We start from the raw sequence: 44395 nt of genomic DNA on the forward strand, positions 1-44395 counted from the left end.
ATTACTTGATTGATTAATGTGTAACTAGAATCTCTCACTGGCTGAAGTTCTTCTATTAGCTTAATCAGGGGCATTTCTTGATGAGCGTAAACACCCAAGGCTACCTCACGCACTCGACCAAGTAGTTCCCGAAAGCTGGGGTTTCCTCCTAAGTTGGTACAAAATGGCAGTAAATTGACAAAGAAACCAATCAGTCCCTCAGTTTCTACTCTGGTGCGATTGGCAAGGGCGCTGCTGACAATGATCTCTTCCTGTCTTGTATAAGAGAAGAGTAATGTCTGGAATGCTGCCAACAATGTCATAAATAGGGTTACGCCTTCCTGTTGACTCAGTAACTTGAGCGCATCGGTTAATTTCTGGGAGAGAATTACCGATTGGCCTACACTTTTAAAGGTTCGCGCTGGTGGACGTGGGCGATCGCATGGTAGCTTCAATATAGGCGGATTAGTGCCTAAATGCTTTTTCCAAAACTGAAGCTGAGACTCTAAGACTTGTCCTTGTAACCACTGCCTCTGCCATTGAGCAAAGTCGGTATATTTGATCGGTAACTCAGTTAACGGCGACGGCTTACCCTCACAGAAGGCTTCGTAAACTTTTGCCAGTTCTTGGGTTAGGACACTAAAAGACCAACCGTCAGCAACAATATGGTGGGTAACGGCAACGAATAGATACTCTTGTTCATCCAAACGCCAAAGCTTGCTGCGTAATAAAGGGCCTCGTGCCAAATCGAAAGGATGCTTAATTTCCTGTTCAGCCTGTTGTGTGGCTTGAGCTTCGCGCTCAGTTTCGGGGAGGTGCTGGAGATCAATTACTGAAAAATCAAAGACAGGATCGTTAACAACAGCATAAACGACTTGTCCATTTTTAACCTGAAAAGTCGATCGCAATGTCTCGTGTCGCCGGACAATTTCTCTTAAACTCTCTGATAATGCTTTCTCGTTAAGCGCACCTGTGATGCGATAGACCAAAGGCAGGTTATAGATGGAATTGCCTGGATAGAATTGGTCAAAAAACCACAACTCTAGCTGGGTTAAAGAAATTGGTATTGATTCGTTTTGGGAGGGAAACCTTTTTAAAGATAACTCTTGTCGATCTGGCGCTTTAGTTGTGGCGATTTTTTGGGCTAAAGGTGCGATCGCTGGAGACTCAAATAAACTCAATATTGGTAATTCTATCCCAAATGCTTTGCGCGTTAAAGCAATAACCTGAGTTGCTAGTAAAGAATGTCCCCCCAAATCAAAGAAGTTATCATAAATGCCAACTTGTTCTAACCCTAAAACATCTCTCCAAATACCAGCCAAGATTTCTTCGGTGGGAGTACGCGGCTCAACAAAAGTTTGACCTAATTCCGGTCGGCTGGTTGTCGGTTCTGGTAGAGTGCGACGGTTTACTTTCCCGTTGGGTGTGAGTGGGAAAGATTCCATTTCTATAAAAGCCGATGGAATCATATAGTCTGGTAACTGATCGGTAAGGAAAGTCCGCAGTTGTTCGACTTTTACTGTCTCTCCCGGACTTGGGACAAAGTAAGCAACTAAATATTTTTCCCTGGCACTTTCTCCAAACACTTTAGCTACTGCTTGGTTAATTTGAGGATGTTTGCTCAGAACGGCTTCAACTTCTCCAAGTTCAACGCGAAAGCCCCGGATTTTTACCAAATCATCTATCCGTCCCAAAAACTCGATATTCCCATCTGGTAAATATTGAGCTAAGTCCCCCGTTTTATAGAGGCGCGAGTTGGAATCGTTACTAAAAGGATTTGGGATAAATTTTTGGTCTGTCAAATCTGCACGGTTGAGGTAGCCACGAGCCAAACCAGCACCGCTTACGTAAAGTTCTCCAGGAATGCCAATCGGCACGGGTTGAAGGTTGCTGTCTAACAGATAAACTTGCACATTGACGGCAGCTTTACCAATCGGTGGATAAATCGGCCATTCATCTGGCTTTTGGCTAAAAGTATAAGCTGTAACTAAGTCTGCTTCTGTGGGGCCATAGAAATTGTAGAGTGTACAATTTTCCAGACGCTTAAACAGCTTAATCATCGGCTGAGTAATTTGGAGTTGTTCGCCACAAGCGATCGCTTCCCGAATATTCTGAAATAAATGTTCTTGTTCTCCATATATTTCTGCTAATTGCTGCCAAAGGCTAACTGGCAGAAAAACTTTGCCAATTGGGTTGTTGCCAAGTAAGTGGATTAATTGATCTAAATCTTTGCGATCGCATTCAGAAATTATATACAGCGTACCTCCGAAGCCCCACGCCACGGATATTTCGTGATAGCTGACATCAAAACTGAGGGAAGCAAACTGAAGCACACCAACACCTGTGGCCATTTTTGCCTGATGGTGTTCTATTAAATTGGTAAGCGATCGCTGGGGAACAAGAGTACCTTTAGGAGTTCCGGTAGAGCCAGAAGTATATATGATGTAGGCTAAATTATCAGCTGCTATTTCAACTTGCAGATTGCTCTCAGATTCTTTAGCAATTTCGTCCCCATCTTCATCTAACACAATCAGACAATGAGCAAAGTTGCCCTCAAGTAATGACTTCCAACGTGTTTGAGTTAAAACGACTGGTGCTTGAGAATCGTTGAGCATGAAGGCTAAACGCTCTGGCGGATAGGTAGGATCGAGGGGAACGCAAACTCCCCCAGCCTTGAGAGTTCCTAAGATAGCGATCGCAGCTGCTAGCGATCGCTCCACACAAATACCCACCGGCACATCTGGTTTCACACCGAAGCGTTGCAAGTAGTGGGCGATTTGATTAGCTTGCTGGTTTAACTCCTCATAAGTCAATGTTTGATTTTCATATACCACCGCTAAGGCTTGGGGTGTTTTTTCAACTTGCTCCTCAAATAATTGATGGATGCAACGATTGATGGGATGCGCTGGTGAGGTTGCATTCCACTCGACTAAAAGTAAATCTTGCTCTACTGGAGTTAGTAGCGGTAACTCGCCTGCGGTGCGATGAGGATTGGCGGTAATTCCTTCCAACAGAGTGAGGAAATGACCAGCCATGCGATCAATAATGTCTGCATCAAAGCGATCGCGATCGTAGCAAATTTTCACAGTCATTTCCTCGCCAGGAATTGCCACCACTGTCAAGGGATAATTGGTTTGCCCCCTGTCTTGCAGTTCCCCTATTTTCAAGTTTCCAGGAAGTTGCTGCAACGTTACATTTACAGGATAATTTTCAAATACAACGAGGCTTTCAAACAAAAGTTGAGTGCGAGGAACTTCACTCACGGCTTGAATATCCACCAGTGGAGTGTATGAATACTGCTCACGCTCTATGTACTTTTGTTGCAACAACCCCAGCCAGGTTAACAAATCGGTTTTCTCAGGGATTTTCACCCGTGCAGGTAAAGTATTAATAAACAACCCCACCATTGATTCCACACCAGATAAACTAGCAGGACGACCAGATACAGTAGTGCCAAAAACCACGTCAGACTCACCACTGTAGCGACTTAGCAAAAGCCCCCAAGCTGCTTGTACTAAGGTGGCAAGGGTCAGATGATGTTGTTGGGCAAAAGATTTTAAGGTAGTTGTCGTCTCGGCTGATAGATGCTGCGATCGCACGTCAATATCTTGTTGTTGGTGAGAACTCTGTCCTAGCGATCGCTCAACTATCAAAGGGGTAGGTGCAGTAAAATCCTCAAGATTTTGCTGCCAGAACACCTTCGCCCCAGCCAAATCTTGCTGTTGTAACCAATTAATATAATCCCGATAAGGGCGACTTGGAGCTAAATATAACTGTTGTTCATTCTGAATCGACTCATATAAAGCAAACAATTCTTTGAAGATAATCGGCCAACTCCAGCCATCAATTAGCAAGTGATGAAAGCTCCAGACAAACTCATAAGTTTCATCGGCTACTCGAATTAAAACAAAGCGCATTAGTGGAGCTTTGTCAAGTTCAAAACCTTGTTTTCTATCTGAATCTAAAAAAGAATTGAGACGTATTTCTTGCTCCTGCTGAGGAAACATCCGCCAGTCTAAATTAGACCAAGGCAAATTCACTTGTTTACGCACCACCTGAACTGATTGTTTGCGATTCTTCCAAACAAAAAGAGTCCGCAAAGCCGAATATCGTTCTACCAAAAGTTGCCAAGCCCGCTCAAATATACCTGGATCTAAATTGCCATGAATGGTTAATTGAAACTGCTCAAAATAGATTGTCGATTCCGACTCATAGAGAGTATGAAACAGTATCCCCTCCTGCGTAGGTGAAAGGGGATAGATAGATTCAATATCTTTACTTTTACTTGGGTTTTGTGCAACTACCATTGTTTTTTTAATATGATATTAATTATGTGATTTATCTCTCTTCTTCTCTTATCTCTGTTTTCTCTGCGCCTCTGCGGTTCGTTTAAAAAAAGTAATTTTCATCACTCAAGTAGAAGTTATATAAATTGAAAACTTCCCAAATACTTTATTACCAAGTACCTTAAAAAGCAGAAGTTGACAATCCGCCATCTACGGGAATAGTAACACCTGTAATATAGCTAGCACATTCTGACGCTAAAAAAGCAACCAAATTAGCAACCTCACTAGAAACACCGCGACGACCAAGAGGAATCATTTTATTCGTTCCTTCAATGATTGAATCAACAGTCCGACCCTCCTCTTGGGCGAATACTTCTAAATATTCTCTATGCCTTGGAGTATCAATCAGACCAGGATTGACACAGGTAACTAAAACATTCCACTTAGCAACTTGCGTGGCAACAGTTTTAGTAAAATTGATTAATGCAGCATTCCCCACTCCCGATTTTACAAGACGACTAGAAGGTTCTTTTCCTGATGTCCCAACAATATTGATAATCCGCCCCCATTGCTGATTTTTCATCGTCGGCAGCACCAAATTCGTCATGCGAATATAGCCCATTAACTTGCCTTGAAAGACAGTTGACCAATCTTCATCAGATAGATTTTCTACTGCTTCATTAGAAAAATTAGCCCCCTGTGAATTATTTACCAATATATCAATTTTCCCAAATTGTGTGAGAGCTTCTTGGACTAATTTTTGAGAATCACTTGTATTTTGCACATCAGCACAAATCGGGATAACTTTTGCTTGGGAACCAACCAAATCTTGATAAGCTTGTTCTAATCGCTCAGAATTTCTACCACAAATTATTAACTGACAACCTTCTGCTGCCAGCTTTTGAGCAACGGTATAACCGATACCAGCACTTGATCCTGTCACTAAAGCTACTTTCTGTGTTAATCCTAAATCCATGATAAATATCCTTTATGAAGTAGTTAGCGAGCGCACTACATCTGTCTTTAAAAAAGCATCTTTCACGGCAAAATGAGAGCTAGGTTTAATCAAAATTTCAATCAAAGATACTGTTTTATCAGAAGAATTATATCCTCCATAAAGAACATTAGCAGGAGCATAATAAACACTACCATATTCTAACTGCTGCTGTTGTTCTTCCACTGCGATCGTCAATTGATCATTAAGGATTATTCCCATTGTTTCACTAGCAGATTGGCGAATTGGTATTATTCCTTTTGGAGGAATTTGGGTGATATTAATCTCAAACCAAGAACCAACAACAGAATGACAATCGAAATCTGTAACTTCATCTTCAGTTGGTGAAACTTTCAGAATAGCCTCCTCAGATTTCTCAGAATTTGTGATACGTTTCACATCAAACGCTAATGCTGTTTCTGAGAAAGGGTTTATAGAACCATGAAGAACATTGGAACCAGCCACATAAACTTGCTGAAGGGGTTCAAGAATTTCTTTAGTCCCGTTGATGTTAATTTCCAAACGTCCCGCAATTTGCATTCCAATTTGACTTTCGGGATGTCGATGTAATTCAAAAGTAGCCCCTGGTGGAATAGAAGCTAATTGCACAACTGTGTCTTGACATTGAAATGCGATTAACTCTACATCAGAATTAATTTTTATGGTTTTTGGCTGGGGAAAATATTTAGACATAACTTTCTGTTAATTTAATTTTTTCTGAAAAATCGACCAACTCATACGGATTTTTCCATAAATTGAAATAAATTCTAAATCGTAGGCTTGCACAGCATTCTCATTAGTAATAGCAAAATCGGCTAAACCCTGCATTACCTGAATTGCTGAATCGCTGGTAGAAGGAGACAAATCCACTTGTATTTGTGTTTGATCTTGAGAATCTGGCAAGAGTTTCGTTAATAGAGGTAGAGGAGCCGGATGGGTAACAATTCTAGAACCGTTGAAAACTGCCTCTTTATTTTTTTTCTTAGCCAATCCATAAACTGGAGTAGGAAATATAAAAATGAAGCCTAGATCAAAACTTGGCTCCATATAAAACTCATTAATTCGGTCGTAAGCATGAGGTACTAAAGCGATATCTACTTTGTCTTGTAGTAAAGCTTCTTTGACATCTGTAAAAGTATCAAACAACTGAGTTGATGCGGTAAATTGCTCTGAAAGCAGTTGGTTAGCTATGTACTGGGAAGCATAGTCACTACTAGTAGCAGTAGGCCCCAAAGTACCTATGACTAAATTTTTGGAAGTAGGGATACGAGGTTGAAATTCAATCTGAAATTCCAGCATAGTTTTTCCTAAGTAATCATCATGATATTTTTTGGTGGCGAGTCATTGGCAGCTTAGTTATAGATAACCTCTTAGAACTTAGTTTATTTGTAGAAAACCTTGTTAAAACAGAAGCTGGGTTTCTGCGTGTGGACGACTTTATTTAATTAATTTCTGCTAGCAGTTCGTCCAAAGCTTCTTGGCTAAACTCAACTTCCGGGAAATCAGAAGGAGTATAGCCACCTGCCTCTGGGGATAAGCAGTGGGAAATAATAGTTTTTAAGGCTTCTATATACTCATTAGCCAGATTTTCTACAGTGCCCCAAGAATGAAAATGCTCGCTATATTGCCACTCTACTTTCAGCCTCCCTTCCACAACTAATCCATTCACTGTTAACAAATGGCGGCGCTGTCCTTTGGGGCTGTGAATGGAACCGCTAGACTCTTGGGCATATTTCCATCCCAGGGTTGCTAACTGCGTTTGATCGAATTGACCTAAGTAGTTAAAGCTCACCTCAGCTTTGGGGAACGCTTGTAATTGATTGCGATCTGCGCTTCTCCCAAGGGGAGACGCCAAGGGCGAACGCAGCAGCGCTTCTCTACGACACGCTCCGCGATCGCTCTGATCTATGCTCAGATAGCGCCAGATGCCGTAATCAATGCCCCGGTTGGGAATACGTCGCAGTTGCTCTTTTACCGACTTGAGAACCTCTCCGGGATCGTTGCGATCCTCAAGTTTTAAGAGAACGGGGAATATACTAGTAAACCAGCCTACCGTTCGGGACAAGTCCACATCATCAAACAAGTCCTCTCGTCCATGACCTTCTAAGTCAATCAGTAGGGAATGAGAACCTGTCCAACGAGTGAAAGTCTGCACCAATGCCGTCAGCAGCACATCGTTAATTTGGGTGTTGTAGGCTCCAGGGACATCGTGCAACAGGGCGCGAGTCTGTTCTACACTCAGGTATACAGACACAATCCGACTAGAAGCTACAGTGTTATCTTGGGCAACAGCAGCATAATCCAACGGTAAAGGAGCAATTGGGAACCGCATTGAGTCCAGCCAGTAATCTAGCTGTGAGTGGAGTTCTTGACTGCGGGCATAATTCTGTAATCGAATTGCCCAATCCTTAAAGGAAGTTGTTTTTGCAGGTAGTTGGATAGTTTTGCCAACTTCTAATTGTTTGTATGCCTCAGATAAGTCTTCTAGCAAAATCCGCCACGAGATCCCATCGACAGCCAAGTGATGGATGACGATGAGTAAACGTCTGGGGGAATTGCCTAAGTTAAACAGAACTACCCGCATCAGCGGCCCATCTGTTAAGTTCAGCGTCCTTTGTGCTTCGTCAGCCCTGATTGCGATCGCCTTTAACTGTTCTGCTGGGAGCAGATATGACAAATCTGCAATGCCCAACGTTACTTCATCGCTGGCATCACTGTTGTACTGCTGCCATTGCCCATCCTGCTGCACAAACCGCAGGCGTAAAGCATCGTGATGGGAGAGTAACTTTTGTAATGCCTGCTCTAGTAATTCCGGTTGCAAATTTGCAGGAACTTCTAGCAGGAAGGATTGGTTAAAGTGATGAGGCTCCGGCAGATTTTGCTCAAAGAACCAGTGCAGAATTGGTGTTAGAGGGACAATTCCTGTAACTAAACCTTGTTCTGACTGAACCGAATTAATTATACCAGCAACAGTAGCTAATTCAGCAATTGTTTGGTGTTGAAATAATTGTTTTGGAGTAAGTTTGAGTCCACCTTGATTAGCTCTGGCAACAATTTGAATACCAATGATGGAATCCCCACCCAATTCAAAGAAATTGTCGTGGATACCGACTTGTTTAAGTACTAAAACATCCCGCCAAATCTTGGCCAAGACTTCTTGAGTATGGGTGTGGGGGGAGACAAAGCCGGTAGATTCATCGGACTCGAACTCCGGTACTGGTAATGCACGACGGTCTACTTTGCCGTTGGGGGTAATCGGCAGAGCTTCTAGAAATGTGAAGGATGCAGGTACCATGTAATTGGGGAGCTTTGACTTGAGAAATAGGCGTAGCTCATTACTGGTCGGCTGTGTCAATTCTGGGATGATATATGCTGCCAAACTCTTAACACCAGGTATATCAACCCTGGCGATCGCAACAGCATCGCGTACCTGGGGGTGTTGAGTCAAAATAGCCTCAATTTCGGAAAGTTCAATGCGAAAGCCGCGAATCTTAACTTGGTTGTCAATGCGACCCAGGAATTCTATATTGCCGTCGGGTAAGTAATGAGCTAAATCTCCTGTTTTGTACAAGCGATCGCAATTGTAATCGTTGAATGGGTTTTGGATAAAGCTTTTTTCGGTTAACTCTGTGCGGTTGAGATAACCTCTAGCTAAACCATCACCTCCAATATATAGTTCGCCAGGAACCCCAATAGATGTAGGTTGGAGATGGCGATCTAGAATGTAGATTTGTGTATTGGCGATGGGACGACCAATTGGCAAGTTAATTGCTTTCTCTGGTACTTCCTGCACTAAGTACCACAATGAGAAGGTGGTGCTTTCAGTTGGCCCGTAAACGTGAAGCAGTCGCTTTGGCGGTTCATATTGTAGTGTTGCTCTAACCATAGTGGGGTCAACTGCCTCTCCACCGAATAGGACAGTTTCTAAAGTTTTAAAGATTCCTGGCACTTGACTAACCAACTGGTTAAACAAGGCTGTTGTTACAAATAAAACATCAATCTGTTGCTGACGAAGTTGTGTAGCAAGTTCTGGCGGTGCAAGCAGTACTTCTTTAGCAATCCCTACTAATCTAGCTCCATGTAGTAAGGCTCCCCAAATTTCAAAGGTAGCAGCATCAAAAGTCGCATTGGAAGCTTGAGCTACTCGGTGTTTGGCTGTTAAGTTTATATAGTTGGTGTTGCAGACTAATCGATTGACAGCTTGATGTATAACGGCAACACCTTTGGGTTGTCCTGTAGAACCAGATGTATAAATTACGTAAGCTAGGTTATGAACTGATGCTTCGCTAGTGGGGTTTTCCTGACTGTAAGTGCTAATTAGCTTCGAGTCAATCTCTAAGCAGACTACTCTAGCTTGAGTTTGAGGTAACTGCGATATTAACTCTTGTTGAGTTAGTAAGACTGGTACTTTTGCATCTTGCAACATATAAGCCAATCGCTCTTGGGGATATGCTGGATCAAGCGGTACATAAGCCCCACCAGCCTTGAGTATAGCGAGTAAAGCGATAATCATTAAGGGCGATCGCTCAATGCAAATTCCCACTAAAACTTCTGGTTTCACGCCAAGCGATCGCAGATAATGCGCTAACTGATTCGCACGTTCATTCAACTGTTGGTATGTGAGGAACTCGTCCTCATAGACCACAGCTACTGCATTTGGTGTTTTTTCAACCTGTTTCTCAAACAACTCATGGATGCATTTGCTCTGAGGATAAGGCGTATAAGTATCATTCCATTCCACTAGCAACTGATGTCGCTCCTCTTGACTCAGCAGTGGTAATTCACCAATGGGTTGATTCGGATTAGCAATAATCGCTGCTAACAAAGTCTGGAAATGACTTGTCATCCTAGTAATAGTATCTGGCTCAAATAGGTCGCTGTTATATTCCCACGAACCTATCAGCCCCGCTTTTGTCTCCCAAACTGCCAAGGTCAAATCAAACTGAGATGTTCCACGTTCTACAAATTGAGGAGTCAGGGTAACATCAGGCAATTCTAATGTATCCAACAAGAAATTCTCTAAGACAAACACCACTTGGAATAGGGGATTGTAACTGAGAGAACGTTCTGGTTGCAATGCTTCTACCACTTGTTCAAAAGGAACATCTTGGTGAGTGTAAGCGGACGTTGCAACTTGTCGCACTTGAGAGAGAAACTCATTGAAACTGGGATTTCCTTTGATCTGGTTACGTAGTACCAATGTATTGACAAAAAAGCCAATCAATGATTCTATTTCCCTGCGGTTGCGGTTGGCAATGGGGCTACCAATGCAGATATCATCTTGACCACTGTAACGAAACATTAAAACGACGAAAGCCGCTAGTAATGTGTGAAATAGGGTAGCTCCTGACTGTTGACTGAAGATTTTGATTTGCTTGCTCAAATTCTGGTCAATTTGAAATTCCTGGGTAGCACCACAGAAAGTCTGAATAGGGGGGCGTGGTTTGTCTGTGGGTAGTTCTAATAAGGGTGTAGCACCAGCTAACTGTTGCTTCCAGTAATTTAGTTGCTGTTTTTGAATTTCCTCAGTCAACCATTGTCGCTGCCAAACTGCAAAATCAGCATATTGAATAGGCAACTCAGCCAGAAGCAAAGGGGAACTAAGAGTAAAACCTCGGTAGAGGTTGGACAACTCTTTGATAAATATCCCCATCGACCAGCCATCTGTGATGATGTGGTGCATGATCAACACCAACACATGGGACTCTGACCCCAGGCGTAGTAAAGTAACCCGCAACAAAGGGGCATTACTCAAATCAAAAGGTTGCCGAGCTTCTTTTGTGACAATCTGTTGTACTTCTGCTTCTTCTAAGCCTTGCAAGTCCAGAACTGGTATGTTGATTGTCAAGCTAGGAAAAATTACCTGCAAGGGTTTTCCATCAACTGCGGGAAATGTTGTTCGCAGAATTTCGTGGCGGCGGATGATTTCGTTGATACTCTGCTGTAGAGCTTCTACGTTGAGTACACCTGCAACGCGCAGCTGTAAACCCTCGTTATAAAATGGGCTTTGGCTTTCTAATTGATAGAGAAACCACATCCTCTGCTGGGCAAAGGATAAAGGCAAGTCTCTAGAACGCTTTATAGATAGTATTGGCTCAAAGGAGGAGTCTGTTGCACTCTTAGCTTCTTCTAGAAAAGCCAGGATTTCTGATTTGCGCCCTAGCAGTTTGTTTTTCAGGTCTGGGTTCATCACTCCCTTGGGAGCGCGATAATTTAACTGGTCGCCTTCCAGCCAAATTTTTATACCTAAACTATTTAAATAAGAGACAAATTCTATTGTTGTCATTTATAGTACTCCTCCCTCATATTCTGGTTCTGCGTCATCAAAAGCTACATTCCACTTGGTGACGACAGTTCGCAGCGCCTCCAGACTTTCTCCCAAACCGGCTACAGTCGGGGATGCAAAAAAACGATTTGGCGACAACTCAACAGAAAAAGTCTCGCGCAACCGAGAAATGACTTGGAAGGCTAGCAAAGAATTTCCTCCTAGTTCAAAGAAGTTGTCGTGAATGCCGATCTGGGGTATGCCTAAAACTTCTTGCCAGGTTTGAGCTATTTGCCGTTCCGTTTCATTTTGGGGAGCGATCGCTCCTATACTAGTCATACCCCTAGCCAATAATTCTCGATTAATTTCGCCCTTGGCAGTTAGGGGCATTTCCGATAGTTGCACAAAGTCACAGTTAACAGTTGTTGTGAAGCGATCGCGCACTGTAAAATCTGATAATTCTGGTACGGCAGAACCGTTACTCGTAGTAAAATAGGCAGTTAATTTCTGTAACCCTGGAAATTCCGAGGTAAAACGCCGAATTTTGGGATTGCTGCCATCTAAACCGACTATCAGCTGTGGTTGGTCATGATATAAACCAGCCAAGAAGGAATACAATCCTTGTTGCAGGCTCATCTCATAAAAGCCTTGAGCGTGGGTGATTTCTTGCCTCTGATAACCCTTGTTGATCCCTGTGTCACGCCAAATTGTCCAAGCAAAGCAATAGCTGTGCAACCCACCAATAGAACGTTGGTATTGATTAAAGCTTTCCAAAAAATTGTTAGCAGCAGCATAAGCAGAAATTGTGGCTCCACCAAAGAAACTCGCCAAAGACGAAAAGCTAATAAAAATCCCTTCCTCTTGCTTGTTCAACAACTGATGTAGCACCCAAGCACCTAATACTTTGGGTCGTAAGATTGCAGCTAAACTTTGTGGTGTTTCATCCACTAGCATTTTTTCCTGGTAAGTTCCCGCCAGATGAATCACCCCATCCAGCTGACTTCCCCAGTTAGCCTTGACTTTTTCCACCACTTGTTGCAATGCTTGAAAGTCGCAGATATCCACTGCCTCATAAACCACCGTTCCCAACTGCTTTAATTCCTGATAAAGCTTTACTTTTTCTAATATTTCCGTAGAGAGGTTGGATGTGATATCTTCATTTGGTAAATGAGTCCGACCTACTAATAATAATTTGGCATTAAAAAACTTAATTATATATTTAGCAATTTCAACTGCAACACCCCCAAGCCCACCACTGATTAGATACATTCCCGCTGATTTAAAGGGAAGTTTTTGCTTCGGTTTGTCTTTCAAATTAACTTTTTCTAAACCTGCAATCAAACGCTGTCCGTTTCGATAAGCTACCTCTTGCTCTTTTGATAAAACCTGGAGTTCTTGTAGAAGATGGTTCGCATTCACCTGTATCGAATTTGGTATCAAATCGATGTGACGACAATTTAACCAGGGTATTTCCTGGGGAATAGTTTTAATTACACCGAGAACGGGAGATTTTTCATAAGCTATATTGTCTGTTGGTTGCGTAGACTGGGTGTAGCTAGAAACAAACAATAACTGAACTAAATCTTGGAAATTCTGAGTTTTTGCTAGGGCTTGAGCAAGAAACAATAAACTGTAAATTCCCGGATTTTGGGCTTTTTCAAGAGCTTCTATGCTGGTTATTTCTCCTTGATACTCTTGATAATTCCACAAATGGAGAATCTGACCGATGGTTAGGTTATCTGCTTTTATGGTCTCAAGCAATAGCTGATAATGGTCTGTATTTCCAGGAGCTAAAAAGAAATGATTTGGACTTTTTTTAGTAAAATATGATCCAGGTGAGACACACAGATATGGCAGGTTTTGCTGTTCTAGTTGCTGACAAACAAATGTCCCCAACCCTAACTCGTCGAGGAAGACTATGGTAAGACAATTTTGGGATAAGGGTTTCAAAACCTTGGCTTGCTTGGGTCGCCAGACTTTTTGGTAGAACCAATCAGGAATAGTGTTGCTATTGCCTAGTAAGATATCGAATTGTTTGAGAATTGAGTTGAACTCACCTGCATGAAAGCGATCGCAAAGTTGCGATCGCTGGATTTTACCAATAACAGTTTTGGGAATATCTTCTTTAGCTAATAAAATTAAATAATCAGGATTTAAGCCGATTTTGTTCACCACTGTCTGGCGAATTTTCTTCAGTAACTCTAAGAGTTTAGCTTCTTCTATAATTGGTGAACTGAAGAAAATAGCCAGTTTCTCTGTCGCATCATCAGCATTGCACACTGCACAAGCGGCAGTGTAGGACACTTCAATTTCTGCAATTTCTTCAACTACTGCTTCAATTTCATGGCTGTAGTAGTTGGCTCCATTGATGATAATAGTTTCTTTGGCACGACCAGTAACCACCAATTGTCCGTTGGTAATAAATCCTAAATCTCCAGTATCAAACCAGCCATCTTTTAAAAAGGATTGACCATTGGCATTGTGGTTGTTGTAATATCCTGGAGAAACTGCATTACCTTTGACTTGCAAACGCCCTATGGTGTCTTCTCTTAATACAGAGTTTTGCTCGTCTACTATGCGAATGGTAATTCCAGGAATGACTGAGCCTAAATCGGTAAAAGTATTGTAATTCGGATGGTCTATTTCTACTCGTTTAATAGTACCTTGCAATCTAGATTTGTCTACTCTATGGAACAACAAAGGTGCTTCCTGAAGGGGCTGATAATATGTAATTCCCGAACCCATCTCAGCCATACCAAAGGCTGGTCGAATTGCCGTTGCTTTGAGTCCATAGGCAACCAAGTTTTCTCGAAAATCCTCCACAGCTTTACTAGATACTGCTTCACCAGCTGTCAGTAGAAATTTTACGCACGATAAGTTCCAGTTCTGTTCTGGTTCTTGTTTGAGGGAGTCATTAACTATCGCATAAGCAAAGTTGGGGGACCAGCTATGAGTAATCTGGTATTTATGAATCAAATCCAACCAGTTGAGAATGCGACCCAAGATATATTCTTTCTGTGCATAAAGCAGTGTGCAACCCAATTCCACACCACGAATATGCCAGTCGGAAATGCTGCCAATGTGATCGAACGGCAGCCAATTCAAAATTACATCTTCTGGCTCATGTTGATTAAGTTGGTTAGCACCTCTGGTGCGAGCAATGAGATTTTGATGAGTCAATTGAACGCATTTTGGTATTCCTGTACTGCCAGAAGTCAGGTTGAAAAGAGCCACCTCATCTGGTTGACTATGATGATATTGTTTGCTGGCAGTATTGTTTTTTAATACTTCAATTGTGCCTATCTTCAGGCGTTCTGTTGGTAGCCATTGCGATAGTAATTCTATCTCTGGTTTGAGAACTTCCGTAGTTAAGATGACTGGACTATCTAAGAACTGCCAAATATGACAAAGCTTATCCACCACCTTGTTTGATTCTCTATAAGTCGGTGGCACTTCCATGATTACGGGGACAAAGCCTCCCAATATGCAGCCCCAAAAAGCGGGAATAATGTCACAGTTAAGTTCCATCTGCAATATGACTTTGTTTTTTGGCTTGAGTCCCAACTTTCTCAAACCAGCAAGAATCCGCTCTGCAACTTCCAGTAACTCAGCATAAGATTGACGTAGTTCTGCGCCATCGGGCAGCAGGTAAATAATTCCCCTACTTGTAATCTGTTGCGCGGCTCTTTGCAAAACTTCGGGCAAGGTAATAGGTGCATGAGGATCATCCGGGAGAATACTGCCGTGGCTAATGGCAAGTGGCTTCGGCTCTAAGAAATGTTGTTGTGTATCTGGTTGGGAATCTCTGGGAATTGGGACAACGTTAGCGATGGGCAAAGCCCCGCCTCCGGCGATCTGCTGAAAGCAGCAGCGCTTCTCTACGAGACGCTCCGCGAACGCGTTCTTGTCTTGCCAATCTGGGATTAAATCTGATAAATGGAGTGAGGGGATATTCTTTCTCAACTCCTGCACCACTACCACTGCCTGTTCAATTTTGTGATGAGAGTTAAGTTGCTTTTCTACTTGCTCAATTAAACTTTCATCAATAATAGGAATGTTCATCAGAGCCAATTCGTCTACCTCTCCTATGGCAGTTAATTTTATTAAAGTACAAATTTTATGAAATTAGTATGTTTAACCTAAATCTTTTAAAGAATCTCAGTTTTGTCAATAAAATGCAATAGCAGTTAAGATAGTTAAGTAGATAATAAGGTGGAAAGTTAAGAAAGTTAAGAAAGTTACGGATGGTGGATTAAATAACCTGTAACTCTGGTTTAGCGGTGTAATTCAATTGCGGCAATAATTCATCAAAAACTGTTTGAAGATGTAATAGCGAGAGCTATTGCTACCGCCCCCATCACCTCGATTCGCCTTGGGATAACCTAGCTAATTCACCAGTCGGCTCAACAATGCCGGCGATCGTATCATGTGCCAACAGGCTAAGTCGAGAAGACTGGAAAATATAGGGACTAGGGCGTGTTTTCAAAGTCTTAGATCCCCCCAACCCCCCTTAAAAAGGGGGGGAAAGAGTCTCTTAAAGTCCCCCTTTTTAAGGGGGATTTAGGGGGATCTAAAAAGTTAGGAGGCTAAACGAGCAGTTTGAAAACACGCCCTAGCAGGATAATCTAATCAAATAAAATTGCTACAGTTTGATATTGATTAGTTAATCTTCATAAAGAGTTAATAAATTTATCTTATGTGTTTGCTTAAATTTCCTAACTTTCTTAAATCTTAAAATAATTACTTCTTAACTGTCTTAACTGATCTTGAAAATATATTTAATTACTGATATATCTGTAGTTGAAAAAATAATTTCCTTTAAGGAAAACTCTATGCCTACAAACACAGTCAAAACAGTCGATGTTAGAGCGGTACCATTTTTTGCACGTTTCTTGGAAGAGCAAGCTACTGAAGGTGAAGGAACAGATGTTCCTTGGACTTACAAGTTTCCTTCAGATTTGGAAGATAAATAATTTATTTATTCTTTTAGATCTGAAAGTACCTTTTTGATCGGAAAGATACCTTGTAATTGGCTAAATCATAATTTAATAGAGTAGCAATTATTAAATAACTGAAAACTACTCATAGAAACGCGACCGCTTTCATATTACCTTTTTCATAACATGGAGGTGATTGCTTTTTCTAGTCCCCTAAATTCTTCAAAGATTTTTGGATATAGAAAGCAATTTGGTTGCTATTAGTTAATAGCTACCTCCTAAAATTATCAAAAAACTATATTTTATGCACCTGTCTCGTGATGTTGTTTTATTAATCACCCACAGTGGTGATTTCTTCACAATAGATAGAGTGGCAGAAGCCTTATCAAAAAAAGGGGTGCAACCATTTCGTCTAGATACTGATAAATTTCCTCTAGAAGTGCAATTAACAGCACATTTTGACAAGTCTAAAAGCCACCACACTATAGAATGTAACAACCGCTCTATCAGCACAGAGCAGGTGCAGGCTGTATGGATGCGCCGTATTTGGGAACCACAACTGAGTCAAGAATTAGCGCCAAAGTTCCGAGAAGCTTGCATTAGAGAATCACAAGCAACTTTAGATGGTTTTTGGGACAGTCTCAAGGGAGCTACGTGGGTAGATAATTTAGAGCGGATAGATTATGCAAGTAACAAGCTGCGTCAACTGCGAATTGCGTCTGAAGTAGGTTTTGTTATTCCCCAGACTCTTGTTACCAACAAAGCCCAAGCAGCACGAGAGTTTTTCGGGCAAGTCAAGGGCAAAATGGTAAGCAAGCTCTTAACTGCTCTTTCCCGCAGTATGGAAGCTAACTCTTCGTTTTTTCTGTACACCAACACCGTCAAGGAAGAAGACTTACAAGATGCCGAATCACTGCGCTATTGCCCAATGGTTTTTCAAGAGCAAATTCCAAAACAACAGGAATTACGGGTGGTGTATGTGAATGGTAATGTATTTGTGGGGGCGCTAAATGCAGATGTGTATGCAGCAGCCAAAGTTGATTGGCGTAAACCAGGTGTTGAGGTTGGCGCATGGCAACACCACCAACTTCCTGATGAAGTAGTTAGTCGTCTCAAAGCCTTTATGGGGAAATTTGGGCTGTTGTTTGGAGCGTTAGATTTCATCGTCACACCATCAGGCGAATACGTCTTTTTGGAAATCAACCCTGTGGGGGAGTGGGGAATGCTGGAAAAGGATTTAAACTTACCCATTGCAAGTGCGATCGCAGATGCCCTACTTCAAACAAAGAATGATCAAGAATTTAATATTTGATACTAGCCTGCGGCAAGCCACCCAAAAGGTGTCTACATACTTCATAGTTCATACTTTTTATGACCGTATTAATAGTCACGTTTAGTAAAGACAACGAAAGCATTCCTCTAGTCATCAAAGAAATTGAGACTAGAGGAGAAAAAGCATTTCGGTTTGACACAGACAGATATCCCACCGAAGTTAAGCTAGATATTTACTCCAGCGATACTGAACGGGTAATTATTACTGATGGCGAACAGAAACTAGATTTGAGTGAGGTATCCTCAGTTTGGTATCGGCGGATGCGCTACGGACAAAAAATCCCCGACTCAATGGACAAGCAATACAGAGATGCGTCAATTAACGAATGTCGCGTCACAGTCAGGGGTATGATTGCCAGCCTTCAGGGATTCCACTTTGATAAAATGTCCAATGTGGATCGGGCTAATAATAAACAACTACAATTGCAAGTTGCACGAGAAGTTGGTCTTGTAACTCCACGTACTCTGACTTCAAACAATCCAGAAGCAGTCAAGCAATTTGCTCAAGAGTGTAAGCAAGGTATAGTTACCAAAATGCTTTCTTCCTTTGCTATTTATGATCAGCAGGGGCGAGAAAACGTTGTATTTACCACTCCAGTTACAAATGATGATCTGGAGAATATGGAAGGACTGGGTTTTTGTCCGATGACCTTTCAAGAAAATGTACCCAAGGCGCTGGAGTTGCGGACAACTATTGTCGGACACCGCGTATTTACTGCCGCAGTAGATTCCCAAAGCTTAGAAGGATCTACTTACGACTGGCGCAAAGAGGGGAGAGCCTTAGTTAAAAATTGGCAACCCTACGACTTGCCAGAAGATATTGAGAAAAAGCTGCTCAAACTGATGGCTTATTTTGGCTTAAACTATGGAGCAATTGATATTATTGTCACCCCCGATGGTCGCCATGTATTCCTCGAAGTTAACCCAGTCGGGGAATTTTTTTGGATGGAGATATATTCACCACACTACCCCATTTCGCAGGCGATCGCAGAAGTATTACTGACTAATAAAAATTAGAGTATTCAGCCTTCCATATTTTTCTTGTCCTCTATCTATCCTATAGCTACTCAGTTAAAAAACACTTTGCAGTAGCATCCTTACGAAGAAAGTAGCAGATTCTGCATCTATATCACCTACCACTTTGAAACTTTTGAGTGAGATTTTTTTATTAACTTTATTGATATTAAATCCCTGATTTAAAATTATGAATTATTTACATTTGGAGATTAAATCCTTGTGATAAACCTAGTAAATACACAACCAGTTTTAACATTTGATGGGGTAAATGATTATATAGATTTTGGCAGAAATGATATTGGTGGCGTTTTCGCTCAAGGCAGTTCAGCTTTTACGGTTTCAGGATGGATAAATCCACATCAACTAACAAATAAATCTACTAGTTACGGGACACGCAATGTATTTTTTGCCCGTTCTTCAGAGAGATACAGCGATAATTTTGAATTCGGCATCAGTGAAACAGCAAACCTAGATGTCTACATTGATGAAACTGTTAGCAAGGGTATCAAAACCTTTGGGCAAGGAGAATTAACTATAGAACAATGGCACTTTTTTGCTATTGTTTTTAATAGTGGTCAGCTAGGTGTATACCTTGACGATCGTGAATATAACGATTCTCTTAGAGGTTCATCTTTAAACAAAGCCACAAGTTCTGTAACTCTGGGAGCAACGTTACACAAACAGGTATACTTCAAAGGACAATTAGCAAACATTAGCGTTTGGAATTATCCCTGTACTCAAGCACAAATCCAGACTCATCGTTGTGGGCTAATAGTCGGAGATGAAGAAGGATTAGTGGCTTACTGGAAATTAGACGAAGGGCAAGGTACAACTGTCAAAAACCAAACTGGAAAGTCCTATCAAGGAAATTTTCGTGGTAATCCTATTTGGACTTTAGCAGAAATTCCATTCGCAGCACAATCATCAAATCCAGTTCCATTTGCAGCAGAATCATCCAATCAAGAAGATATTCAAGAAGAGATCCAAACTGAGACAGCAGTTATTCTTGAAGAAAATATCTCACCACTAACCACAAATTTATTAGCAGCAACGGTATCGTTAGTAAGCAACGACGAAGACCAAGCAAAGGAAATTCAACAGACAGAAACAAACAGCGAAGAATCCGAGATTATTCCAAGCGCGATCGCTCTCAGTCCACATGACGAGGAAACCAAAACAGACCAAACTGAAGATCCCGTCAATATCCAACAAGCACAAATATTAACTCAGGAGGAATCGCCAGAAACCATGAATACAAAAGCCCGTCCCAAATATAAAATACTTTCCATTGATGGAGGCGGTATTCGGGGCATTATTCCTGCATTAATCCTAGCAGAAATTGAAAAGCGGACACAAAAACCTATATTCAGTTTGTTTGATTTAATTACTGGCACTTCCAGTGGCGGAATTTTAGCACTTGGACTAACGAAACCCCGATTAAGTTCCGATGTATCTGATAACTTGCCAGTAGCTGAATACACTGCTGAGGATCTCCTACAGTTATTTCTTGAGTATGGGGTAGAAATATTTTATGAGCCGTTGTTTGAAAGGCTACTTGGCCCATTAGAGGATATATTTCTCCAGCCAAAATATCCTTCCGAAAGTAAAGCAGAAATTTTCAGGCAATATTTTGGTAACGCCCCTCTAGAAAATAATCTTAAAGAAGTTTTTGTAACGAGTTACGATATCGAGCAGCGAATTCCGATATTTTTTACAAACAAACTAGAAAAACAGCAAATAGAATCTAAGAATTTTCAGAAGTTATGTGGCGGTTTTTCGCTCCTAGATGCAGCATTGGCAACTAGTGCCACTCCGACTTATTTTGCTCCTCATCGGATTGTAAACCCCCACAATAGCGGCATCGCCTATACTTTAATCGATGGTGGAGTATTTGCTAATAATCCAGCCCATTTAGCTATTTTAGAAGCACAAATTAGTAGTAAACGAAAAGCACAAAAAGTCCTGAATACAGAAGATATTTTAGTAGTTTCTTTAGGTACAGGTTCGCTGACGAGTGTCTACCCTTATAAAGAAGTCAAAAATTGGGGACTCTTACAATGGGGAAGACCACTTTTAAATATTGTGTTTGACGGTGGTAGTGAAGTGGTAGCTGGAGAATTAGAACAGTTGTTTGAACCTAGCGATCAAGAAGCTAAAAGTTTTTATTATCGCTTTCAAACATTGTTAGATAGTGAACTAGAAGAAATAGATAATACCAAACTCCAAAATACTCGTCAGCTACAAGCTATAGCCCATCGACTAATATCTAACAAAAGTCAACAAATCGATGATCTGTGTAGTCTTTTGTTGGGCTAAAATCAGATTTCTTATATCTTGCACAAACTAACTGGTGCAAGATGTAAGATTTTTAATTTCTTCACAAAAGAAATTAGTAATGACTCTCTTAGTCATGTTTTCACTTTATAAGGATTGTAGGTAAGTACAATGGATGAACTCGTCAAAAAAATTTCCGGTTTAGGGCTTCCTGGCATACTTTTCGTGATTGCAACGGCTGCATCAGGGGGTAATGTCGCCGCCGTTGTCGCTATGCTTTCATCGCTGGGCGGGCCTTTAGGTCTCTTAGGAGGTTTAGGCTTGCTTGGGCTGGTAGCCGTTCTAGGGGAATATATAGCGGGATTTGGAATTGAAAACGTTCTCAAGCTCATCTATACAGAACGTAGCAAAACTGAATCTGTCAGATTTCTTCTCAAAGAAATTCAAGAATTGCCCATTTCAGATGAGTTAAAACTCAAACTGAAACATCATATTAGCCCAGTAGTCGTTACTGAGCCTGACCAAGGACCTTTTCCGAGAACAGTCGAAATTGTTGATGACGAACCATTGATCTAGTGCATTCAATTTGATCCCCCCTAGCCTTACGCCAGTCGCTACCCTGCGTTAACGCTGACAGCGTAGCTTGCTTCCCCGTAGGGGTACAAGTTGGGAAACCCACTCACAGCGCTGGCTCCCCCTTAAAAGGCTACGGTGTACACACAAGTCAAATTACCCCCCTCAATCCCCCCTTAGAAAGGGGGGAAGCCAGAAATCTAGTTCCCTCCCCTTTACAAGGGGAGGGTTAGGGTGGGGTAAAAACCAGCTTTTTAAACTACTTCAAACTTGTGTGTACACCGTAGCCTTAAAAGGGAGGAAATTTAATTAAAGTCCTCCTTAAAAAGGGGAATTTAGGGGGATCTAGAAATCTCGAATACAACACCATAAAAGAAAGTTTTCAGACATTCTCTAAAAGGAAAAATGGCCTCTGAGTCTAACTTGATTCTCAAAGGTCATTTCAAAATTCCTAGTGTAATTAGTAACGGCTACATTATTCCTAGTGTAATTAGTAACGGCTACATTTTTAGAATATGCAAACTCCATCTGTGCGTGAGCAAAATACAACAAATCCTTTTTTAGCCTTGATTCAATTTTGTCAGGATGTAAAAGTAGTTGCTCAACCTTATTGGTATCCAACAAAAGCAGAAGGAAGAGCATTTTCAGATGTAATTCGCTCATGGGGAATGCTCATTCTCTTAGTATTATTAATAGTTATAATTGTCGGTGCAAATGCTGCAAATAGTTACTGGAATCGCCATGTAATTGATATTGTTATTGAACAGAGAGACCTTGATAAATATAATAGTACTTTATGGCTGTCCAGTCTCATTATTGTAGGGATGGTCTTGTTAGTAACTCTTTTGAGATATGTCAGAAAAAAAATAATTCTTGACTGGTACAAATGGCTAAATATTCATGTTTTAGAAAAATATTTAAGCAATCAAGCTTATTATAAAATCAATTTTAAATCTGATATAGATAATCCAGATCAACGCTTATCCCAAGAAATAGAACCCATTACTAGTATTGGCTTGAGATTCTCATCTTCTTTACTAGAAAAATCTTTAGAAATGGGAAGTTCTTTAATCATTCTCTGGATAGTTTCTTCACAAATTGCAATTTATTTAGTTATTTATACAATTGTAGGTAATTTAATAGCTGTTTACTTGAATCAAGGAATAAATAAAGTTAACCAAGAAGAACTTGCATTTAAAGCAGATTTTGCCTATTGCTTAACTCATGTTCGTAATCACGCTGAATCAATCGCTTTTTTTCAGGGAGAAAATGAAGAATTAAATATAATTAAACGCAGATTTAATAATGTTTTAAAAACTGCTGAACGCAGGCTGAATTTGGAGAGGGGACAAGACGCTTTTGGCAGAGCATATCAGTCTGCCATTAGCGTATTCTCGATGTTTATTCTTACACCTTTATTTCTTCAGGATCAAATTGATTATGGACAAATTAACCAAGCTAGTTTTGCTTGCTTTATGTTTTCTAATGCTCTAGGAGAATTAATAGCCGAGTTTGGAATTTCAGGACGATTTTCTAGCTATGTAAAGCGTTTAGCAGAGTTTTCAGATGCGTTAGAGGCTGCTAGTAAACAACCAGAGAACGTCAATACTATTAAAATTATAGAAGAAGAACGTTTAGCTTTTGAGAATGTCACTTTACAAACGCCAAACTATGAACAGGTAATCGTCGAAAACTTGTCACTAGCTGTTGGGCCAGGTGAAGGGTTATTGATTGTTGGCCCTAGTGGTAGGGGTAAAAGTTCTTTGTTGAGAGCGATCGCTGGTTTGTGGAATGCGGGAACTGGTCGTCTAGTGCGTCCTCCTCTAAAAGAAGTATTATTTTTACCGCAACGGCCTTATATCATTTTAGGGACTTTGCGCGAACAATTGCTCTATCCTCACACAGACAGGAAAATGAGCGATCGCGAACTTGAACACATTTTGCAACAAGTTAACCTGCAACACTTACTTACCCGTGTAGATGGCTTTGATACAGAAGTTCCTTGGGAAAATATATTGTCATTAGGAGAACAACAACGCCTCGCTTTTGCACGGCTATTAATTACACATCCTAGTTTCACTATCTTAGATGAAGCAACGAGTGCTTTAGATTTAAATAACGAAGGTAATTTATATCAACAGTTACAATCAACGAAAACAACTTTTATCAGTGTTGGACATAGAGAAAGCTTATTTAATTATCATCAATGGGTGTTAGAACTTTCACAAGGATCTAATTGGCAACTTGTTTCTATGCCAGATTATCAATTGCAAAAAGGAATTGCTGTTAACCCATCACAAAAGGAGCAAATTACGATAGATATTTACCCGAAAAATGAACTCAAAATAAAACTAGAATCAGCAGCAATAGCCACAATTATAGGACTTTCTCATAAAGAGCTTCAGATATTAACAGACTATTCTCTTACTACTATCAGAAGCAAGGCTAGTCAACAAAAGTCTGTGACTACTAAGGATGGTGTAACCTACCGCTATAACAAAAACCCGGAGGTATTGAAATGGGTAATAGATTAAGCTTATATGGTTAAAATTATCCCACAGTGCAAAGTGTGACTATTGGATGCGATCGCGATAATATAAGTATAAGTTGATGTGCAGCTAAATTGTATAACACGAAAACCCAAAAATATTGTAGTGCGGGCATCTTGCCCGCGTCCAATATACAAATTAAATACGCAACAGCTTAAGTTCAAAGCGAGTCCTAGAAAAAATCGGCATACAGCTTGTAGAATTACGAGAGAAAATACTGGTATTAAAATTATGCAAAACAGCTACGGTAAAATAATTTTGCCTGCTTTAAAAAGAACATCTTGACTTAATGTAATCACAAAAATCTTCAGGCGTTGAAATGAATAAGAGTTTAGTAACTATTTGTATATTTCAAAATAAGTGATGCTAACTAGAAAGCAAAAACAATTAGTTACTTATAAATCTATTACGATTTATGAAAAATATTACAATTTTCCTACCTTAAAAAATCCAAACCTAAAAAAAGTTCAACGAAAAATTAGAAAATGCCAAAGCTTAATTAAAGAAGGTACTAAATATCATTCTTATTTTTGGGGAATAATTAAATGGAAAAAAGAAATTAGTCAAGGAGAAACTTTAGCAGAGGTTAAATCATTAATTTCAGATTATACTCAACTTTTGGATTTTTTAGAAAATTATAAAAATAGTTATCAAAATTTTCTATTAAAATTTATAGATGACTGGAAAAATCTATTTAACCAAAAATATTATGAAATTAGAAAAGTAAATGAAGAAAGAAGTAAGCTAGAGATAAAGAATAATAAAGATTCTCAAATCATTGAGAAGTTAAAATGGGAAGAAGAAGAAAATTTAAAATCTATTTTGCTATTAAGTAATACTAACTTTTTAATATTAGAAAAAGTAAAGCTACTCAGTGAAGGAATTAAAAATTTAGCGGAAGATATCAAAAATCAAAAGCAAGCTATTCAGAAAATACTTAAAGATATAGAGGTGTATCAAGAAATTTATGAATACCAAGTCAGAGCTACAAAAATTCGTCAAGAAATCGCAAAAATAGCTGAAACAGCAATTAATCTAGAAAAGTCTCTACAAGATTACTTTAGTCCGTTTCAATCTTTAATAGATGATGTAGTAAAAGTAGATGCAGATTTTTACGCAATTGTAGGAGAAATTCAAAATTTAGCAAGTAGTACTCTAAATTCTCAAGTTAATTTATTAACGATACAAGATACTAGTACGATGTCTCATGACATCCTCAATTTATTAGTGGCAAGTTATGATAAAAAGTATAGACTGCAAGATGCTTTTTTTCAGTCAAAATTATTAGATTTGCAGGTTCATGACTTTGATCTAAGTAAAGATGAGATAACTTTAAATCAAGCGATTTACCTAATATCTAATTATATGTCTACTCAACTGGTTGCTCAAAAGAAAGTGCTAGGGATAGAAGAAACAATATCTGTTTCTGATTATTCTCAACTTTTTATCGAGAAAATAGAATTGGCGGAACAACCTAATAATGATATTGAGTTTCCCACAGAATTTAAAACTAATTGCAATATTGATTACAGTAAATTGCAAGACCTTCTTACACAGTACAAGTGGCAAGAAGCTGATATTGAAACAACTAAATTAATGCTACAAGTCATGGGCAAGAATGATTGGAATGAAGTTTATAAAGAAGATATTCTTAACTTTTCATGTCAAGCTTTTCATAAAATTGATCGACTTTGGCAACAATACAGTCATGGTTACTTTGGCTTTAGTGTTCAGCAAAGTATTTGGAACGAAATAGGCGGTCAAATAGATTATGAAACAGAAAAAAGACTTGGCGATCGCCTGGGTTGGCGAAAAGAGGGAAACTGGTTAAATTACGACCAACTAACTTTTAAATTATCCCCGATGACACCGATGGGACATCTACCAGTTAAATGGTTACATTATGACCAAAATATATTAGACATATCCCCACATTCATCTACAGCCGCCTTGTCAATGGCAGCTTGGCGAGTTGGATCTTGGCTAGTATGGCAGATGCATTTATTTTTTACTCGTGCCAAAACTTGTCATGAAACTTTACCATGAGTCAATCGCACATTATTTAATAATAGGGGAGAAAACCAATGAATAATATGAATTTATCTGATACAGAAATAGAAATTTTGCTTTTTGGAAAATGGCGTTTTAATACAAATTGGGAAAAAAATTCTATCGAATTTAAAGATAATATGACTTATGAGCAAACTAGAATTCAAACGTTTCTTTTATCTAAACCCAGCGAATTGATCACGGGTAATAAATTTACTGGTGTATGGCACGTAAATGATAGAAGATTATGTTTAATTGTTAAAACAGTTCCTAAATCATTTTTCAATTTGCAATTCCTGATATTATCTAAAGTAGATTTGGCAGATATGATAGCTAGCATCTACTCTATATTTATAACAGAGAATTATCAAGTTATTGAAATTAATAGATCAGAGTTTCTAATAAGCAATAAAAATCAGAGAATTGCTGGTATAAAAATCAATTAATACTTTTTGCCTTCTTGTAATATTAACTTAAAAATCTAGGTAACATATTAAGTCTGTGTAAATTTTTATAATACCGTATTTTGGTAGTATACTTCTTGAAATTAATTTACAATATTAATATGAATAATATTAATTTTATGGATAGAGAGCTTAAAAAAGCTTAGATATTGCAAAATTTATTGTGCTAACCTAGTGGTCTGTCAAATTCATTTTGACGGGTTGGTAGTGTGAGCGTCTCGCTCACGACGCGAGCAAGATGCTCGCACTACCCATCAATTTAAGCTTGACAGACTACTAGTTTAGTGCCACTAAGACTAACTCTAACTTGAATTTAAGTCGTTTTTACCTTACTAGGAGTTACGCATTGACAGACATAACCAAATATGCCTCACATCTCGTTACAAGGCAGCAGCCCAGGAACGAGGCAGGGCAAGACTTTTATCTTAATAAGCTTGATATACACATGATGCTCAATTTGTAAAGTGCGTAAGTCCTACTTACTTATGTATTCCTTTTGAATGGTTGGGCTTTCTGATAATGTGCATACCTAAAATTTTTAAAGTACTATTATTATGGTGGATAGTGAGTGATGTTAACTCTTGACCCAACACATAAAAGCTACCCATAATACTAACCCAATTGTACAGTCCGTTTTTTGGTCTGTTAAGCGTTATTGTCGCATTTCTTCGATCATTTGCTCCTTTAAGTATTAAAATACCACCAAAATTAAAACTACCCGATGCAATTAATTTGCTGCTATTAACGCTAGCCGTGATATTGGCAAAGGTGTAGCCTAAAAACTTGAGGCTTCCGGCAATACTGGCAGAATTATTGATATTACCGTTAGTTCCTTTACTCAGAGTGACTGTAGCGCCGTTGAAAGCTAAAATGCCAAAATTGAAATTACTTGTAGCTTGAAATCCGCTCTCGTTTAGGCTGATACCTAACGCGGTGAATTGTTTGCCTAAGAGAGTAACATCGCCTAAACCAAAAACCTTTTTATTAGTTAAATCAAGTTTAAAACTAGGAACATTGAGCTTTATAACATTGCCTAAATTAATAGCTACATTATTAATTGAAACGTTATGAGTGTTAAATGATAAAGTGCCGCTACCCAAGGATTGATTAAAAGCAATAATATTTGCTGTTCCTGTTGCGCTTTGATTCTTCAAATTAACTGTGAGGTTTGGAATAGTGAAAGTCAAGAAACCTGCTAAACTCAGCCGAACATTCCTCAGATTGACACTATTTTGAGTAACATCAAACATAATGCCTGCTAGGGTATTTCCAAAAACTGAAATTGTTCCTAAACCACTACCGCTACCAGATTTTATATCGAGACTCAGGGCATCAACATCAATACTCAATAGATTGCCTAAACTCAGATCAAAGTTTTTAAAGGTAGTATTGGTAGGGGTAATTTTAAATTCAACATTCGCAATTTCGTTGTTAAGAATTTCTAGATAACCATCTCCCTGAAGATACTGCTCACTAGGCGTTACCTTTAAAGATAAATCTAAACTATCGTCATCCGTTCCCTTAATTTTCAGAAATCCTAAATCAATTTCCAGAACTTTTAATGAACCAGAGATATTATTAAAAGTTTTATCTCCTTGAAGGATTAAGATTGCCTCATGCCCCCAAGCATTAATTTTGCCATTAATTTCTAAACCTTCTGATATCGCTTGAGCCGCAATTATTGTCGGAAAAGGAACATACTTAATTAAAGGATTGATTTTTCCGTCTCCATCCCCATCAATTGATTCGATATTTAAGTTTACTAAGCTTTCTAAAAGCCCTAGTGCTTTCTTAACTAAATCGGTTGAATAACCTACTTGTTTGCTAAGAAAGGAAGCGACTGGACCCCGCCACAAATCTATTAAGCTAACCGCTTGTTTGGGATTTAAAATTAAAGCTAATCTTTCAGGATCATTAGTGTCCATCAGAAAAGCTACCTCAAGGTCTGTTTTTTCCCATTTCAAATCACCAATGAAGCCAAAGTTATCGAAGTAAGGAGGTAAATACGTTCCGCCTCCTTGAAACCTGATATTGCGAAGTTCAGTTCCTACCAATCCATAGGGATTCAACCAAGATTTTTCACCTTGTTGAGAAAAGTATGCTGTTAAAGATTCGGGTTCGAGAGAGAGACTACCAGAGAGAAATAGCTTAGGTTCTTTTTCTTGGGTGGGATCGTAGCCTTGAAGAATCAAATTTCCAGTTAATCCGAAGTTTGGCTCTAAATCAGCCCCAATATTTAACCCTATGAGCAAATTATTAAAAGTAGCCTTAAATTGTTGCTGGGAAAATAGCTGAATATCGCCTGCAATATTACCTGTTAAGCTAACCTGTCCTGCCGGATTAAAGTTAATTATCGCTCCTAAGCACCCAATTCCTAAGCTTCGATGAATAAAACTGCTGAAATTTGTCTGGAGATTATTGAAATCAATATTTCCAATAAAGTTGAATCCTCTGCTTAAGTTAATACAACCTAATTTTGAATGGATAAAAAAATGTTCAATATCAGTGATAATTAGCTCTGCGTTGCTTAATTTTAAATCGTTGATAATAGGAAGTTTACTTGCTAGCTTACTAAAAATAAAATCCTCCTTTAATTTATATTTTAATGTGGTTTGCTTGCCAAAAACTAATTCAATATCTTGGTTATTTAGTAATCCTTTAAAGCTGATTTCAACTTCTTGATAACTTTTATAAGTTTTATATTTTGGTGCAGATATTCTAATTTCAGGTTTACCAAATATTTCAACAATGATTCTATCAAGCGCCACATTCATGTATGGAACTGTACTATGAATGCTAAAAAGTTTCTCTAAATTTAACTGCAAATCATGGTCAAAATCTAAATAAATTCCTGAACTGGACAAGACTAAATTTACATCATCCAAAAATTCAAGTTTTAATTTGATAGCATTAGGTAAGGGAATTATTGTGAAATCAATGCTATTAGCCATAAGGAAGTCGATGTAAATGTTTTTAACAGATTGGTTTAGAGGTTATTTCTAGCAAAGCGTTTAGAACCTCAACTCAAGTCTTTGCTGGCAAATCGTATTCTCAAAAAAACTTTGAATACCAATTCGTCAGAACTAGATGTGAAAGTTTCCCTGAATTTAGTAGAGCTTTGTCAATGAACCTCAGAGCTTTGTCAATGAACCTCAGAGCTTTGTCAATGAACCTCAGAACTTCGCCGATGAACCTCAGAGTTTCGCCGATGAACCTCAGAGCTTCGTCAATGAGTCTTTTAACTCCATTAACGAGGCTCAGAACTCCACTCTTTTACCTCTTGCTTCAGCCCAATGCCCAATTTAGGGAGAACTACCCTGCATAAGGATTACCAATTCTGTCTACAGAGACGTTGGAGGAAAATGGCAAACGACCTGGATTTAAGCGTGATTCTGCTGCATAGCCAACAGGAACTAAAACAGCGATCGCTAAATCTGGATTATCCCCAGCACCAATTACTTCCTTTACCTGATCCTCAATCCAACCATTCATAAAACAAGTGGATAATCCCAGACTTTCTGCCGCCAATACTAAATGGGTAGCGGCAATGATGGCATCTTTGATGGCATATTCGCGTCGCTTGTCGCCCAGCCCAGCTTGAAATTGCGGGACGGCGCTTTTAAAGTAGTTGACAGTGCCTTCATTCCATGCTCCAGTCTGAAGTCCCTGCTCTAGAATTGAAGTGAAGTTTTGTTCGCCGGCGTTCGGATCGGCAGCAAAGACAAAGGTTACAGGTGCTTGGACAATTTGCTGTTGATTAAAAGATGCTGCTGATAGTGCGGCCTTTTGCGCCTGATCTTGCACAAGAATAATTTGCCAGTCCTGGAGATTATAACTGCTGGGTGCAGCCACGGTTAACTCTACCAGTTGCTTGAGCAGTTCTGGGGCGATGGGGTCTGTTTTAAAAGTTTTGATTGCACGGCGTTTAGCGATCGCACTGGGTACATCTAAAGGTTGAGTTTGGGTGATGGAACTCATGAGATTCTCCTGATAGTTGAGCTATGACCAATTAAAGAAGTCGTTCGTCTGAAGCGATGCCCTGAGCTTTGTCGTTCGCGCAGCGTCTCTAAGAGTTGGGTATAGTTTTGTAACGGGGATAAAGACTCATTGCCACAAAACTTAAAGCCGTCCTTGATGACGGGGTTTTAGACCCATCTTTTTGATAATTCATAATTACGAATTACGAATTACGAATTACGAATTACGCCTTAGCTACCGGCTCGTTAGCAGCCGACCAAAATGGATAGTCTGTATATCCTTTTTCACCGCCACCATAAAAGCTTGCTTGGTTTGGCGGATTCAGTGGTGCATTGAGAGCCAAGCGTCGGGGTAAATCGGGATTTGAGATAAATAATGTGCCAAAGGCAACTAAATCTGCTGCTTTGTTTGCCAGTACAGCATCGCCTTTTTCACGGGTATAACCACCATTGACGATCAGTGTACCTGTAAAGCGATCGCGTATATGACTAGTAGGTACAATTATCCCACCATGTCTAATGTCTGCCTCTGTTGCCTCATAAATATGCAGATATGCCAAATTAAACTGGTTCAATGCTTGAGCCGCATAACCGAATGTCTCCAGGGGATTGGAGTCACCTATATCGTTAAAAGCCCCACTGGGAGAAAGACGTACTCCGACTCGGTTAGAATCCCACACATTAGTTATCGCCTCTGTCACCTCTAACAGGAATCGGGCGCGATTTTCAATCGAAGCGCCATATTTATCTGTACGTTGATTGGTGCGATCGCGCAGAAACTGATCTATTAAATAACCATTAGCTGCGTGAATTTCCACGCCATCAAACCCAGCTGCTAGGGCATTTGTCGCTCCTTGACGATACTGTTCGACTATCTGCGGTATTTCCGAAGTTTCTAAAGCACGGGGAGTAACAAAGGGTTTTGGCCCCTCAAAAGTTGAAGCTTCACCTTTAGGAGCAATAGCAGAAGGTGCCACAGGTAAAACTCCATTCGGTTGGAAGTCGGGGTGAGAAATCCTGCCTACGTGCCATAGTTGCAGAAAAATTCTCCCTCCCTGCTGATGCACAGCATCGGTTACTAACTTCCATCCCTCCACCTGTTCTGGTGAATGAATTCCTGGTGTAGCGGGATAACCCTGTCCTTCAGGAGTTACTTGTGTTGCTTCAGAAATAATCAGTCCGGCGGAAGCACGTTGGGCGTAGTAGGTAGCATTAAGTTGATATGGGACGTTTCCCTCACTTGCCCTATTTCGGGTTAAGGGTGCCATTACTATCCGGTTAGGTAATTCCAGATTCCCTAATTTGTAAGGAGAGAATAAGTTGATATCAGTAGTCATGTCGCTTTACTCCAATTCAAAATTCAAAATTCGCAACCCCACATCTGGGATTAAATAGACCACGCGGTAGGGGTACAGAAAAAGCTCATTGGTGTCAACTTAAGGTAAAACCCTTTTCAAACCTCGTTTCCAGCCTCAGAGTGGAAATGCTCTTCAATTGCGGCTCTGCCGCGAGTTACGGAGGCGGAGCCTCAAGGAGGGGCATTCCCAGTCTGAGACTGGGAACGAGATAAGAGAACAAGATAAGAGATCATCTCTAATCACTTGTTCTAGACTGGCTTTCACCTTAAGTTGTACACCCATGAACGAATGGCACTAAGTTAAGATACAGCCCTTGCCCTGACTGGAACAAGCCTCTAGGCTGGGAACCCATTCTGGGAGGCTCCGCCTCCAGTGGCTTGACCAGAGGCAGAGCCTCTCAGAATAGATTCCCAGTCTTAAGACTGGGAACGAGGCGACACAAGCCTTTAGGCTTTTCTTAGTGCCATTCCACCTATGAGCATTGGTGTGCCCTTACAACAGATGTGTGTGGTTCAAATACTAAACAATTGACCGAATAACGCCACCATCTACCCGCAAAGCTGCACCATTAGTTGCTGATGCTACGGGACTAGAAAGGTAAACTACGATCGCTGCTACTTCTTCATTAGTTGCAAAGCGTTTAATTAGGGAAGTTGGACGCACATTTTGGAAAAACTCACCCTCAACTTGATCTGCACTAATACCGCGTTCTTGCGCCAACTTGGTGATAAAGTCTTCAACTCCTTCTGATCGGGTTGGCCCTGGTAGGACGGAGTTTACTGTGACTCCAGTCCCAACTGTGATTTCTGCTAGACCTCGTGCAATGGCTAGTTGCGCTGTCTTAGTTGTGCCGTAGTGAATCATTTCCACTGGGATCTGAATGGCAGATTCGCTGGAGATAAAAATTATCCGTCCCCAGTTTTGGTCTAGCTGCTTTTGCAGATATTGCCGGCTCAAACGGACTCCACTGAGGACGTTAACCTCAAATATGTTTAACCAGTCTTCATCAGTAATATCGAAGAAGGTTTTTGGCTCATAAATACCTACATTGTTGATGAGAATATCAACGTGAGGAACTTTTTGAACGAGTTGTTCTACTCCTGATGCAGTGCCTGCGTCAGCAACCACACCAGAAACTTTCGCGTCGGGTGTACTTTGCTTAATTTTAGCGATCGCTTGGGCGACTCGTTCTTGGGACCGACCGTTGACAATCACTGATGCACCCTCTTGAGCTAGCCCAAGGGCGATCGCCAAACCAATACCTGCGGTTGAGCCACTCACCAGCGCGGATTTACCATGCAATTTCAAGTCCATTTCCCTCTTTCCCCGTTACTGAAACAGAATGCTCTAGGACTGGGGGAGAAGGGGGACAAAGAAGAATTATTGAAAAAGTCTCTCCCCACTCCCCAGTAGAGACGCGATTAATCGCGTCTCTCTCTTCAATTAAAGATGCTGTGCTAAGGTCTTATTCAAGGTAGTTTTTGGGACTGCCCCAACGACAGTATCGACCTGCCGACCTCCCTTAAAAACCATCAGCGTCGGAATACTACGAATTCCATAGTGGCTGGCGACAGTCGGATTTTGATCCGTGTTCAGCTTCACAAATTTCACCTGTCCTTCGTATTCAACAGCAACTTCATCGACGACTGGACCCACCATCCGGCAAGGGCCGCACCACGGTGCCCAAAAGTCTACTAAGACCGGAATCTCACTTTCTAAGACTTCTTGCTTGAATGTGGCTTCTGTCACATTTGTAATGGATGACATATATTGCCTTCCTAAATAATTCTATAATTCGATAATATCGAATAATAAAAATATATGCCACTTGATGAGATAATGCAACTATGAGATTTCTTTATCATCCAGATCGAAAAAATATTTCTTTACCGGGAGTGCTGTATGCATTGGGCGACCCAGTGCGGCTGGAGATTGTGCGGCTGTTGGCGACTGAGGGGGAACAATGCTGTGCGAGGTTTGATTTTGCGATCGCTAAGTCTACCATGTCCAATCACTTCAAGATTTTGCGGCAGTCGGGGATAGTCTTGACACGGAAATCCGGGACACATCGCATTAACATACTGCGGCGTGAAGATTTAGAGGTGCTGTTTCCAGGGTTGCTGGATGCGGTATTGAAAGCCGCTCAACCATTGCCTGTTGAACCCGCCAGTACTAAACAAACAGCTTCAATGATTTAGGGCATTGGGCATTGGGAATGATCTAGTGAAAAGTGTATGACTGAATCTCCAGAGGTTCTTGTCCAAGCCACAGGTTGGCGACGAAACGCCCAGGGGAAAATTGAGTTATTTGCAGATAAACCTTCTACTCAGGTGCAACAACCATTAACCTGTGCTGCTCTTCGCAAAATTTAACTAGAACGGTTTGGTTTAAGTCCCCCGGTTCAATAAAAAAGCAAGTTTTGTTATTTCTTGTCTTTATCCCCCTTACAAAACTGTACCCAACTCTTCGAGACGCTGCGCGAACGACAAAGCTCAGGGCATCGCTTCCGACTTCCGACTTCCGACCCAACGGCTACGCTCAGGGCATCGCTTCAGACGAACGACTTCCGACTTCCGACTTCTTTAATCATGTTATTAATCATGCAATTTCGGGAACTCTAACTTGAAATCAGTTAAAGGAAGTTTTTGGTATGAGAGCGATGTCTACGATGGTAACAGAGCTTTGCGATGCCCTGAGCTTGTCGAAGGGTCGAAGTGCGGGCTACGCCTACGCTTTTCTATCTACACTTACAACAGGCTTTTGGACTTACGGGATGGTGTTACCTGCGATACTCCTTTGGAGTCGCTGTGCGATCGCACAGGTGACATCGGATGCTACTACAAACACCATTGTCAACCCAAACGGTAATAATTTCACAATTCTTAATGGGATTGAAAAAGGTAATAATTTATTTCACAGCTTCAATAATTTCTCTGTCCCTACGGGTGCTTGGGCGAGATTCGATTTAATTAATACACCAAATATTACAACTATATTCAGTCGGGTTACAGGTGGAAATGTTTCCAATATTGATGGGTTAATTAGCACGCTTAATAGTAATAACGCGGTAAGTTTGTTTTTGATGAATCCTGCGGGGATTCTGTTTGGGGCAAATGCCCGCTTGAATATTGGCGGGTCTTTTGTGGGAACCACGGCGAATAGTATTAAGTTTAGTGATGGGACGGAATTTAGTGCCCTCAATCCGACTGCGACACCGTTGTTGACAATAAGTGTGCCGATTGGTTTACAATTGGGGCAAAACCCAGGGGGGATTACTGTCCAAAACACGGGACATCGTTTGATTGCCGGATTCACTCCTATAAAGCTGGGTAAGACTCCCACGGGCTTAAGCGTCACCACAGGCAATACCCTGGCATTAATAGGAGGAAGCATCACCCTAGATGGTGGTGTCTTACAGGCACCTTCTGGACAGATCGAACTGGGTAGCGCCAGTACCGGAACGGTGAATCTAAATCTCTCTACTGGCAAGTTTGACTATGCCAATATCCAGCAGTTTGGCGATATCCAATTGTCCAACCAAGCTCTAGCTAATGCCAGTGGTGCCCCTTCCGGTTCCATCCACTTTCAAGGTCGGAATATTAGCTTGACAGGCGGTTCTGGGGCTTTATTGGTGAACCAGGGAAATAAGGAAATTGGGGATATTGTCATCAATGCCAGTGAGTTGTTGGAGATGCGGGGAGTGGGGACTTTTGGCTTTGCCCAAAACTTTTTACGTTCCGATAATGCTGGGACTGGTGTAGGAGGCGATTTGGTCGTGTCTGCACCACGAGTGCAATTCTTGGATGGGGGAACTCTCGCCTCACGGAACTTTGGTGCAGGAACTGGGGGGAGCATCTTTGTCACAGCAGCAGATTCACTTGATCTGATTGGGTTTTCGCCAATTGGTACTACTGCGAGTGCGCTGACTACAAACACCTTTGGTTCTGGACGGGCAGGGGATATTCAAGTCTCAACTGGGACATTGAGGGTGCAGGCGGGTGGTATCATAGTAGTTACCAGCACTGGCATAGGGGCGGGTGGCAATAGCAACATTAACGCCACTAAATCCATCGAACTGAGCGGAGAGAACCCATTAAATCTGAGTTCCAGTGGGATTGTGGCGAGTGCAGGTAGCTCAGGGAATGCAGGTCAAATTACGGTCAGCACCCGCAGACTCAACGTGCAGGATGGTGCAATTGTAGGTAATTCCACCGTTGCCAGTGGTAATTCAGGCAATTTAGTTGTTAACGTTTCTGACTCCATTGAAGTCAGTGGTGTGGGTACTCAATCGGGTGTCTCCAGCAGGCTTGTGACCAATGCTGAGATCCGCCCAAATGCCTTCCGACAGCAGTTTGGATTACCACCTTTTCCTACAGGCACGGTAGGTGACCTGACCATCAACACCTCACGCTTGCAGATTACAGATCGTGGCACGGTGGGGGTGGAGCATCAGGGGATTGGCAATGCGGGCAATCTTTACGTTAATGCCGAAAGCATTGTCCTCGATCGCGCTGGCAGCATCACAGCGGCTACTAAATCCGGTGAGGGTGGCAATGTTAATCTGCAAGTTAATACCTTAGTTATGCGTCATGGTAGCAACGTGACTGCAACCGCAGGTGGCACGGGTAACGGTGGCAACATTCTGATCAATTCACCCATTATTCTGGGCTTAGAAAACAGTGACATTATTGCCAATGCTTTTCAAGGTAAAGGCGGTAACATCAACATCACCACCCAAGGCTTGTTCGGACTCAAATACCGCGATCGCCTCACAAGAGAAAGCGACATCACCGCCAGTTCCCAATTTGGAGTGAGTGGCACTGTTCAAGTTAATACTATTGGTGTTGATCCAAATTCCGGCTTAGTGGAACTACCAGCAAATGTCACCGACCCATCGCAGCAAATTGCTACAGGCTGCGCGGACGGTGAAGGCAGCCGCTTTGTAGCGACGGGGCGGGGTGGAATACCCCAAAATCCAACACAAGAAGTGAAGAGCGATGTCTACGACGGGCTACACCTACGCACTTGGTCTGACATCCGCGACATCTCTGCATATCGCAAAACCGGGGAAGTTACAGCCCAAATCCCTGAATCTCCTGAGGTTCTTGTCCAAGCTACTTCCTGGCATCGCAATGCCCAAGGCAAAATTGAGTTAGTTGTAGATAAACCTTCTACTCAGGTGCAGCAACCATTAACCTGTGCTGCTCTTCCCAAAATTTAATCATGTTATTAATCATGCCCTAAAAGGGAACTCTAACTTGAAATCAGTTAAAGGAAGTTTTTGGTGATGAGAGCAATACCATTTATATTAACAAGTGGGTTCTTGAGTTCCGCTCTACTACCAGCGATACTGCTTTGGAGTCGCTGCGCGATCGCACAGGTGACATCCGACGGTACAAATAACACCATTGTCAACCCGAATGGTAATAATTTCACAATTCTTAATGGGATTGCAAAAAGTAATAATTTATTTCATAGTTTCAGTAATTTCTCTGTACCCACTGGTGGTTCCGCTAGCTTTGATTTAATTAACACACCAAATATTACAACTATATTTAGTCGGGTTACAGGTGGGAATGTTTCCAATATTGATGGGTTAATTCAAACTCTCAACACTAATAATCCGGTAAGTTTGTTTTTAATGAATCCTGCGGGGATTATATTTGGCAAAAATGCTCAATTGAATATTGGCGGATCGTTTATCGGCACAACTGCTAACAGTATCAAATTTGCCGATGGTATTGAGTTTAGCGCGATTAATTCCCAATCAGCCCCGTTGTTAAGCATCAATGTTCCCCTTGGTCTGCAAATGGGTAGCAATCCCGCACCGATCAACGTTCAAGGCACAGGACACTCCTTGACCAATCCCGGTGGACTGGTTCTTGTCACTCAAAATCCGAGTGCTACAGAATTGCGGGTACAGCCGGGAAAAACCCTAGCTTTGGTGGGTGGCAATCTGAATCTGAATGGAGCAACTCTCACCGCCAAGCAAGGGCAAGTAGAATTAGGCAGTGTAAGTGGTGCAGGATTGGTTAGTTTGCTCCCAACTGCACAGGGGTATACTTTGGGATATGAAGATAAGCAAAAGTTTGGTGATATTCAGCTAACAGGGCGATCGCTATTAGATATAAGCGGGGTGAATGCAGGTTCCGTTCAAATTCGGGGGCGACACATTCAATTCACCGATGGCTCCCTGGTGGTAGCACGAAATTTCGGCAATCTTCCCGGCGGCGACATTCGCCTTCAGGCTACGGAGGCGATTGATCTGATTGGCACAACATCTGATAGCACAATTCGGAGCGGGGTACGTACTGAGGCTGTGGGTGTCGGAGCTAGTGGGAACATCAGTGTAATTACTCCCCGTCTTACCCTTCAGGTGGGAGGGGGGTTGAATAGCACTTCAGTTGGAGTGGCTCCCAGTGGCAATATCCACATTGATGCAACAGCGATTGAACTGTCTGGCTTCTCACCAATCAATCCAAATAGCGTTAGTGTTCTTTCTACTTCTGGCTATGGTTCTGGGAACACTGGCGATATCTCCGTCAATGCCAATAGTTTACTGGTGTCAAATGGTGCCACACTGACTTCAGCTACATTTGGCAGTGGCTCCAGTGGTAAAGTGGCAATTCGCACCAATCACACCACTGTCATGGGAGAAAGCCCCGCTGGAATATATAGCAACATTAGCTCATTCACTTTTGCGACCGGAAACGCCAAAACTTTGACCCTAGATACCGCCAAATTGCAAATTCTGGATGGGGGAGTAGTTGCGGCAACCACATTTTTTGCAGGTAATGGGGGAGATATAAGCATTAACGCCACGGAATCCATCGAGATTAGCGGTCGCAGTCGAAGCAATAACAGCAGTATCAACTCATCTAGCATTCTACTATCTCCACTACTGCGGCAGAAATTCCATCTACCGGATAAACTCACGGCAAATGCGGGTAATGTGAGCATTACCACGCCGAACCTGACGGTGACAGATGGTGGGACAGTCAGTGTCACCAGTCAAGGTAGCGGCAATGGTGGCAGTCTCAATATCACAGCCAATACCATCCGATTAGAACGTATTGGAAGCATCCAAGCACAAACAGAATCAGGTAATGGAGGTAATATCGCCTTACAAGTTGGGAAATTGTTGGTGCTGCGTCACAATAGCGCGATCGCCGCAACAGCAGGCGGTAATGGTAATGGAGGTAATATAAACATTAATGCACCGATCATCGTCGGCTTAGAAAATAGTGACATTATTGCTAATGCTTTTAATGGTAATGGCGGTAACATTAACATCACCACTCAAGGCATCTTTGGGCTGAAATTCCGTCCCCAACTCACAAGAGAAAGTGACATCACCGCCAGTTCCCAATTTGGGGTGAGTGGCACTGTTCAAGTTAATACTATTGGTATCGATCCAAATTCCGGCTTAGTCGAACTACCAGCAAATGTCACCGATCCATCGCAGCAAATTGCTACAGGCTGCGCGGGTAGTCAAGGCAGCAGTTTTGTGGCAACGGGACGGGGTGGAATACCGCAAAATCCCCTTCAACAAGTGACGAGCGATGTCTACGACGGGCTACGCCTACGCACCTGGTCTGACATCCGCGACATCTCTGCATACCGCAAAACACAGAAGGTACAAGCCCAAATACCCCCAACCCCGGAAGTTCTTATCCAAGCTACTTCCTGGCATCGTAATGCTGACGGTAAAATAGAGTTAGTTGCAGATAAATCTCCTACATCCTTGCAACAACCATTAACCTGTGCTGCTGTTCCCAAAATTTAACAGAGTATGTTCAGTTTAATTCCCCAGCAAGACAGGCAGCACCTTTTGGGTCGGGGTCTGTCTTGAGAAATCGCTCTACTTGGGGCTTTGCCCAAGACCGCGTTTCTCGCTAAATCCCCGTTATAAAACTGTACTTCCGACTTCCGACTTCCGACTTCCGACTTCTTTAATCATGTTATTAATCATGCAATTTCGGGAACTCTAACTTGAAATCAGTTAAAGGAAGTCTTTGGTGATGGGAGCCATACCATTTCTATTTATATTAACAAGACGTAATGCCGATGGCAAAATCGAGATATTTGCAGATGAATCTTCTGCTGTGGTGCAACCAGCATTAACCTGTGCTGCGGTTCCCAAAAGTTAACTGTAACCAAGAATCCAGGAAACTTCTAAGATAGATGAGAGACTATTAGGGGAAATACTTCAATGACTGAGGCAATTCGAGCGATTTATGAAAATGGAGTTTTACGTCCATTGACTCCGCTTAACTTGAGTGATCGTCAAACAGTTTGGTTAACTGTCTCTCCAGAACCGTTTCCCCAGGCGATCGCATCCCTACTTCAACCCCTATATGATTCTGGCTTGCTTACTGGGACCGTTGCTTCCTATTTACCTCCCCTATCAGATGCAGATTTAGAAGTCATGGTTCGCTCGATCCAAATCACCGGAGAGCCTCTGTCAGAAACCATTATTGAGGATAGGGGTGAGTGGTAAATGTCTACTTTCTAGACAGCAGTGCCTTGCTCAAACGTTATGTGCCTGAAATCGGCACTGCTTGGATTCAGGCACTCACTGCACAATCAGCCGCCAATCTGCTGATTGTTGCCCGCGTTACTTTCGTTGAAGTTCATAGTGCCATCGCCCGTCGGCAACGCGAAGGTAGTCTTTCTAGCAACCAAGCCAATCAAATTCTCCAAGCATTTTGCTACCATTTTGACACCCAATATGAAAAGGTTGAACTGCTACCAGCCGTTACTCAAATAGCAGGACAACTGGTGAATCAATATCCACTCCGAGCCTATGATGCCGTTCAACTTGCATCTGCCCTCAGTCTTTTGCCTCAGTTTATTCAATCCAATGATCTCACCTTCACATTTTTGACTGCCGACGATCGCCTACTTATTACCGCACAGTCGGAAGCCCTTGCAAGTGATAACCCTAATCACCATCCCTAATCACATTCAATAGACATCTGGTAGAAATTAAATATGCGTTACCCATAACCCTTGTAGAGAGGTAGCAGTGCTACGTCTCTAGGTTCTTTTTCACCATTGTTTTGATTCCAAGAAATGGGTGTTAGCTAGATGACAATTTCGGGAATCCTAATACCAGAAGTTAATGGGATTATTTCTGGTATGAAAACGCTGTACAAAGGGATAAGCTTCCGGCTTAACGCTTTTCTATTGATATTCACAACTGGGTTATTCACTCCAGGCATGATGCAATCAGCGATACTCCTTTGGAGTGGCTGTGCCAACGCACAGGTGACATCCGATGGTACAACTAACACCATTGTCAACCCAAGTGGTAATAATTTCACAATTCTTAACGGAGTTAATAAAGGTAATAATTTATTTCATAGCTTCAGTAATTTCTCTGTACCTACAGGTGGTGCAGCTAGTTTTGATTTAATTAACACACCAAATATTACAACTATATTCAGTCGGGTTACAGGTGGAAATGTTTCCAATATTGATGGGTTAATTAGCACGCTTAATAGTAATAACGCGGTAAGTTTGTTTTTGATGAATCCTGCCGGGATTGTGTTTGGGGCAAATGCCCGCTTGAATATTGGCGGCTCGTTTATTGGAACGACGGGGAATAGTATTAAGTTTGCCGATGGGACGGAATTTAGTGCTGTGAATGCTTCGGCTACTCCTTTGCTGACTATAAGTGTACCTGTGGGTTTGCAACTTGGGGCAAATGCTGGAGCGATACAAGTTCAAGGGGCAGACTTGCGAGTTCAAACCGGACAAACACTAGCGTTAATTGGTAGTCAAATCGACATGACAGGGGGAAAACTGACGGCACCAGATGGGCATATCGAACTATGGGCTGTGCAGAATGCTGGGATTCAAATGGAAAATCAAGCTCAATGGCAACTAACGAGTCCTGCTGACACAGCAAACTGGGGTACAATTTCCTTAAAACAATCTTCATTGGTTGATGCGAGTGGAATTAACGGTGGAGGAATCAACATCCGTGGACGTGGGTTGACGGTGCAGGATGGGTCGAATATTAGTTCCACTACCTCGGCTGGGCAAGGTAAAGGCATTACCATTCAAACGACAGAATTTGCCGAGTTTTTGGGAGTCTCTGCTCCAGGACAACTTTTTCTTGCTGGTGTTAACACATCGGTAGGCAATAAATATAGCTTTTTTCCACCATCAGGACCGCCAACAACCGGACAAGCCGGAAATATAACCATCGAAACCAATCGCTTGCGGTTAGCCAATGACGCTGCGATTCAGTCCTCAACATCTGGCAACAACTCGATCACAGGAGACATTACCATCCACGCTGCCGATGTGGATATGGTGGGAGACGAAACATCTTTTTCTTTGGGCATTGTGAATACGATTGGCACGTTGATCACCTTTGGAAACAACAATCAGAGTGGACGGGTTGCTGTCGATGCCCAACGGATTCGCTTGCTCAATGGCGATCGCATCAGTAGCAGTTTGTTGGGAGGAAATGGTACAGCAGGAGAAGTCAGGGTTCGGGCTGTGGAGAGTCTTGAGATTCGGGGAGCCAACCCTTACGGCATAACCAGTGCTGTTCTCGCTTCGATCGAAGCTGGAGCAACAGGGCAGGGTGGTCGAATCACAATTGACGCAGGGAGTCTGGTTTTAGCTAATGGTGGAACTATTACCAGTGGAGTAGCAGGTGCTAGTAACACATTTTTTGGACTGATTCCGGGGGCGCAGGGTACGGCTGGAAGTATTGATATTCGGGCAAGGGACGTACAAGTTAGCGATCCATTAATTGATACCTACAGCAACAGCATCGCTGGGATCACGGCTTCTGTGGGCAATGGTGCTGTAGGTTCTGGTGGAACGATTAACCTAACTGCTGATAACCTACGGGTATTCAATGGCGGACAGATCACCTCTTCCAGCCAGGGTCAGGGAAATGCGGGGAATATTAACTTACAAGTTAAAAACATTGATATCCAGGGTATATCTCAACCTTTAACTAACGGTGAAATTCTGCCCAGTGCGATCGCAGCATCTTCAACAACTAATTTTCACGCCGGAACGATAAATATTACATCCGATACAGTTAAAGTACGCAATAGTGCGGAAGTGATCGTGAGCAATACAGGAAGCGGAGATGCAGGTAATTTGAATATTACAGCCAATAATATTTTCCTCGACAATAAAGCCAGTCTGCGATCGGAAGTCAAAGGAGGCAGTCAAGGTAACATTCACCTCCAAGCAAATGATGTTTTGCTGTTACGTCGTGGCGGTAATATTACAACTAATGCCACTGGTACTTCTACCGGAGGTAACATTGATATTACTGCTGGAGCGATTATTGCCGTTCCTGACGAAGATAGCGATATCGTTGCCAATGCGATACTCGGAAGCGGTGGAAATATCCAAATCACCACCCAAGGCATCTTTGGGCTGAAGTTCCACGACCAACTCACACCTGATAGTGACATCACCGCCAGTTCCCAATTTGGGGTGAGTGGCACTGTTCAAGTTAATACTATCGGTATCGATCCAAATTCCGGCTTAGTGGAACTACCAGCAAATATCACCGACCCATCGCAGCAAATTGCTACAGGCTGTTCTAATAATACTGGCAGTAGTTTTGTAGCGACCGGGCGGGGTGGTGTGCCACGAAATCCCCTTCAACAGGTGACGAGCGATGTCTACGATGGGTTACACCTACGCACTTGGTCTGACATCCGCGATATCTCTGCATTCCGCCAAACACAGAAGGTACAAGCCCAAGTACCCCCAACCCCGGAAGTTCTTATCCAAGCTACTTCCTGGCATCGTAATGCCCAAGGCAAAATCGAGTTAGTTGCAGATAAACCTTCTACTCAGGTACAGCAACCATTAACCTGTGCTGCTGTTCCCAAAATTTAACAGAGTATGTTCAGTTTAATTCCCCAGCAAGACAGGTAGCACGTTTTGGGTCGGGGTCTGTCTTGAGAAATCGCTCTACTTGGGGCTTTGCCCAAGACCGCGTTTCTCGCTAAATCCCCGTTATAAAACTGTACTTCCGACTTCCGACTTCCGACTTCCGACTTCTTTAATCATGTTATTAATCATGCAATTTCGGGAACTCTAACTTGAAATCAGTAAAGGAAGTTTCTGGTGATGAGAGCGATGTCTACGACGGGCTACGCCTACGCTTTTCTATCTACACTTACAATCGGGTTCTTGAGTTCCGCTCTGGTACTACCAGCGATACTGCTTTGGAGTCGCTGCGCGATCGCACAGGTGACATCCGATAGTACTACCAACACTATAGTCAACCCAAGTGCTAATAATTTTACTATTCTTAACGGGATTGAAAAAGGTAATAATTTATTTCATAG

The 44395-nt window shown here is 41.6% G+C and carries 29 protein-coding genes (1 of these 29 only partly in view); 17 read left to right on the top strand and 12 right to left on the bottom strand.

Annotated features, from left to right (window positions below; all coding sequences use genetic code 11):
• The 7 genes from V7K27_RS21450 to V7K27_RS21480 all read right to left on the bottom strand — a co-directional run.
• On the bottom strand, positions 1-4286 hold the 5' portion of the coding sequence (locus V7K27_RS21450; protein ID WP_334950098.1) for an amino acid adenylation domain-containing protein. It extends 634 nt beyond the left edge of the window; 4286 of the gene's 4920 nt are visible here — the first part of the coding sequence; it begins with the start codon at positions 4284-4286; its stop codon lies beyond the left edge, outside the window.
• A 160-nt stretch (positions 4287-4446) separates the two neighbouring features.
• Positions 4447-5241, bottom strand: coding sequence for an SDR family oxidoreductase (locus V7K27_RS21455; RefSeq protein ID WP_334950099.1), 795 nt, complete (start codon positions 5239-5241; stop codon positions 4447-4449).
• A gap of 12 nt (positions 5242-5253) precedes the next feature.
• Positions 5254-5952, bottom strand: coding sequence for a cupin domain-containing protein (locus V7K27_RS21460; RefSeq protein WP_334950100.1), 699 nt, complete (start codon positions 5950-5952; stop codon positions 5254-5256).
• Positions 5953-5961: 9 nt separating this feature from the next.
• Positions 5962-6558: a LysR family transcriptional regulator gene (locus V7K27_RS21465; RefSeq protein WP_334950101.1), complete on the bottom strand. Its 597-nt coding sequence runs from the start codon at positions 6556-6558 to the stop codon at positions 5962-5964.
• Between the two features lie 142 nt (positions 6559-6700).
• Positions 6701-11545 carry an amino acid adenylation domain-containing protein gene (locus tag V7K27_RS21470; RefSeq protein ID WP_334950102.1) on the bottom strand — a complete coding sequence of 1615 codons (4845 nt, stop codon included), beginning with the start codon at positions 11543-11545 and terminating at the stop codon, positions 6701-6703.
• A complete protein-coding gene (locus tag V7K27_RS21475) occupies positions 11546-15586 on the bottom strand; it encodes an SDR family NAD(P)-dependent oxidoreductase (protein ID WP_334950103.1) in 4041 nt (1346 codons plus the stop codon).
• Positions 15587-15881: 295 nt separating this feature from the next.
• On the bottom strand, positions 15882-16010 hold the full coding sequence (locus V7K27_RS21480; protein ID WP_334950104.1) for a hypothetical protein: 129 nt from the start codon (positions 16008-16010) through the stop codon (positions 15882-15884).
• A gap of 346 nt (positions 16011-16356) precedes the next feature.
• Between V7K27_RS21480 and V7K27_RS21485 the strand changes: the two genes are divergently transcribed.
• The 8 genes from V7K27_RS21485 (at position 16357) to V7K27_RS21520 (ending at position 26701) form a co-directional block, all read left to right on the top strand.
• The gene (locus V7K27_RS21485) at positions 16357-16497 is read left to right on the top strand and encodes a microviridin/marinostatin family tricyclic proteinase inhibitor (RefSeq protein WP_334950105.1); all 141 of its coding nucleotides are present in this window, start codon (positions 16357-16359) and stop codon (positions 16495-16497) included.
• Between the two features lie 268 nt (positions 16498-16765).
• Entirely contained in the window at positions 16766-17773 is a 1008-nt protein-coding gene (locus V7K27_RS21490) for an MvdC family ATP-grasp ribosomal peptide maturase (RefSeq protein WP_334950106.1), read from the top strand.
• Positions 17774-17832: 59 nt separating this feature from the next.
• Complete coding sequence (locus V7K27_RS21495; RefSeq protein ID WP_334950107.1) at positions 17833-18810, top strand: MvdD family ATP-grasp ribosomal peptide maturase; 978 nt, start codon at positions 17833-17835, stop codon at positions 18808-18810.
• 219 nt (positions 18811-19029) lie between these two features.
• Positions 19030-21126, top strand: coding sequence for a patatin-like phospholipase family protein (locus tag V7K27_RS21500; RefSeq protein WP_334950108.1), 2097 nt, complete (start codon positions 19030-19032; stop codon positions 21124-21126).
• Between the two features lie 129 nt (positions 21127-21255).
• Positions 21256-21660, top strand: a complete 405-nt coding sequence (locus V7K27_RS21505) for a hypothetical protein (RefSeq protein ID WP_334950109.1) — start codon at positions 21256-21258, stop codon at positions 21658-21660.
• 512 nt (positions 21661-22172) lie between these two features.
• The gene (locus V7K27_RS21510; RefSeq protein ID WP_334950110.1) at positions 22173-24191 is read left to right on the top strand and encodes an ABC transporter ATP-binding protein/permease; all 2019 of its coding nucleotides are present in this window, start codon (positions 22173-22175) and stop codon (positions 24189-24191) included.
• Positions 24192-24569: 378 nt separating this feature from the next.
• Positions 24570-26252: a GUN4 domain-containing protein gene (locus tag V7K27_RS21515; RefSeq protein WP_334950111.1), complete on the top strand. Its 1683-nt coding sequence runs from the start codon at positions 24570-24572 to the stop codon at positions 26250-26252.
• Positions 26253-26290: 38 nt separating this feature from the next.
• Positions 26291-26701, top strand: coding sequence for a hypothetical protein (locus tag V7K27_RS21520; RefSeq protein WP_334950112.1), 411 nt, complete (start codon positions 26291-26293; stop codon positions 26699-26701).
• Positions 26702-27198: 497 nt separating this feature from the next.
• Here the strand turns inward: V7K27_RS21520 and V7K27_RS21525 are convergent, their stop codons facing one another.
• From V7K27_RS21525 to trxA, 5 genes are all read right to left on the bottom strand, one after another.
• Positions 27199-29670 (bottom strand): hypothetical protein, encoded by a 2472-nt coding sequence (locus V7K27_RS21525; RefSeq protein WP_334950113.1) that lies wholly within the window; start codon positions 29668-29670, stop codon positions 27199-27201.
• 361 nt (positions 29671-30031) lie between these two features.
• Positions 30032-30697, bottom strand: coding sequence for a nitroreductase family protein (locus tag V7K27_RS21530; RefSeq protein WP_334950114.1), 666 nt, complete (start codon positions 30695-30697; stop codon positions 30032-30034).
• Between the two features lie 223 nt (positions 30698-30920).
• Positions 30921-32033 (bottom strand): alkene reductase, encoded by a 1113-nt coding sequence (locus tag V7K27_RS21535; RefSeq protein ID WP_334950115.1) that lies wholly within the window; start codon positions 32031-32033, stop codon positions 30921-30923.
• A gap of 540 nt (positions 32034-32573) precedes the next feature.
• On the bottom strand, positions 32574-33368 hold the full coding sequence (locus tag V7K27_RS21540; protein WP_334950116.1) for an SDR family NAD(P)-dependent oxidoreductase: 795 nt from the start codon (positions 33366-33368) through the stop codon (positions 32574-32576).
• A gap of 129 nt (positions 33369-33497) precedes the next feature.
• A complete protein-coding gene (gene trxA, locus V7K27_RS21545; RefSeq protein ID WP_292829099.1) occupies positions 33498-33821 on the bottom strand; it encodes a thioredoxin in 324 nt (107 codons plus the stop codon).
• 80 nt (positions 33822-33901) lie between these two features.
• Here trxA and V7K27_RS21550 point away from each other — a divergent pair, with 80 nt between their 5' ends.
• The 9 genes from V7K27_RS21550 (at position 33902) to V7K27_RS21590 (ending at position 44311) form a co-directional block, all read left to right on the top strand.
• The gene (locus V7K27_RS21550) at positions 33902-34252 is read left to right on the top strand and encodes an ArsR/SmtB family transcription factor (RefSeq protein WP_334950117.1); all 351 of its coding nucleotides are present in this window, start codon (positions 33902-33904) and stop codon (positions 34250-34252) included.
• A gap of 36 nt (positions 34253-34288) precedes the next feature.
• A complete protein-coding gene (locus tag V7K27_RS21555; protein WP_334950118.1) occupies positions 34289-34426 on the top strand; it encodes a hypothetical protein in 138 nt (45 codons plus the stop codon).
• 401 nt (positions 34427-34827) lie between these two features.
• On the top strand, positions 34828-37275 hold the full coding sequence (locus tag V7K27_RS21560) for a two-partner secretion domain-containing protein (protein WP_442947636.1): 2448 nt from the start codon (positions 34828-34830) through the stop codon (positions 37273-37275).
• A gap of 66 nt (positions 37276-37341) precedes the next feature.
• Positions 37342-39840, top strand: a complete 2499-nt coding sequence (locus V7K27_RS21565) for an S-layer family protein (RefSeq protein WP_334950120.1) — start codon at positions 37342-37344, stop codon at positions 39838-39840.
• Between the two features lie 235 nt (positions 39841-40075).
• Complete coding sequence (locus tag V7K27_RS21570; protein WP_334950121.1) at positions 40076-40204, top strand: hypothetical protein; 129 nt, start codon at positions 40076-40078, stop codon at positions 40202-40204.
• Positions 40205-40266: 62 nt separating this feature from the next.
• Complete coding sequence (locus tag V7K27_RS21575; RefSeq protein ID WP_334950122.1) at positions 40267-40554, top strand: antitoxin family protein; 288 nt, start codon at positions 40267-40269, stop codon at positions 40552-40554.
• A complete protein-coding gene (locus tag V7K27_RS21580) occupies positions 40548-41015 on the top strand; it encodes a type II toxin-antitoxin system VapC family toxin (protein ID WP_334950123.1) in 468 nt (155 codons plus the stop codon). The genes V7K27_RS21575 and V7K27_RS21580 overlap by 7 nt, the downstream gene beginning before the upstream one ends.
• A gap of 180 nt (positions 41016-41195) precedes the next feature.
• A complete protein-coding gene (locus V7K27_RS21585; RefSeq protein WP_334950126.1) occupies positions 41196-43940 on the top strand; it encodes an S-layer family protein in 2745 nt (914 codons plus the stop codon).
• 206 nt (positions 43941-44146) lie between these two features.
• Positions 44147-44311: a hypothetical protein gene (locus V7K27_RS21590; RefSeq protein WP_334950124.1), complete on the top strand. Its 165-nt coding sequence runs from the start codon at positions 44147-44149 to the stop codon at positions 44309-44311.
• The last annotated feature ends 84 nt before the right edge of the window (positions 44312-44395 follow it).

This window comes from Nostoc sp., assembly GCF_036919575.1.
Classification (GTDB): Bacteria; Cyanobacteriota; Cyanobacteriia; order Cyanobacteriales; family Nostocaceae; genus Nostoc.

Bases quoted from the DNA above. Each gene is read 5' to 3' on its own strand.
- V7K27_RS21460 (WP_334950100.1), bottom strand. From the start codon at position 5,952: ATGTCTAAATATTTTCCCCAGCCAAAAACCATAAAAATTAATTCTGAT.
- V7K27_RS21505 (WP_334950109.1), top strand. From the start codon at position 21,256: ATGGATGAACTCGTCAAAAAAATTTCCGGTTTAGGGCTTCCTGGCATA.
- V7K27_RS21550 (WP_334950117.1), top strand. From the start codon at position 33,902: ATGAGATTTCTTTATCATCCAGATCGAAAAAATATTTCTTTACCGGGA.
- V7K27_RS21520 (WP_334950112.1), top strand. From the start codon at position 26,291: ATGAATAATATGAATTTATCTGATACAGAAATAGAAATTTTGCTTTTT.
- V7K27_RS21540 (WP_334950116.1), bottom strand. From the start codon at position 33,368: ATGGACTTGAAATTGCATGGTAAATCCGCGCTGGTGAGTGGCTCAACC.
- V7K27_RS21530 (WP_334950114.1), bottom strand. From the start codon at position 30,697: ATGAGTTCCATCACCCAAACTCAACCTTTAGATGTACCCAGTGCGATC.
- V7K27_RS21525 (WP_334950113.1), bottom strand. From the start codon at position 29,670: ATGGCTAATAGCATTGATTTCACAATAATTCCCTTACCTAATGCTATC.
- V7K27_RS21485 (WP_334950105.1), top strand. From the start codon at position 16,357: ATGCCTACAAACACAGTCAAAACAGTCGATGTTAGAGCGGTACCATTT.
- trxA (WP_292829099.1), bottom strand. From the start codon at position 33,821: ATGTCATCCATTACAAATGTGACAGAAGCCACATTCAAGCAAGAAGTC.
- V7K27_RS21570 (WP_334950121.1), top strand. From the start codon at position 40,076: ATGGGAGCCATACCATTTCTATTTATATTAACAAGACGTAATGCCGAT.
- V7K27_RS21585 (WP_334950126.1), top strand. From the start codon at position 41,196: ATGAAAACGCTGTACAAAGGGATAAGCTTCCGGCTTAACGCTTTTCTA.
- V7K27_RS21495 (WP_334950107.1), top strand. From the start codon at position 17,833: ATGACCGTATTAATAGTCACGTTTAGTAAAGACAACGAAAGCATTCCT.
- V7K27_RS21555 (WP_334950118.1), top strand. From the start codon at position 34,289: ATGACTGAATCTCCAGAGGTTCTTGTCCAAGCCACAGGTTGGCGACGA.
- V7K27_RS21560 (WP_442947636.1), top strand. From the start codon at position 34,828: ATGGTGTTACCTGCGATACTCCTTTGGAGTCGCTGTGCGATCGCACAG.
- V7K27_RS21575 (WP_334950122.1), top strand. From the start codon at position 40,267: ATGACTGAGGCAATTCGAGCGATTTATGAAAATGGAGTTTTACGTCCA.
- V7K27_RS21475 (WP_334950103.1), bottom strand. From the start codon at position 15,586: ATGAACATTCCTATTATTGATGAAAGTTTAATTGAGCAAGTAGAAAAG.
- V7K27_RS21510 (WP_334950110.1), top strand. From the start codon at position 22,173: ATGCAAACTCCATCTGTGCGTGAGCAAAATACAACAAATCCTTTTTTA.
- V7K27_RS21490 (WP_334950106.1), top strand. From the start codon at position 16,766: ATGCACCTGTCTCGTGATGTTGTTTTATTAATCACCCACAGTGGTGAT.
- V7K27_RS21465 (WP_334950101.1), bottom strand. From the start codon at position 6,558: ATGCTGGAATTTCAGATTGAATTTCAACCTCGTATCCCTACTTCCAAA.
- V7K27_RS21470 (WP_334950102.1), bottom strand. From the start codon at position 11,545: ATGACAACAATAGAATTTGTCTCTTATTTAAATAGTTTAGGTATAAAA.
- V7K27_RS21535 (WP_334950115.1), bottom strand. From the start codon at position 32,033: ATGACTACTGATATCAACTTATTCTCTCCTTACAAATTAGGGAATCTG.
- V7K27_RS21515 (WP_334950111.1), top strand. From the start codon at position 24,570: ATGCTAACTAGAAAGCAAAAACAATTAGTTACTTATAAATCTATTACG.
- V7K27_RS21565 (WP_334950120.1), top strand. From the start codon at position 37,342: ATGAGAGCAATACCATTTATATTAACAAGTGGGTTCTTGAGTTCCGCT.
- V7K27_RS21455 (WP_334950099.1), bottom strand. From the start codon at position 5,241: ATGGATTTAGGATTAACACAGAAAGTAGCTTTAGTGACAGGATCAAGT.